The organism is Paenibacillus antarcticus, assembly GCF_001637225.1.
GTDB classification, from domain to species: domain Bacteria; phylum Bacillota; class Bacilli; order Paenibacillales; family Paenibacillaceae; genus Paenibacillus_AQ; species Paenibacillus_AQ antarcticus.
The window spans coordinates 173,014-230,684 of sequence record NZ_LVJI01000006.1 but is presented as its reverse complement, the minus strand read 5'-3'; the positions used below and the strand labels follow the sequence as shown (position 1 = coordinate 230,684).

Here is a 57,671-nt window from a genome sequence, read left to right as displayed (position 1 = left end):
GGCTGGCCGATGACAAAGTGCGTATTGGCAAATTCAGCAGCTGTTCCGTGTGCACGAAGAATATAGCCATCCTCTGGTACAGATATACTCAATGGAGCTTTATAAGATACTTGTGTAATGATTCCATTCTGTACAAGAATTTCAGTCGCAGTCGTCGAACTACCACTAGGACGATCTAATGATTTCCAGTTACTTGTATACATATACATCGCATTCAAATGACTGTAAGCGGAACTCGTGCCTTCCGGCGTGTATGTCGTCTTATTAATTCCTGATAGAGGGAATACCGAACCATCTTGTGCCGTTACAGATCCTTTAAAAGCATACTCATCAATCATCGGTTTCCCGTCTTTAGACACGGTATACGAATACATACCTTTCAAATCTGCAGGTGTAGTCATCAATACACCATTCGTTATTTGACCACCCAATGGTGCCCATTGCGCTCCAGGACCACTTGTAATGTAATAATCGCCATTCACTGCAGCTACGGCTCCATTTTCTTTGGCCATAGCTTGTGTGCTTTGTCTTGTTGTGAACTTGCTAGCTACACCATTCATAGCATCGATTTTCACATTTGAATTCTTCAGATCCACTCGGATCACATCCGCGAGTGCAGTCGCTTGTTTACCAGAACGTGTCGAAGAAAATTGATATTTGTATAGGATAGCTCCGGATGTAATAATCTCTTCTCCGAGCTTTTTGACAGATGTAGATGCTGCGTTAGCTACTGATCCTTGCGTTGAACCTGGTAATGAAAGTCCTTCTCCTACAATAGGCGCAATCCATAATAGACCTGCCAATGTTACGACAATCCACTTCTTCCCCTTTAAAATTGCCACTTTGTTCTGCATTTGTTGTACGTTTCTGTTCATGAATGATTAATCTCCCATCTTGTTAGCGAAATCATATATTTGTACGTCAAATTAACGAAAATTAAAATAGGTTACATATAATAGACTACTTTTAAGAGGAAAAGTTACGATAATTCGCCAATTTGTTCTATAACCTTGCAAATTGACTTCACCAATGATTAACAATAAACGCAAAAAAACACCCAAAACCACTTCAATGGTCATGGGTGTTTGTTTCTATTCTTTACTTCCTATAAGTATTTCAATTTATCTAAGACACGTTTCAACATGACCGCAGCTTGTGCGCGGGTTGCATTCCCTTGTGGCTGGAATGTGTTGATCGTGATGCCTTGAATGATACCTTCCTTCACGGCTTTTGCTACTAAATCTTTGGATTGAACTTTCGAAGCGTCCTTAAATCTTGCTAATGTCTGAGCTGACGTTCCGTTAAGAGAGATACTAGGCCCAGCATACTCCATAGCCCGTACCATCATTAAGGCCATTTGCTCACGTGTGACGTTGCTGTTCGGCTTGAACGTTCCGTCAGAGTTACCTGTAATAATTCCTGCCTTTGCTGCAGCCCCGATATATGCTCCGGTGGTACCCGATGTTACATCAGGGAAACGACTTGTTTCTTCTCCAGACAGGCCTAGTCCTTTCGCAATGAATACAGCGAATTCCGCTCGTGTAATAGATTTATCCGGTTCGAACTTACCACCTGAGCTCGAGCGTGACTCCACAATTAATTTCTCAGATAGCTCAGATATAGCTTCATTAGCCCAGTGCTTCATTGTATCCGAGTAAAAGCTGTATCCAATTGCTGGTCCAATGACAGAATTCCCAGTTACCTTACCACTGAACAACATGGCTGTTGGGCTACCGATTACACTTGATGGTACATATGAAGGGGTACCCGACGCTACATTGTACTTGACCAATGATACCTGCTTGGTCGATGCCACAGTACTTGATGCTCGGAAATAAAGTTGACCCGTATGTGCAATTTCTCCAACACCTGAAGAGGTTGATCCGTTGTGTGCCGTAATATGCAATTCTATCGGATCTGCCAGAGGGTTCGTCGTAACACCATTGTACGAGGTTGCCGTAGTCAATCGGGCTCTAGGTATCGATTCCATCTGGACTTTCATATAAACATAGCTTAACGAAGATGTTCCTAATGCACGTGCTATTTCTGTATACGCCATCTTGTCCATTGGGAGATCGTACATAACATCCTTGTACCGCACCGCGAAAGAGGTGCTTTTCCCCATACTGTACACTTCCATTAATGCACTCAACGGAATATCGACTTCCGCTGCATTTTCAGTTGAAGGAACCTCAAAGACAAGCATCTTGCTCACGTTATTATTAGATGTAAATTTCAGGCCGCCAAGTACCTTCGCATGGTCGAGCGTGTATTTCCTAATACTCTGACCACTTCGAGAACGACTCTCCGACGACTGTGCCGCATCCGAATTTAGCAGATAGCCCCCTTTACCAAAATCCCCCGAAGACATGGACTTAACGTAGTCAGGTTGAACAACACCGTCTGTTGTCGTCGCCGTACCGCTTAAATTCTGAACTGACATATTGCTGTAGGCTTTAATAACATTCCCCTGATTATCATTCAGTGGCGTAGCACCTATTTTATAAGATAATAGAACGACTTGACCCGAAGTAACTGGCGAGCTTAGCTTTAGGGTAACGGTATCCCCACTAACTGTTGCAGTCTGTATACCACGATTAGACTGGTTTACTAATACACCGAACTGAGAGATCGAAAGATCCGATATTGCTTTCAACGTCTTATTATATACGACCGTGATCGTATCGCCTCGAACGGTAGCTGAACGTATTCCTTCTGTCACCAAGCTATAATTGATGGGTTGAAGATTGATATATCCCGCCAGATTTCCGTTCAAATCCGCAATGCCACCGACGCCAGATATATATGATAACGTCACACCTTGATCCGCAGTAAAAGAAGACGCGAGTGTAAGGAATACCTGATTGGACACGATCTCCACATTCGTCACATATACTGGTGAGTTATTGACCAGTACTGAGAATTGACTCTTCATCGGGATGGTACTTGTCTTCAACGCTTCATTGTAAGTAAGTATCACTTTATTGCTATTTCCTTCGATCCCGGTTAATTCAGGAGGTTTCGTATCATATGCATTCCTTACAAAATAATCATTAAACGCAGAAATATTCTGTCCCCGATAATCCTGCAATGGGTAAGATCCTGGTGAATAGGATACTTTCACGATTTCCCCATTAGATACTGAGCTAGACAAATATAACGTAACCGTTCGTCCGCTCTGATAAATGCTACTTATCCCTTTCGAATATCCATCCGTCTCTACTGAAAATTGATCATACGCATAACTACTATTGGAAAGACTCTTGAGACTTTCGCTAAAAGTTAGCGTTAGCGTACTTCCCGATACGTATCCGTCGGTCGGTTTCGGTAACACCGTATCTATACCGTTCGTCACTTCCTTACTAGATAGCGATGCTGCTATATTCTTAGACAAATCCTGTATAGGTCTGACACTGTTTCCAGTGTAAGTAATTCGCACGACCTGTCCAACAGCCACCCCTGTGACCAGTGTGACATATACACTCTCACCAGAAACATAGGCATTGCTGAGTGAACGCGTCTCACCGTTCACAGTCACGTTGAAACTGGACGTCAACAGATTGATCGAGGAATCCAACGTTTTATTGTACTGAAGACGAATAACTGAATTACTATACATCGTTGCGCTCTGAATGACTGGCACTGTCGTGTCGGATACCTTCGTCTGGAAAGTCCAACTTGACGTACCACTAAGCCCTACAAATAACTCACCTGTCGCAAGATCTGTAATTGCACCGTTTGTTATATCGACATAATATGTCGTTCCCTCTTGAAGATTAGCAGATGGTCTGATTATTAATTGCTTACCTGAAGTAATGAACGAAGCAGGAATAGCTGTCGTCGTACCTTGTTTCTTAAGTGTAACGCCCGAAGCATTCTGTATTGCTATATTTCGGTTGAACGTAGCTACAATGCTTGTTGTAATATCATTATTAGTACTTCGGTCGGTGGGAGACAATGAACTCAATGTCAATACAGTCGACGTTGTTGTTCCAGTCGTGAAGGACCAAACCTTTTTCAACGGAGCATTGTTATCACTATCTTTAAAAGATCCGTCGAGTACAGTAACCGTATATGTCTTGTTGTAAGACATATTCGTTGGCAGCGTAAGTGTTATCTTATTTGTCCCCCCACCCTTCACATCAGATGAAGTCACATCAAACCCCTTTACAAGCTTCCCTTCCGTCTCCAGAAAGATTATTCCCTTATCTGGATATACCGGACGACTGAAGTTCAATGAAATGCTACCTGTAGTTGCAATACCTGTTACATTTGCAGCTGGTACTGTAGGAACCGTAACATCCCATACCACCGGATTTCCCTTAACATTGAAATACCATTCCTGAGCACTATTAATACCCGCAAACAGATGGTCGTCTATGTCCTTGAACGCACCACTGTCGATTAACACATAATACCTTTCACCAGGTATCAGCCCAGTAACTGTCCAAGATGCTGTTTTGTTGTCAATGCTATCTATCGTTATGGAAGGGTCTTCTACGGACTTTTTCGATACAATCTGGTTATCGGACGCCCGAATAACGGACACCGATCCCGTATTCTTAACAACCGTCTTATCAAAAGTTACCTTCAAATTCGTCGAATCTCCACTAACGATCTTACCAAGTTCCGGAGTTCTTACGCTAATCACAGGCTGCGTTATACTACCTTGGGCCGAAAGCGTAGTAAATGACATATCAAATTCTTCATTTGGATTAAGCCCTGTGCTTGCCTCTACAAATGTACCAGCTTTTATCTTCACATGATAAGTAGTACCGTTGACTAACGTGTTAGAAGGTATTGTTACATCATACCCGCGTATAACATAGGGTTGCGGCGTGATGGTCTGAGTCACTACAGCTGCACCTTTATCAACCGACACTTCAATTTCACCGTCGCTCAATTTCACATTTCGATCAAATGCCAATTGAATTAGCTTCGTATCTACCGGGACCCCTTTTGTTCCATCCGTTGGTAGCATCGTTATTACAATCGGATTCCCCCCAGCTGCTGCTCCAGCTACGGGCACCATTGCTCCAAGTAACATATTCACCACCAGCATTAATACAATTCCCATTGAAATCTTCTTTCTCATTCCTTACGTTCCCCTTTCAATTAAGCCTTCTATGTATAAATTCTTGTCGCTCTATCTTCGTGGACATACCTACATATATTAACGGTCAAATGTGCTTACAAGTTTAGAAACCGCAGTATAATATTGATAGAATAGATCTCCTATTGCCATAGAGGTGGTAATTGATCAAGGGAACCCTAATGATTCTAGCTCCGTTGATTTGCACCCATGTGATTAATAATATATAAATACACAAAAAGCGGATATCCTTCCCTCAAGGGAAAAGATATCCGCTTTATTTCAAACCGTTACACTTACAGTCCGGCTTGTTCTTTCAATAGATCCGCTTTGTCGACTTGCTCCCAAGGTACATCTAGATCCGTACGACCGAAATGTCCATAAGCTGCTGTTTGTTGATAAATCGGACGACGTAAATCAAGCATATTAATGATGCCTGCTGGGCGAAGATCAAAGTTCTTCTGGATTAGCTCCACTAACTTCTCTTCACTCACTTTACCCGTACCATAAGTATCTACATTAATCGATACCGGCGTAGCTACACCAATGGCATAAGCCAATTGAATCTCACATTTATCTGCAAGACCAGCTGCTACAAGGTTCTTAGCAACGTAACGTGCTGCATAAGCTGCTGAACGGTCTACTTTTGTAGGATCCTTACCAGAGAATGCTCCGCCTCCATGACGTGCATAACCACCGTATGTATCAACGATGATCTTACGTCCAGTTAGACCTGCATCCCCTTGTGGACCTCCAATAACGAACCGCCCTGTTGGGTTGATGAAGTATTTAGTATTCTCATCGAGCAATGCTTCAGGAACAACAGGAAGAATCACGTGTTCTCTAATATCAGCTTGAATCTGCTCTAATGTTATTTCTTCAGCATGTTGTGTAGATACAACGATCGTATCCACTCGTACTGGCTTATCATCTATATATTCAATCGTCACTTGTGTCTTTCCATCTGGACGCAAATAATCTAGCGTACCATCTTTACGTACAGCTGAGAGTTGACGTGAAATACGATGTGCTAGTGCGATAGGAAGTGGCATAAGTTCTGGTGTCTCATTCGTTGCAAAACCAAACATTAATCCTTGGTCTCCTGCGCCGATATCTGCCGTTTCCTTATCCATTTGATCAAGATCACGGTTTTCTATCGCTGCATTTACACCTTGAGCTATATCTGCAGATTGTTCATTCAATGAAGTAAGTACAGCACATGTATTATAGTCAAAACCATATTTAGCACGTGTGTATCCAATTTCCTTAATTGTGTTTCTAACGATGGATGGAATATCAACATAGTCAGAATTCGTACTAATTTCCCCAATGACTAGAACTAATCCCGTAGCTACAGCTACTTCACACGCAACGCGTGCATTTGGATCGTTCGCCAAGAATGCATCCAACACAGCATCAGAAATCTGGTCGCATATTTTATCTGGATGTCCTTCGGTAACGGACTCAGATGTAAACAGATGACGTCCTTTAATTGACATAATGTAACCTCCCAATAAGAAAAAAATGAACCTTTTCCAATTGGAAAAGGTTGCTTACAATCCTCAATGGTCATATTAACTTATTTGTCAAACGGTGTCAATGATTCCACATCAGCACCTATAACATAATAGCGTTCACATTGCTGTGATCTATGATATATAATGAAGTATATTTTTTATATGAAACTTTGCTCAGCTTGACGAATTAATCGTTTCGTAATTTCTCCACCCACCGAACCATTCTCTCTTGATGTTAGATGGCCCCAGCTTGCACGTCCATGATTAGAATAACCTCCAACTGCTCCAAGATCAGAACCAAATTCAGTGTCCATTCCAGCTGTACTACCATAGCTACCTACATTCAGTCCAAACTCCGCAGCTATTTCATATTTCATCTGATCAATCATCTTCCGACTCGCCGGTACAACCGTCCGATTATTTCTTGCCATTATAATGAGCACCTCCTGCATGATGTACTTGCAAGAGTATTATTTACATTTTCATTCTAATTACACGTATAAATGTTTGCTACTAATGGCAATAATAAGGCATAAGCATTATTGAATGGAATATCCACCACGCACCATAACAACTAAACCATATTTATCTTGAACCGTAATACCCCGTCCTTCTCTTGGGAAGGATAATAAATGATTCGTTACTACGGGTTGTCCATTCTTAATATCTACACCAGCAGTCAGGTCAGGCACACCGTTTGCGTCTGGACTATATATAAAAGCTTTACCATTACGAACGATAAATTCAGTCCCTGCAGCAGCTACCAACTTTTCACCCAGTTTAACGTTAACGACAACAAGTGTATCAGCACTTGAATTTCCGTTATCTGTTGGATTTGTAGGTACCGGAGTAGGTGTTGGGACTGGCGTTGGAGTAGGTATTGTTGTACCTCCACCTAATGCCTTTTGAATTTGCTGATCTACGTAGCTCTTAGTGACCACTGGGTCCTCGGATGTTCCTGGTTGAGTGATAGTTCCTGCACCGCTTGCTGTGGTATTCAGAATTGATCCAACCCACGCAACACTGCTGAACAATACTGCTGCCGTTACAACTTTCCATGCTTTATTCATGATGTTCCTCCTCTATGATTGTTTATTTCTATTAATGATAGAGATATTTTAGTGGTAAAACAAGTAGAATATTAAATCACTATACTTCCAGAAGCTATATTTCGCAAGAAATTCAATCTCTTTTGTAGCTGTTTCAAATTTCTCTGCTTCTTTAAATTGAAATAACTCTAACCTGTTGCTGCATTGGAGAGAATAGCCGCTTTCATGACTTCCCTTGGGTGAACGATGCTGACATTTAGGCTGCCTATGTGACAGATGTTTATCGAGACGGGTGAATTCTTTGTATCCAAACTAATGACGATAAAGGCTTCTCGGTCTAAGTCACCTAGGAAGTGCTTTATTAGGTTAAATCCATCTTCCGGTGATTGGATGGATCTTCCCTTGTATATTAGGCTTGACTCCTTCACTAACTTCACACTAACGATGCTTATTCTCTTTTGCGGCTGAATCTTCATTTCCAATTCTCCTTCTAGTCGCTCTAATGACTTTGATTGTGAACTTTTGTAATGATTCAATCTTCATTCCTCCTTGAAATAGAAATAGCCCTAACTCCTCAAAGGGAATTAGGGCCGATGTTCATCCTATACATGATTAAAATATTGGGGAACCATTAGATTAGAAGTGTTATTTATTATTTCTGTGCCTAACTTTTACTATTACTCTCAGATGGCTTCTAATTCATGTTTATATTGAAAGACACAAAAAGAGGGCAAGCCCTCAGCCATCAAATGATGACTTAGAAGCTGCCCTCTTTTCTCAATAATTCTTAAGATATTAAGACAAAGTCCAAACAGTTGTAAATGTTGCTGTTTTAGTTGTAACATTTCCAACAGCGTCAGTTACTGTGAATTCAACTGTTTGACCAGTTGTTGCAGCAGTACCACTAATTGTTACACTAGTAGCAGCTGTTTCAGGAGTAACTACTGTCAATCCAGTTGCAGTACCACCAGTTACAGCTACAGTTGCAGTTTCACTTAGTTTAAGAACTAAGCTACTTGCAGTACTAGTTTCAAGTGTTACTGTTGGATCCAGTTGGAAATCCAACGTATCTTGATTACTTGTTGCATCAGCAGTAGTGAAGCTTGCTGCTACATTATCATTTGCATCAACAATGTTTTCATTTGCATTATCGATTGCTACTGTGAATAATCCGTCAAAATCAACAAGATTTTTTCCAGTTGTTTTTAGTTCAATCTCAATTTTACCTGAAACTACTTCTGCAAAGAAATCTTGACCTTTCTTCAATGCAATACCGTCTGCTCTAGTAATTATCACGTTATCTTGTAATGTTACCTCATTCAACTCCGTGATTGCTTCATCATAAGTAATTGTAATTAGATCATTACCGTCAAAATGAACACCAGCACCAGAACCAATAGTTACTTTATCACCAGAAGAAATCACTACTGGAGCAACGCCATCTTTAGAAACAACACCAGTACTAGCATTTACAAGCAATCCAGCTCCTGTTACACCTTGTGTTGGATTCACTGTTGCTAGAGTAGCTGCAGTTGTTACTGTAGGAGTAGCATTAGAAGTAATTGCACTATTCAGTGTCAATACGATAACATTGTTGTTGGATGAAGAAATTGTAGCATTCTTCACAGTAGAACCATTAACTCTGAAATCAGCCTTGTTAACATTACCAATTGGTTGGTTAAGAGTTAGCTCAACTTTATCTTTAGCAACAGTTTTAGCAGAAACTAAATTCACTGTACTTCCGATAGCAGCAAGATTAAATGTTTTGGAATAGTCTGCCAAGAAGTTACCTTCAGCATCTTTCACACCTTGTACTGTGAATGAGCTAATGCTTAGGATACCTGTTGGAAGTTGAACAATAACACCTTTTCCATCATTTGTAGGAGCTAGATTTGTTGCTGCAGGTAATTTACCAGAGATTGTTTTTCCATCAGTTGTACGATAAGTGATGAAATAGTTGTCTGGGTTAAGAACAGAATACGTGCTTGATTGATCCATTTTCTTATCAAATGCTACAACATAAGTTGTTCCAGTTCCTGTAATACTAAGAGCAGTTGGAGCTGCACCATTAACAACAGTTAATGATGTTGTGTATGGCAACATTGCATTAGCAAGTAATGTAACATCAGTAACACCACTCAACTCAACTGCGTAGTTTCCAGCAGCTAATGTTTTAGTAAATGTGATTACTAATTTGCTATCATTACTTCCGTAAGCAGCAGTATAACCATTAGATACTACTTTACCGTCTTTATCTTTCACAATTAAATTAGCTGCTTTGAAAGTAGCTTTATCCACTGTTTTAGAGAAGTTCACAGTCAATGTACGTGCATCACTATCAAATTTAGAAGAAAGAACTTCAGGACGAACTTGATCAAGTTTTGCTGTTACAGAAACTTTTGTATCTGCAGCAATTTTATTGCCGCTGTAATCTACGATGTTATTAACAACTAAATCAACAGCATATCCAGGAAGTTTGTTAGCAGCAAAGCTAACACGAACTGTTTTGGAGTTGATTTGTTTTGCACTAGAAGCTACCTTTTTAGAAGTTCCAGAGAACCAAACATAGTTTTCTGCATTTTCAACTTCTGCCTTTTTCACATCTTCACTAAATACTAGAGTAACACCTTCAAGAGTAGCATCTTTAGATTCTACTACTGTTGGAGCAACTGTATCAGCTACTACTGAGAATGCTTTAGAAACTTCAACCAATTGGTAGTTAGCAAAATCGCGAATGTTATTGTTAACTGTTAGGTTGTGATCACCATCAGTTAATGTGTTAAACAACGCAATTGTAACTGTACGTCCAGTTACATCGTATGTTCCAGAAACAACTTTATCATCAATTTTGAATGTAGAAGCCACAGAACCATTCAACGTAACAGGCTCAGAGAAAGTTACTTTAACAGCTTTGTTACCTAAGTTAGTAACAGACTCAACTGTTGGAAGCAATTGATCCAATGGCACAAATGCTAGTTCTTTAGCACTTACTGAAACCTTGCTAGCGGAATCTTTCACACCATCAACAGATAAAGTATACTCTTTAGATTGATTTGCCAAAGCACCAGCAACGGAAAGAACTACAGTTTTTCCATCTGCTTGAAGCTCAGCAGAATCGATAACTTCTGTGCTCAAACCTCTTTTGATCGTATAAGCATCTTTGTTCTCTGCAGTAGCTTTATCAACAGTACCATCATATGCTACTACAACTTCTTTAAGGTTAGTTGCACTTACACTTGCTACTTTAGTTGCAGTAGTTACTGGAGGTACATTCAATGCCGCTTCAGCCGCGAATGCTGCTTCTACTAACAATGAACGATTTGCATTTGCTTGGAAGTTAAGATCTTTAGAGATCAATCCAGCGTTGATTGCTGCTTGAACGGAACCTTTAGCCCATTCAGTTGCAGTGTTGTCAATCTTCGTAGGGATTTCAAGCTTCAATGCTTTAACCAATACTTCAGCCAATTCTTGAACTGTTACATTAGCTTTTTGGTCGAACAATTTCTTAGTTAGGTCTTTACCTTGCATAACTCCAGCAGCAGATACTGCTTCGATATAAGGTGCAGCCCAGTTCTTAGGATTGTTGTAACCTGTGTCATTGTAAGAATAAACACCAGTTACTTCTTTCAATCCCATTACTTTAGTGATTACTTTAGCGAATTCAGCGCGAGTCATATCTCTTTCAAGATGTGCTAGACCGTCTGTGTCACCAGAGAAAATACCTTTAACTTTCAATGCATCAAACTTCTCTTGTGTGGATAGCTTTGCAGTATCCCCGAACGCTACAGATGCAAACATTGAGAATGCCATTGCTGTAGAAAGTGCTACTGATAAAATTTTCTTCATAACCTTTTTTTCTCCTCCTTGGGCGTGCATAACATTATTATTATTTTCTTGAAATGGGTAGCTCGTGTCACTCATTAGTCGTACACCCCCTTCCTCGAGTTGAGCAGATAAATATAAATGATGTCTGTGACGGGTATCACAGAAACTGGTAAACGAAAATTCAACGGAAATAGACTAGTATCCAAGCCTACTTTAAGTATTATACAATGGGTCCAAGTTGCCGTAAAGAAAAATTTTCTAATTTATAGATCATTTTCTTCTTTAGGATATCCTATGGGCATTTGTCCATCGCTAAATGACTCTATATCTTAGACGCACGAGTTTCTAAAAAGTTGCACCTTTTTTTAAATAATTTCATTTTTGTTACTAATTCACGGAGCAACTTATCATTTATTACCCTTATTTTCCAATTCTAAACCATTGGCTCATAAAAAAAGACGCCTCTCAGCGTCATCGTTCTTTGTATTCATAAAATAGTTATTACAATTTGTTACCGAATCTTCATGGCCAATTGAATAATCTGTGCTCTCATCTCAGGACTTCCACTTAACTGTTCATACATTGATTCAATCGGCTGCTTATTCTCACGATAGGTTTTTTCGTGCTTTATAGTAACATGCGACCATTCGATGAGGTTATTCTCAGCTGTTAACAATTCGTTGAACGCAGCGTGGAATCCAGTCTCTAGAACAAGCCCTTCCATTACTTCTTGAGTAATCTCTCTTGTCTTACTTGTTTTTTCAATTGTCTTCTCTAGTACACTAGCTCTACCCTCAAATACTGTTTTTGCCTTCATATAATCCATTTGAGCTTTAGAATAGATTGATTTCATAAGTAACCTTCACCCTCTAGAAAAAATATTAAGTTCAACAACATTATATCGTAATACCTAGAAAATTACAAAGTTATGAAAATGGAAATAGAGGACTCCTTCCATTAATACATTGGAAGGAGTCCTTTGTTAATACTAGCTTAAGTTTTTAGGGAAAATATTCGTACTCTTCTTAAGTAACTCCACTACAATCTTCCCTGCTTCCGCTCTGGAGATCGGACTCTGAGGATTAAAGTTATATGAAGGTTTCTTCTGACCCGTAACTATTACAGGTACACCTGACATAATCTTCGCGCTATAAACCGCTTGGACAGATGTGCGAGCATATACATCGATCTTCGAAGAATCTAGGAAGGCCTTCGCTAATGTTGCCTCTAGCTTACTGTCATTCGTACCAAGCTTCAATTTAAGGGCCCTTGCGACCATGACAGCTGCCTGTTCTCTACTTAAGTCTTCTATTACACCAAAGTAACCCTCACCTAATCCGGTAACTATTCCAGCTCTCGCTGCTGTCTCAATGTATGCATAAGACCATGTATTCGTCTTAGCCGCTGGTACAACATCGAAGAATGTCTGTTCGTCATCATAGTTAAGTGGTAGATTAAGGCCTTTAACTAACAATGTAGCAAATTCACCACGTTTGATTGGATCATCTGTTCCGAATGCATCTGAACGAAGACCGTTATTCATCATGATTCCTTTAGAATATAAAGCATTCAAGATTTCACGAGCCCAACCGTGATTAGTAATATCCTTGTAACTGCTCTTCAATTTCATTACTTTATAGTAACCAAACTGATCGAATGCAACTGTAATCGTTCCTTTCTTCGTATCTACTTCCCCGCCAATATTCTCCCATACTCCGCCATCTGTTAAACGGAATACCGTCACGGATGTTCCCGCTGCATCTACGATATTAGGATCAAATGATAACTTCAATTCTCCACGCTGAGATGGAACCAATTTGCGAGTTGCATCAACTCCCATGAAGCTTACAGACTGATTACTTGTTGAAGGGAATGAGTACCAAGATGAGTATGGCGGCAATCCATTGCTGGATGGCGAATTCCCGTTCTCCCCAATACCACCACTAATCCAATAAATATCAGATACTTTGGTGAAGTTAAACGTATTCGCATTCATTGTGAACATGCTTACCTCGTAGTCTGGTTTGCCGATCTTACGATAACCACTGTCTTCTCCGCTAAGTGGATCGAAGATAATGTTTCCGTAATCATTTCTTCTCTCTACTACCCCGTCCAATGGATCCGCAATACCGAATAAGAGTTTGTTATCCGGGTAAAACTTCACAACACTATTCTTAGGTACTATAGCAGACTGTAATAACGTCCCTTTCGGGAATGACAACTCTAATTGTTTATTGAATACACTATATTTAGTACTTACTTTCTCTGCCATATACTGCGAATCTATCGCTACAGAACCCGTATAGAACACTCTAACCTGGGTACTCGATTTCACACCGCTCCGATCAATCTGGATCTTAATCGTATTCCAAGCATCTTTCTTCAGCCCAACGTAGTCTAGAATGAATCTACTTGGTGTATCTCCATTAATATCCTTACGTTTCACTGCCTGTTCTTTGCCAATGGTAACACTAGTTGCGCCTTCTGCTTCGATATCGAACCGAACAAAGTTACGGTTTACAATGATATCTTCTCCCACTGTCGGTTGTGGCGCTACAATACGGAAAGCTGATACTTCACGCTTAACCTCTAATTTCTGGCTTGTGCGCGACCCAGTTCGGTTGATCAGATCCATATTGTAAACGTGACTGGAAGAAACATCTTTATCAAATTTCAAATCGCGGATACGTAAAATAAAGTTTTCTTGTGTACCTGAAAAGTCATAAATCAAATTATTCTTCTCACCACCACTGCCAGCAATGATAGTTGTAGCCGTAGCGGAAATATCCATATTAAAGAATGATTCTGTACCTTTATAAAGTTCTATCTTATCGGCACCACCACCATGTATTACTAGATCATAACTATTTCTCCCCGTAACAAAACCCTCAGTTGAAGGTGTGAAATCTGAAGCTTGTTCAAAGATCTTATTGAGATCGCTACTATTGGTAGCAGAACCTGCTGCGAATGGATAACGATCTGTACCTATAGACGGAGCAGCTACTGGAATAAACTTTTCTATTTTGGATTTATTCTCGTCGATAATAAAGAATCGAATCGTCTCTAGAATCTCCGTAGGTTGAGTACCTGTAGGATCAACAGCTGATGTCTTCCCTGACAATACGATCGTATTCTGTCCATAGTAGAGCGGACCATCATTAGAAACTGTGAAATCTAATGAGAATGCACCTGTTGTAGGTGTAAGCCATGGGCCAGCATTCCCTGCAAACTTCTCTACTCCATTAACAGTAACCTGGTTATAGAAGTTATGTGGTTCAGTCAACTTATTCCCAAAACCAGAATATTGCCCTGAAATCTTAATTGATTGACCGCTAGTAGCCGAATTTATTGTGATAGTCTGTCCGTTAATCAAATTATCGACATGGATTTTACTTCTTGATACATACGAAATGTTAGCGTTAAAGAATGCTAATGATCCATTGAAATTAAACCGCACTTGCTGATTACCACTTGAGAACCCTGTAACCTTATAAATGGCCTGATTTGCGGCTATCTTGCCTGCCGGTGTAGTAACGTAATCTATTGTAAGTCCATTCGTACTAAGTGGAAGATACTTTCCATCCAACACTGTATTTGCCGCGATCGCACCTTCTCCTTCAACCAAGATATAGAACTCGGAAGAATTAACCTGCGTATTGTTCAAAGGTTTCTTAGCCGCAAAATCATAAGTAAGTGGATCTGCTTCATATCCTTCTAATAAATACATATTTTTGATGACATTTTGGCCTGGTAAATACTTAAAGGACGCTTTCTTACTTGCCTTATATTGAGATGATACATCCGTACCATAAGCTACCATCACTTCGATTTTTTGAAGTTCAGCACTCGAGAAATCAAACGTGTCCGTTGTTGTAAATGTAACGAGGTGATAGGCCGGTGTTACACCATCTGGTCCCGGAACAGTCTCATCCGTCACAGTATTAGCCATGGCTAGTGTTGCTCCATCATTCACCTTCAGACTCAAACCAATGTCTTTGGTAAAAGGGTATGATTTATATGGCAACAAAACTTTACCTGTTAATCCTCCCTTAGCGGATCCTTTGGCTACCGTAGGAGGTGTAGAAGTCAAAAGATCAATTGGGTCTGTATATCCGTCATTCTCCAACTTCAATTCAACAAAAGGCTGATTCTCATCGAAGAAATAGATTAGCCTTGTTGCCTTCATCTTACTTGTCTCATTCTCTACTTGAATCGTTAATGTATTCAAACCTGGAGATAGGTACAAGTAACTCGAGAAAAACTCCCCTGTATCTAACAGCGTGCCACTTTGTCCTTCTTCATTTCCGACTGCTATTGATACCTTTGTAGCATTTTCCACTGTCCCTTTAATCATAATCCGATTGCTCGCTACAACAGCTTTTGTGCCTTCGTTCAAGTTGATCGCATCTGAACCACTCCCAAGAACTTGGGCTTTAACCAATGTAGGTACTCGATCATATAATACGTAGAACGTATCCGACTTCTTAATGTTCGACTGAGTTCCTGAGAATGTAATCTTGTTATATCCGGAGAACAGCTTCAGATTCGCTGAGAATCGACTACTTCCATTATCCGTTAATTTATCAGTTACAATACTGTTTGCGTTAACTTCCCATTTCCCAGCATTTGAATTCAACTGTTGAACAGTTACTTGTAGATTCGTACTTACCTGTGTGAAAATACCCTCTACAGGAAAGTTACCCTTCGTAGAAACCTGGGCAGTTGTTCTGCTTAGAATCGTATTTGATGCTGGATTCGCATCTGGATTGTTAAGAATTATTGCATTGGATCTCTGTAATACGATATCATTCGGAATAAAATACGCAGGCGGTGTCCAAGTGCTAGGAGGCGCTGCTGCCTCAACTGTCGATATCAAACCTACAGGAAACAATCCCATTATTAATGAAAACAAGCTTAACCACACTATCGATTTCTTAAAGCGTTGCATGTATAAATCTCTCCTTCTCCATGTTGATTTTATTGATGCTCCTGTCACATCACGATCAGGAGCCGTCCAATAGCGTCACTTACTTTAATTATCGGTGTTGAAGGTCGAAATTTTTAGGGAAATAGCGAAATATGTTTAAATAAGTCCCCTAGATTAGTAAATATTAGTAAAATAATCAAAAAAGCGCAGCCCCTCTATACAAGGAGCTGCGCTTTGGCATTACATATTTATTTAAGTTATTTGAAACAGACTACAATTTAGATCTTGTCTCCGCATTCTCTTTCATACGCAATCTTGCGATGAGATTCAATAACGGCCGCTTCGTCTTACCGATGAGCCCGATGAGTTCGGCTCCAATCTGTAGGAAGAATGTCATGATACAGATGACTACGAAGGTAACCCAGTTCGCATCGTATAATGCTGCAGATGATTGAATGACGGCTAGTACTCCAAAGAAAGTAGCGATTCCGTAAATAATCAATACACTTTGACGATGACTAAAGCCCAGTTCTCCTAAGCAGTGATGTAGATGACCTTTATCTGGAGCAAATATAGGTTTCTTCTGTACCCAGCGACGTACAATGGCAAAGAATGTATCGGATAATGGCACGGCGATAATAATTAATGGTGTAATAAGTGATACTACCGCAACTTGTTTAAATCCTAGCAATGATAACATGGCTAGACAGAATCCAAGAAATAATGATCCCGAATCCCCCATAAAGATCTTGGCGGGATGGAAGTTAAAGAATAGAAATCCAATAATAGCTCCAAGAAGAATCATACATAGTAGTGCAATCATCATGTTACCCATTAACAGAGACATCACAAGGATCGTCCCAATGGCGATAGCGGACACGCCAGCAGCCAGTCCATCCAAACCGTCAATCAAATTAATAGCGTTCGTTACTCCCACAATCCAGAAGATCGTAAGCGGAATGGAAATCCAGCTCTCTAATGAGGAGTAAGTATCATTAAAAGGTATATTTACAAAGTTCACTGATATATCAAATCCAAAAACCACGACGCATGCAGCTGCAATCTGTGCTACAAATTTCAATTTAGCTGATAACTGAAAGCGGTCATCCAGTGCACCAATAATTACGATCATGGTTCCACCAATAAGAAATGCCTTGATGAAATTAGTATCCCGGATCGTCAAGTCATTCGCTACGAATGGCAGTGCCAATAAAAGAGCGATCACAAAAGCTAAATAAATTCCAAGTCCACCTAATCGAGGCATGATCTTCGTATGCACTTTACGGGCGTCAGGAACATCTATTGCGCCTACTTTAAAAGCAAATTTCTTCACTTGAGGCGTAAATAAGAGTGCCAGTCCTAAGGACAAGACGAATCCGATGATAGATATCATTAACATTTTAAGTGTTCAACCTCCATTTTTCTCTAACGGAATGAATTATACTCCGTTCGAAAAATAAACACCAACTCTGTATTTCAGCAATTTATCGTGTTATTAGCTCGATATCGCCTATTTTAGTTAGGTTTTGTCACGTTTTCTTTATCACGCAGTACTTTAACTACGAATTGCGGCAATGCAAGCATTCTTCGAAGTCTCGTTGGTTCGCTCAGGAGCCGATATAACCATTCTGATCGAAGCTTTTGAAATAGGATGGGAGCACGTTTGGTCTTCCCTGAAATGATGTCAAAACTGCCTCCAACGCCCATCATGATTGGAACGGCCAATTGTTCTTTGTAACGAAAGATCCACGGTTCCTGAGTATCCGCACCACGTGCTACAAGAAGAATATCTGGGTTCGTATCCTTAATCTGCTTAATCACGATATCATCTTCCTTTGGACCAAAAAATCCATCGCGATAACCTGCGATTATAATTCCTGGATACTGCAATTGTAACCTAGATGCTGTCTCCTGAATCACTTCTGTCGTGGAACCAAGCAAATATACTCTCCAGTGCTTGCTTTCACCAGCTCCCATCAGCTCATGAAGTAGATCAAATCCTGCAACTCGTTCCTGTACAGGTTCCCCACCTACGTTAGCTGCCCACACAACACCTGTTCCATCAGGAACGATTAATTCTGCCTGTTCCATGACTGATCGATAATCAGGATCCTTCATTGCAGCCATGACCATAATTGGATTAGCAGTAATAACCTGATGTGGTGTGCGTGATGTAATAACTTCCGTTAAATACTGTACGGTATCAGACATTCCCCACTTGCATACTTCGATCCCAAATATCGGGACAGTGGGTACTTCTCTTAACAATTTATCATTCATTTATTATCACCTTTGAAGATATATTCTACAATGCGTTGTGCAGGCACCTGTGCTTCTTGCTTCAATTGATCAATTTGTGTTGCATGAACCACTCGCCAATCCTCTTCGTGCAACAATAGTCGTGAGATTTCAGAAGATAATGCAGAAGGCGATAATGATGACGTATTACCCACGGGTTGAAGTTCAAGTCTCTCTAGAAATTGATCGATCTTAGGATCATAAGAGATACCAATCATCGGAACGCGAACATTAGCAGCATAGATCAAGCTATGGAGCCTCATTCCAATCACAAGCTGGCACTGACTGATCTCCCATAACATGTCCTGCGGATGGACGGCATCTGAACACAGACTGATGTGACTTCCTGTAGATGAGACATCACCAAGTTGGTCGATCATGTATTGTGATGCTTCTACATCGCTTGGAAGATGAAACGGCAGGAATCTCAAATGAATTGGCTGTCTCTGCATGACCATTTGTAAGCCTTCTACGATCTTCTGCAATTCTATACGATCTTTCTCCCAGTAACGAACTGAGATACCAATTACAGGTAAATTCTTATTACCATGCTCATCAATGCCTTCATTCAAAGCTTCACGTCGTTCTTTGGGATGAAGCCCCATTACGGGATCAGGTACGATATCTATTGATTTACTTCTCAGTCCCATCTTCTGGAGCAACGCAGCGGATTCATGATCACGAACTGAAATGTAATTACATTTCTTAAATACCAATTTAATCATCGAATGAAACAATCCCCGACTTACAGGGCCCACACCCTGAGAATATATAAATGTAGGTTTTCCCATCCATTGCGCTAGCTTGATGATACCCAAGTAGTATGGGATCGTCTTGGGACTGGTAACATCTTGAAGTAAACTTCCGCCACCACTGATTAGACCACTACTACTCTTAATAGCTTGTCTCACTTCGCCAAGCTTCATGCGATGTACAGCTTGAACACCATAGGTTGACTTGGTCAACTCCGGGTCAATCGAGAGCACAATCGGTTGCAGATTTAATCCGAGCGCCTTAGATTGTTCATCCACAGCAGTTAGAATAGACTGAAGCACAGCTTCGTCCCCGCTATTCTTATACCCGTAATACCCTGATATAACTATCGTCTGAGGCGTGGTGACCATCGTTTCCAACACCCTTCTGCAATCTGCCATACAAATATTGCCACAAGTCCAATAACAAGTCCCAATCCCAGACCTAGAAGGTTACGAATAAGGGATATAGTAAGAGGTGTATGAATATGAGCAAATGTATCAACCATAGACAATTGTCCAATGACCGCAATGATCATGATGTAGATCGCATTACGATACTTAATGGATAAGAAAGCACCCAGTATCAACAACGGATGTGCCATAAGGAATTCCTTGTTACGTGGGCGAACACCGAATGTATTCTCCATGAATGTACGGAATGACATCTCAAGTGAAGTTACTGACCCACCGTTACCTGTACGGCTTAAATAATACAATCCTAACACGCCGATAATCCCAACCACTATGACACCCAATACCGTAATTCGACTGCGTAGAATTACACTCAATTTCTGACGTAGGTTTCCTCCACGATAAAGGACAACATACAGCGCTGTAAGTGCAATAGGAGCAAAGTGAAGTAGGCTTACTCCTCTGAACTGATTAAGAACTAATTCATACGTAATATTGTTCAGCAATGCAACAACAAAAGGAATAGCACTTAAAGAAATAATCGATGTCTTCACGAACAAGACAAGTGCATGCGCCAATCGACGGCTTAACTTCATATCATTCGTATGTCCATTTAATTCATTAATCTTACGAATGGCAAGAACCATAGCTACCGTTGGTGCGCTGATGGCCACCAGTAACGCAAGTCCCTGTTCAAACAATGTAGGTTTTAGAATGAATAGTCCCGCACTGCCAATCATGCCTAATACAAAAGCAGGGATCGTAAGTAGTGGGATGAAATAGGATACTAATAGCGTTATAAAAGCAACTGCACCAAGGACTACTACCAACTTCAATATTCGTTGATAGGAAGAGTCTGCAACATCAAAAGCTTTAGCTTGGCCAATTGTAAACCCGTCGTTCTTGAGCTTATCAATGGCGTTACCTGGGTCTGAAAGACTGTGGATCAAATTATCCATAGAATTCGTAATCATTGCTTTAGAACTATTACGACTTGGGGCTGCGTTTAAGTAAAACATACGAATATTACGATCTTTACTAGCAAGAGCAAATCGATCTGCGATCTTCTTCACATCGAGAGTAGCATCGCCTTCACTTAGGGAATATATTCTTACAACATTATAATCAAGATCATAAGCTAATTTATTGAAACCTAATTGAGGTTTCTTCAAATTCTCAATCGCCGCAATACCAATACCATGTTCCTTAAGTAGCTCAGCAAAACCGTCCAAGCTATTCAGACTTCCATTGTCATTGTATCCTTTGACGGACTCCCCTTCGAACAGGATCCGCGTTACCCCTGCTGCAGCATAATCGGAAATCAAATTCTCCATATACTCTTGATTGTAGGGAAGACTATCTCCCATGCGAGGTACAATGTTAAATCCTTTGCTACGTAACATTTCAAACGTAATTGGATCAGAGCGCATTGGCTTCATCACAGCATTCTCTAGAGGAGTCTCAATGACAAGCCCCTTATGATTCTCAAATGTCCATGGCTTCACAACCAATTCAAGCCTATTGAATGTCTCCTCAATCACAGGCGTTATCTTACTTGCGTTCTCTTCATTGGTGAATACAATATACGTAAAGTTCTCATTTACGGGAATGAGTTGATTTGTCTTATTGGCGATATCTTTACTATTATAAAGCGTAATCCGCCGTGATCTCTGGAATTCATCTAACGTACTCTCGAACATGGCCATACTGCTCACGCCAGCCTCTTTCAGACGATCAAGTTGCTCATTAATATAATCCACAGGGTGGGCTTCATAGGAAGCAACGTCCACCAAATCACGGTAATCGAATACAAATTCCACTTCATTAGCGGATGTCTCCGTCTTAAAACGATCATATGCCACAGGCATAGCCGCCACAATACCGACTATAACGAGTATCCATAACCATTTACGGGAGAGTATACTCCACTTTTTCCAATTATACTGCACTGACAAGTACCTCCTTATGTCTCATTCAGACCAGATGGACATTCTAATTGAATGTCCATCTGGTCTGAAACTATCATATAGATTGAACTAACGTATACACTCACCATAATTCATATTCGTTTTGCTAGTACAATCAAGAATTTGAAGGTTCGTCTTAGTTCATTCTATCTCTGCAAACATCTTAAGCATCCACGCGTGACATTACTTCTTGAACCAACTTCTCAATCTGTTCTTCTGCATGGTGTAAGGACTCGCCACATACTGCAAAGTAAACTTTAATCTTCGGCTCCGTACCTGATGGCCGTAAGCAGAACCACGATCCATCTTCCAACATGAATTTCAATACATTTTCTTGTGGAAGGCCATTAAGCCCGATGGAATAGTCAAGAACTTCTTTCACCTGAACTCCTGCAATCTCAAGCGGAGGCGTATTTCTCCAATCCGTCATTTTCGATTGGATTTGTGCCAGTCCATCCTTGCCCTTCAATGTACGAGATTCCAATCTTTCTTGGAAATAGCCGAATTGCTCGTACAGTTCTTCCAATACATCATATAACGTCTTGCCCTGGCCTTTGTAGTAAGCTCCTGCTTCAGCAATCAGCATAGCGGCGAGTACCGCATCTTTGTCTCTCGCGTAATTCCCGGATAAGTAACCATAGCTTTCCTCATATCCGAATAAATACGTGTACTCACCTGATTGTTCATACTGAGTCATTTTTTCACCGATATATTTGAATCCAGTCAATGTATTAATCACTTCTGCTCCATAATGACGTGCGATGGATGCGCCCATCTCACTCGTTACGATGGTCTTGATAACGACACCATTATCCGGAAGCTTACCTGATTCCTTCAATTGGCTAAGCAGATAGTGAATCATAATTGCACCAGATTGATTTCCAGAAAGAACAATATATTTACCATCTTTATCTTTAACAACCGCGCCCATACGATCACAATCCGGGTCCGTACCAATCAATATATCTGCATCCAATTCTTGTCCAAGCTTCATCGCTAGCGTAAATGCTTCACGCTCTTCGGGATTCGGAGATTTAACCGTTGAGAATTCTGCATCTGGTTGTTCTTGTTCTGGTACGACATGAACGTGGGTGAATCCAATGGCTTCAAGTGTCTTGCGAACGGGAATATTACCTGTACCATGTAAAGGTGTATATACAATACGGAAGTCTTCTCCTAGAGAGGTACGGATGAGTTCCGAGTTCATACTTTGCTGTGCAACCGTATTTACGAAAGCTTCATCATCTGCTTCACCAAGCCATACCAACAATCCTTGGGCTTCTGCTTCGGCTTGTGTCAGCTTCTTAACAGCTGAGAAGCCATCCACCTCTTTAATGTTTCTAATGACTTGTTCCGCTTCATGTGGGATGAGCTGTCCGCCTTCAGCATTGTACACCTTATACCCATTATACTCTGGTGGATTATGACTTGCAGTTATGACAATTCCACCCGTCGCTCCCAAATCACGCACACTAAATGAAAGCTGTGGTGTCGTGCGAAGGGAAGGAAATAACTTAGCTACAATCCCATTACCTGCAAGAACCAGTGCTGCTTCCAAAGCGAACTCCGGAGAGAAATGACGGGAATCATAAGCTATAACAACAGAAGGTTTACCTTCAGCTTGCCCATAAGATTCAACAATAAATTGTGCAAACCCCTGTGTAGCTTTGCCAATCGTATAACGGTTCATGCGATTACTACCTGCACCAATAATGCCTCTAAGTCCTCCCGTACCAAACTCTAGATCTTTATAGAAACGATCCTCCAGTTCTTGTGGGTCCTGCTCTAAATTACGGAGTTCCTGTTTCGTATCCTCATCGATATAAGAATCTTGAAGCCATTGTTCAATGTTATTCGCGGACCGTTCGCTTAACTGAGACATGTAAAGTCCCCCTTCAATTTTTAAATAGAATGAATTCAAATAGGATTAAACTATAGAACATAAGAACCATTATCCGTTAGTTAGGATCTGATAACGCAAACATAATCTCGCCTTCTGCAACAACCTTACCCTCTACAGTAGCCACTGCCTTACCCTTACCAAAGCTTCCTTTCAAACGAATAATCTCAACTTCTAATCTTAATGTATCTCCAGGTACGACTTGACCTCGGAAGCGGAAATTATCAAGGCTTGCAAGAAATCCAATCTTCCCTTTGTTACTTTCCACATTGAGAATAGCCACAGCTCCAACTTGAGCCAACGCCTCAGTAATGAGAACTCCTGGCATCACAGGATACCCTGGGAAATGTCCCGTAAAGAATGGCTCATTAATGGTCACATTCTTAATCCCTACAGCACGCTTACCATCCTCAAGTTCAATAATACGGTCTACTAGTAAAAATGGTGGTCTATGAGGAATAATCTCCTGAATCTGATTCACATCTAACATAATCAAAACTCCCTTCGAATAAGCGTAATATGTTACGGTAATACTATGTAATATCCTTCATTTTCTGCAGAACATGGAGGTTTAGATAAGGGACTTTCTCCATAAGACAATCATTGTCTTTAGAGAGGGTCCTTTTGTCCAAATATAAGTATGAGTCCCCCATCATTATACAGTTATCGAACCTAAAAAGAAAACTCCCGCTTAAACGGAGTTTTCTTTATTTTGATCCCATTTCTTACATATTGAACCGTCATTAAGGAGCAAATACGAGATCAAATACATGTTTCCACGTGTCCCAGACGAACACTTCACTCATACTCCGCTTACCCATAACCACGTACCCTACCATCATACCGCCCACTAAGGCTAATAGCAGTAAAAACGGAATCATGAACCTTAGTACAATTCGCCATCTAGGTGTTGGTGACTTCTGCGTTGGCTTACGTTCCTCACTCATGATTAGTCCTCCCTACCCTCGTAAATTGTTGGCAAGGCCCATCATGGTATCACTGGAGGTTAATGAACGTGCCATCAATTGGTATGCCCGTTGAACCTGAACCATATCTGTCATCTCTACCGTTAGGTCTACATTAGATTTCTCTTGATATCCTGAACGTATGGATACAAGATCCTCAGATAAGAGTGCTTTCTTCGTCCCAAATACATCATTATTCGTTACACCGTTTGCCAGAACAAATTTATTGCCATCCATTTGAACTAACCCTTCAGGTCTTAGCGGTTCAACGATTTGAATCTGACCCCTTTGTACCCTTGGTTCAATGCCATTGGAAGACCATACTCTACCCTCGGCATCAATCGCTACTTTCCCAACGGCTGGAACCTTAATTTGATTATCTTTATCATCAAGAACCTTGTCCCCAACATTATTCACTAACAGCATAGAGGTGTTATCTGTTGGATCCGGAACAAAGTGAAATGCACCTTCACGCGTATAGGCAATTGTGCCATTGCTCTCTACAGCGAATAATCCGTTACCCTCAATCGCAAGATCCGTAGGAACTCCCGTATTTTGAAGTGTGCCTTGCTCCATATTCGTTGATACAGAAGCAAGCTTCACCCCATACCCTAAATTATAACCTAGCGGAGTAGCTCGTACTGAACTACGGAAGTCTTTGGAGTGCTCTTGTACGCGAGTCAGAACGTCCTCAAAGGAATTCTCTTTGCGCTTATATCCATTCGTATCCATATTGGCTATGTTATCAGCGATCAGATCGAGCCTCGACTGCATACTGTTCATAGATACTGCGGCACTAATCATGGAGTTATTCATATTCTAGTCTAGCCTCCTTAAGTAGAAAAATACACTTCATAAGCCTATTATACTCTACCGATCTCATTGACAGCCTTATCCAAACTTCTATCATAATATTGAATAACCTTCTGGTTCGATTCATAGGCCCGTGCAGCTAAGTTCATATCCACCATAGCTTGTGTAGAGTTCACGTTGGATCTCTCCAAATAACCCTGACGTACATCCATATTATCACCCAATGCACGTAATCGAACACCTGCAGCATCTTCATTATCTATGCGAAACACACCATTACCTTCTCTTACCATTTCATAAGGCTGGCTTACAACGCTTATGGCTAATGAAGTGCCCGTAGGCATCCCTGTGGTTGTATTGATGATACGACCTTGTCCATCCACTTTGAGATTATCGATAGAACCATCTATTGTTATCGGTTGATTGTTCGCACCTAATACTTGAAACCCTGTAGAGGATAATAAAGAGCCCTCCGCATTAACTCTGAAATTTCCATCTCGTGTATATCTAACCTGCCCCTGATCATCCTGTACGGTAAAGAAGGACTGCGGTTGGTATATCGTATTTCCGTCTTCACCTAAATACTTACCATTTGCATCAAATGGGATCGGTTGGCCCGTAGCTGGATCATTTACGATTAGATCAGATTGAATTGCAAAATCAGTCGACTTATTCGTCTCGGTAACATCCCCTTGTGAGAACATGGAGAGGCTCTCCTCCATAAATACACCTGTATTAAGCTTTCCTACCTTACGATCATTATTATTAGGATCTCCACCTGTAACAGAAATGAGTACCTCGGGGAATGAGCGCGCTACACTATCAACCTGTTTGTATCCTGTCGTATTAATATTAGCAATATTCTGCGTCACAGTGTCATGCCGACGTTGTTGCGTCATCATTCCGGATGCAGCCGTATATAATCCTCTTAGCATAAAGGAAATTCCCCTTTCTAGCATCTATCGTTACTACTTAAATTTATTATTCTTCTAAGTTATATATCGGTGGGTTAGAACCTTTTCTTAATGACTTTATCTAAATTGTCCAGCATAATACCTGTACCTTTGACAACACAGTGCATCGGGTCCTCCGCTACCCATACAGGGACACGTAATTCATCAGACAACAATTCATCTAGTCCGTTCAATAATGCTCCTCCGCCGGTCAGGATGACCCCTCTATCTATAATATCCGCAGACAACTCTGGCGGTGTACGTTCTAGTACGGATTTAGCTGCTAAAACAATCGAGGAAATCGGATCCCATAGCGCCTCTTGTACCTCGCCAGAAGATACAGTAATCGTTAGGGGAAGTCCAGATACCATATCTCTTCCACGGATATCCATCTCTGCCTTACGTCCAGTTGGGCGTACAGTTCCGATATTCACCTTAATGTCTTCAGCTGTACGCTCTCCAATGAGCAACTTATATTTATTCTTTATGTACTTGGTAATAGCCTCATCGAACTTGTCCCCTGCTACTTTAAGAGAAGATGCGGTAACGATATCTCCCATGGAAATAACAGCAACATCCGTCGTTCCGCCGCCGATATCGATAACCATGTTACCACTCGGCTCATATATATTCATCCCGGCACCAATGGCTGCCGCTTTAGGTTCTTCTTCTAGATACACTTCTTTCGCTCCGCTTCGTTCAGCTGCTTCGCGAATAGACTTCTGTTCTACGGAAGTAATGTTGGTTGGTGCGCAAATGAGTATACGAGGGCGACTATACCAGGTACGTCCCCCCACGCGGTCGATAAAATACTTAAGCATCATCTCAGTTACTTCAAAATCAGCAATGACCCCATCACGCAACGGACGAATCGCCACGATATTGCCCGGAGTGCGTCCAATCATACGGCGTGCATCTTCCCCGACAGCAAGAACTTTCTTGGTATCCCTTTCAATCGTCACAACCGAAGGTTCGTTTAAAACCACACCCCTCCCTTTGACGTAAATGAGCACATTCGCCGTGCCGAGATCTATTCCAATATCCTTGCTTAACATCATGAAGAGCCCCCAAAGTGTTATTTTATGGTAAGAGACACGATTCGACCCTATACCATCTTTTAACATATCATACTTCAGGGGATGGATTCAACGGGGAATATCTATGTCTAACTACATATTACGATTTCGCTGTACCGACGACCTCTCTTTTCTTGTTATTCGTTTTTTTATACTTGATTTTGGTGGCTTCTCCTCCCCTAAGATGGCGGATTGATTTGTGGTACTCGAGAATGTGCTTCACTTGATCAGCTAGATCGGGATTGATCTCCGGCAGTCGTTCCGTTAAATCTTTATGCACCGTACTCTTCGATACGCCAAATTCCTTCGCAATGGTTCGGACCGTCTGCCTAGTCTCCACGATACAACGACCAATCTTGATCGTTCGCTCCTTAATGTAATCGTGCACGCCCCCGCCTCCTTACTGTGGATAGTTTGGTACATTATATGAGGGGCGTGCCTATATATTCGCAGTTTAAGTTCTTGACAAGCTTGGCCATGCTCATTTATTTTGTGGACATGTTATTTAAGATGTCATTTCAAAACATCAAAAAGACAGGGTTTCCCCTGTCTTTTCCGGTTAATTCACCATTTAATCGAACTCATCCGAACTAAATTTCTTTATTTATTTCACAGGAAGTAATTCTGCAGGATTGACCAGTACCTCGTTGTCGTACACTTCAAAGTGCACGTGGTTACCAAGACTGCTCTCCATCTCACTACGTCCAGCTGTTGCAATCGTAGCTCCTTGAATTACTTCTTCCCCTAGCTTAACTTTAGTATCCGTTAGACTTTGATACACTGTCTTCAAGTTACTTGCATGAGTGACTTCTACCACGTTACCCATTAATGGGTGTTTCTCTACACGAGTAACTTTCCCACTAAGTGCAGCTTTAACTTCAAACGGCTTATCATCCTCACGAGCTAGATCTAACCCTGTGTTCGTTACAAAGGTATCCTTATATTGAACCATAGCTTCTAGATGATTCTCATCGGTACCCTTTGGATCATAGAACGGTTTCACAACATTAACTTCTTTGGCATTACTTACAGGCCATGCAATTGTCTCTGCCTTAGCGATCACTTCTAGCGCGTCCGGGTCCAACTTGTTTATACCGACTTCAGTATCTTTTGAGACTAGACTTTCAGATACTGTAGTAGGGTCTGAGTTAAGTGCTTTCTGACTGGAATCCTGATAGACCCACACTAAAGTTAGTATAATTGCGATTGCTGCCATATACACTGCTGGGTATACCCAACGTTTTGACAACAACCTTTTCCATGAAGATGGCTGATTAATCGGCCCTCCCTTTAATGGTTTAGGAGTTTCTCCATTCGATTGATTTTTGTTTTGTTCATTCATAGTTATCACCTCAGTAACCATTGTTACCGAGAAGAACTCTTTTATACCTTTTGTTTATATTATTTTTTTGCGAGTAGTTTAGTAACTTGTTGAAAGTCTATCCCCGTATAGTAGTGTTTGAGAATTTGAGAAGCTGTATACCCTTCCTTAGCCATCCCATTCGCACCCCATTGACTCATCCCTACGCCGTGCCCGTAACCGTAGGTGGTAAAGACAATATCATCCCCTGATTCCACCCAAGAGAACTGGCTTGAACGTAGCCCGAGCTTCTCTCGAACTTCCCTACCACTAAAGATAACACCCCCAATTTTCAATTCTTTTATCCGATGACCTTCTGTTGTTGAAAGAATATGAATAAGAGAGTTGAGCGAAGAACTAGCACTCTTCATTGTTGGTATAGCAATATTCGATAGCCCTAAATCACTTAAAAATTGCTTCTTACTTATGGTGAGTGTCTTTTTGTAACCTGGGGCGATTGTCTGATCCCATGGGCTTGATACACTACGCAAGTAAGGAATTGAAGTCTTCCAGTAATCTTCTGAATTCTCAGTATACCCATTGCTAGTAGAGAAAAATGATGCAGTGATCGGCTTACCTTTATACGTCATTATAATATTGCGACTATCCTGCACGGCACGCTGCAATTTAGCTAGGTCAACTGACTTCCCATTACTCTTCCATTCTTTCTCTAGTATTTCTTTAGATATATAAGCCTGATGGGCTACCGTATCTGTTACATCTGCACCTTCTATCGGAACACCACTCTTATCATTAGTAAAAAGTCGTTGCACAATAAATGTTCGGGCAGCAATGGCCTGAGCTGTTAGTGCAGCACTCTCAAATTGTGCTGGCATCTCTGCTGCGACAACGCCAATCACATAGTCTTCAAGTGAAAGGGTCTCTATTTGACCCAGCTTGGACAAATAAACAGATACCTGAGGTTCCTCCTCTGCTACCGAGGGAGGTGATGGAGATGGAACCACTACCGGTTGCTTCGGTGTGGGAAGGGATATGGGCTGATGGCGTAACAACACCACTATCACCGGTAACAATAGTGCGAGCGCAAGTAGCACCGCCGTAGCCCATATTGCGGTTGGAACACGTCGTTTAGACGATTTGATAGCGCGCCTTCGGATACGCCGACCAAAGACAAGACGCTTATTACGCACGTTGAATCTAGCTATAGAAGAGACTACCTTGTCTGCTGTCGCTGATTCGAGTTCACCACGTTCCTCTGGTATTTGTCCATACCCTTGAAGATCTTGCATAGGTGTTGGCGATTTACGAGTAGCTTCCGTTGAAGAGATTTCATGAAATTCCTCTGGTGTATTAGCTAATAGTGGTGTCGTAGGTGGTACTAAGGAGAGATGATCCTGTGACGCCGAAGGTGTCACATCTTGGGACAACCTGTCGTTTCGTAATGGTTCTATCGAAATCTTTATTTGCTGACGCGGATCCTTCATATATACGGCAAACCTCCATTCGCTCACATCACATGCCTATGATTTTCCGTTCTATCTACCTTATACATATGAATTCGAAAGATATGATAGAACCATTTTGAGAGAGAAAGAGATTTACAATGACTACGCAAAAAAAACCAAAAACCAAGCCTTAAAGGCTCGTTTTTTGGTTTAGTAATCTGTATACGAATTCCTAATATATTATACCCAAGTCGGTTGAGCTGAGAAACGTTTCACTTCGTCTTTCACTTTCGGCTGAACCGCATGTTCTAAGACAGGCTCCAATACAGGCTCATCTACCGTAATTCGCCAAATATCAGCACCTAACGCTGACAACTTCTCTGCAATATGGACATATCCACGATCAATATGATGCACACCACTGACCTCAGTCGTACCATTCGCTACAAGTCCAAGCAAGATTAGTGCTGCACCTGCACGCAAATCTGTTGCACATACTTTTGCACCATTCAATTTAGCGCGACCTGTAATAATTGCTGACCGGCCTTCTACCTTGATTTCTGCATTCATATGTTGAAATTCGTCCACATGCATGAACCGATTCTCAAATACCGTCTCCGTCACGACACTAGTGCCTTCCGAGACAAGTAAAAGTGACATCATTTGTGACTGCATATCTGTAGGGAACCCTGGATAAGGCAGTGTCTTGATATCCACCGAACGTAATGGATGATTCGCAATAACACGAATACCATTCTCATCTGGTTCAATCTTCACGCCCATCTCTTCCATCTTGGAGATGACTGGACCCAAATGATCCGCAATCGCACCTTCTACATATACATCCCCACCAGTAATCGCAGCAGCTACCATGTATGTACCTGCTTCAACTCGGTCAGGAATGACAGTATGTTTCACTCCATACATTTTTTCGACACCTTCGATACGAATTTCTCCTGTACCAGCACCACGAACTTTGGCACCCATACTGTTCAAGTAATTCGCTAAATCAACAATCTCAGGTTCTTTTGCTGCATTCTCGATAACTGTTGTTCCTTCTGCCATCGTAGCTGCCATCATAATATTTTCAGTGGCTCCTACGCTTGCGACATCTAAATAAATCTTAGCGCCACGTAGTCTACCGTTACTTTTGGCTTCAATAAAACCTTGCCCAAGATTGATTTCTGCTCCAAGAGCTTCAAATCCTTTAAGGTGCTGATCAATTGGTCGTGAACCAATAGCACATCCACCTGGTAAAGAAATTCGAGTATGACCCATACGAGTTAATAAAGGACCCATGACTAGAAAGGAAGCCCGCATCTTACGAACATACTCATATGGCGCCTCACAAGTTGTGATTTGCTCCGCGTTCACGCGTAATACTTCGTTGTCGTAGCTTACACTTACACCTAACGATTCCAATACTTTGGTAATCGTAAACACATCGTCTAGAGGGGGGGCGTCATAAATCGTGCTTTCCCCTTCTCCCCCTAATAGAGAGGCAGCGATGATCGGAAGAACTGAGTTTTTAGCCCCACTAACTTTAACATTTCCGATCAATCTATTGCCACCGCGGACGATAAATTTGCTCATCTTGATTCCCTCCGCGTCCGTAATTTTCCTTTTTATGCTAACTTTCTGAAAATACACTCTTATTTTCCCAACTTCCATCATAGCATTGATTATTTCACGTGTACAAGCGTTTTTTAAAGTTACAGATTGATATCTCAGTTAACAGTTAGTTATCATTATGTTGAAAGTCCATAAAAGGTTCAAAAGAAATATTTACTTATTTCCATTGTTGACATAAAAAAAGTTATTATTCGACAAGAGTGATTGTTATAAGAAGGAATACTAATACGTTCAAAAATTATCCTAAGATTATATAACCAATCCTGTTCTCTTTAAAACATATAACGTATCATTTGGCTCCACGTCAAATAATCTAACAGAAATCCAGCAACAAAATGACCTAGAACGATGGCCAAAAGAACCTGCAGTAACTTACCTTGAGTTCCTTGGGGATTGCGAATGACAAGATCTAACTTCAGATTCTGCAAAGCCCACCATGACAGCCAAATACAAAAAAGCGATACAACAATCGAGACCAATCCACTAACGCTTACTGCACCAGAAACCGTATTTAACCCTTCATTCATACCGGTTCATCTTATCCTTTCCGAATTCCAGTTCTTAACGCTATTTATACGACTCTTCCATCATACTTGCCTAGGACAAAAGAATCCACTTTTGCAAACGCTTTATTTGTAACTTTTTAATTTATTTATGATAAATAATTGGTATTAAGGTGATTTAAACCGCTGTTTGTAATAAAAAAACAGACAAGCTAAGAACTAGCTTGTCTGTTTCTTTAAAGATATCTTATCTCTTGGAATGTACTTCAATCCGATTCATAGCTTTCTTTAGAGAAAGTTCAGCACGCTTAAAATCGATATCTGCTTGGTTGCTTTTTACAGCAACTATACGACGTTCTGCACGTTCTTTAGCAGCAACTGCACGTTCAATATCAATATCAGTCTCAATCTCTGCACTTTCCGCCAAAATAACTACTTTATCTTTACGTACTTCCACAAAACCCCCACTTACTGCAATAGAGGTATATTCATTACCTATTTTAATTCTAACCGGAGCTACCTGTAGAGGAGTTATGAATGGGATGTGTCCAGGTAATATACCTAGATCGCCTTCAATTCCACGTACGCTTACGCCATTAACCTCACTAGAGTAAGCTGAACGATCCGGCGTTACGATTTCTAATAAAAAAGTGTTCATATCTATTCCCCTCCTTAAAAGCTATTCTGTGAATAGCTACTTCGAAAGCATATCCTTAGCTATTCAAAAGCATTAGAATAACATAGACAGTTTAAAGTGTCTTCGCCTTCTCAACAGCTTCTTCAATAGCTCCAACAAATAGGAATGCCGCTTCTGGAAGATTGTCATGCTTACCGTCCAAAATCTCTCTGAAACTGCGGATTGTATCTTTAACTGGAACATATTTACCAGGGAATCCGTTGAACTGTTCAGCCACGTGGAATGGTTGAGACAAGAAACGTTGGATTCTGCGCGCACGACCAACTACTAATCTATCATCTTCACTCAACTCGTCCATACCGAGAATCGCGATAATATCTTGAAGTTCATTGTAACGAGCCAAGATTTGTTTAACACCTTGAGCAACGTTATAGTGTTCTTCACCAACGATTTCTGGAGCAAGGATACGCGAACTGGAAGCCAATGGATCCACAGCTGGGTAGATACCCATTTCAGAAATTTTACGTTCCAAGTTCGTTGTTGCATCCAAGTGAGCAAACGTAGTAGCTGGAGCCGGATCCGTATAGTCATCGGCAGGTACGTAGATTGCTTGAATGGAAGTAACTGAACCATTTTTAGTGGAAGTAATACGCTCTTGCAATTGACCCATTTCCGTTGCCAATGTTGGTTGGTAACCTACTGCTGATGGCATACGGCCAAGCAATGCGGATACTTCAGAACCAGCTTGAGTGAAACGGAAGATGTTATCAACAAACAATAGTACATCCTTACCTTCTTCATCACGGAAATATTCCGCCATTGTAAGACCTGTAAGTGCTACACGAAGACGTGCGCCTGGAGGCTCGTTCATTTGACCGAACACCATTGCCGTTTTCTTAATAACACCAGAGTCCGTCATTTCATGAAGTAAGTCATTACCTTCACGAGTACGTTCACCAACACCCGCGAACACGGAAATACCACCATGCTCCTGTGCGATATTATGAATCAATTCTTGGATTGCTACCGTTTTACCAACACCAGCACCACCGAAGAGTCCGATTTTACCACCCTTTTGGTATGGAGCTAGAAGATCGATAACTTTAATCCCTGTCTCAAGCATCTCAGCTTGCGTTGACAGTTCATCATAACTAGGTGCATCACGGTGAATCGGTCTTGATTTCTCAGAAACAACTTCACCCGCTTGGTCAATTGGCTCTCCCAATACGTTAAATACACGGCCTAGCGTAGCTGGACCAACTGGAACCGTAATCGCAACTCCTAAATCCACAACTTCCATTCCGCGAACCAATCCATCTGTACTGGACATAGCAATACAACGCACACGATTGTCGCCCAAATGATTCGAAACTTCCAAAGTCAGGTTAATCTCTCTTCCGTTTGGCAAGACAGCCTGAATTTTAATCGCATTGTAGATTTCCGGAAGTTGACCTCTTTGAAATTCGATGTCGACAACCGCACCCATAATGCTGACAACGCGTCCTTTATTCATCTTTTGTTTCCCTCCTACAAGTTTGCTTCAGCCATCGTCTTTAAGTTTATATCTTAAAATACCCTATATGGCCGTGGTACGAAATTTATATAGATAATGAATCTTAGGACTGTGAATCTGCTCCAGCCACAATCTCTGAAATTTCTTGTGTAATTGCCGCTTGACGAGCACGGTTATAGGTCAATTGTAGATCACCGATCATCTTCGTAGCGTTCTTAGTTGCGCTACCCATGGCCGTCATCTTCGACCCCAATTCACTAGCTTTACCATCTAACAGGGCAGTAAAGATGAGTGTCTCTGCATATTTCGGCAAAAGTACTTCCAATACAGCACTTGCGGAAGGTTCATATTCATAAGACGCACTTACAGCAGAACTCTTCTCCGGAGTTATCATTGGCAACAACTGATCCACTTCAGGAATCTGTGTCAAAGCATTCACGAACCGGTTATAGCAAATATGCAATTCATCGATATGACTCAATTCAAAACGTTGAACTGCAGCATAAGCGATGGATTTGATATCTGCAAACGAAGGCGTGTCAGACAAGTCTGTTAGGTCTTCAACCACAGGAAGCTCTCTGCGACGGAAATATTCACGGCCTTTACGACCAATTACGAAGATTTCGTATTCGTCTTTAGACTGATGACGTTCAGCAATGGTAACCATTACCTTTTTCAAAATATTTGTATTATATCCGCCAGCAAGACCACGATCAGAAGTAATAACCAAATAACCTGTTTTCTTCACAGGTCGCTTCTCAAACATCGGATGACTGATGTCCTTCGTAGCAGACGCAATGCTGAACACTACTTCTTTAAGTTTATCCGAGTAAGGTCGGGCTGCAGCAGCCTTCTCTTGTGCCCTTCTAAGCTTGGAAGCAGCTACCATTTCCATTGCTTTAGTGATCTGTTTGGTACTCTGTACACTCTTGATCTGACGTTTAATATCACGTAAACCTTTTGCCATATTTTCACCACCTTCAAGTTTTGACGAAGTCAAAACTAGCATCGTAAGCATTAACTTAGTTTTGACGAAGTCGTACTTACATCGCAAGCATTAACTTGGCTTTGACGAAGTCATACTTACATCGTAAGCGTTAACTGGGTTTTGACGAAGTCATACTTGCATCGTAAGCGTTCGTTCATTTATAAAAAAGTGATACCGAGCCTCACGGCCCGGTTATATGTCTATGCCGATACTGAAAATCCTTTTTTGAAAGTCGCAATAGCTTCCTTCAAAGCAGCTTCGTTGTCAGCAATCAAATCCTTCGTATCCCGAATAGATTGTGGGATTTCAGGATGATTACTTTCTACGAAAGCAACGAATTCTTTCTCGAAACGGCGAATATCTGCTACAGGAATATCATCCAAATGACCCTTAACAGCTGAATACAAGCTAATCACTTGTTGTTCTACCTGCATCGGTTGGTTAACACCTTGTTTAAGAATCTCCATCAATCTTGCACCACGATTTAGACGTGCTAATGTTGATTTATCCAAATCCGATCCAAATTGGGAGAACGCTTGAAGTTCACGATATTGAGCAAGGTCAAGTTTCAAACCACCTGCGACTTTTTTCATCGCTTTGATCTGAGCTGAACCCCCTACACGTGATACAGAAACCCCAACGTTGATAGCCGGACGTTGGCCTGAATAGAACAATTCAGATTCCAAGAAGATCTGACCATCTGTAATCGAGATTACGTTCGTTGGGATATAAGCAGCTACGTCAGATGCTTGTGTCTCAATAAACGGTATCGCCGTTAAGGAACCTCCACCCATTGCATCGCTTAATTTAGCTGCACGTTCCAGCAAACGGGAGTGAAGATAGAATACATCCCCTGGATAAGCTTCGCGACCTGGCGGACGACGAAGTAGCAAGGAAAGTTCACGATAAGCAGAAGCTTGTTTCGTTAAGTCATCATAAATAATGAGCGCATGCTCACCTTTATACATGAAGTACTCACCCATTGCACAACCTGCATATGGTGCAATATAAAGCAACGGTGATGGATCAGAAGCCGCTGCAGTAACAATGATTGTATATTCCAATGCGCCATGGCGACGAAGTGTTTCTACAACTTGTGCTACGGTAGATTGTTTCTGACCGATAGCAACATAGATACATTTCACACCATTACCCTTTTGGTTAATAATCGTGTCAATTGCAATCGAAGTTTTACCTGTCTGACGGTCACCAATCATCAACTGGCGTTGTCCACGACCGATTGGTACCATCGCATCAATCGCTTTGATCCCTGTTTGCATTGGCTCATGTACTGATTTACGATCAATAACGCCTGGAGCACCACTCTCTACCGGACGGAATTCTGTAGCAGCAATTGGACCCTTACCATCTACTGGTTCTCCAAGAGCATTAACGACACGTCCGAGCAAGGCTTCACCAACGGGAACCTGCATAATCTGACCTGTACGTTTAACTTGGTCACCTTCTTTAATCTCGGTATAACGACCTAGAATAACAACACCTACGTTGCTTTCTTCTAAGTTGAGTACCAATCCGACAACACCATTGGAGAATTCCAATAGTTCCCCGGACATCGCGTTCTCAATTCCGTGCACGCGTGCAATACCATCACTTACTTGAATGACAGTACCTACTTCAGCGACTTCAATGTCAGATTTATATTGTTCAATTTGACTTTTAATAAGTGTACTGATTTCTTCAGGTTTGATACTCAATATTTTCACCCCTATCTACTGTGCTTGTCATTAAAAGATTTTTCAAGACGCGCAAGCTTACCGGATATACTACCGTCGTACAGCGTATCACCGATCACAACCTTTAATCCTCCAAGTAAGCTCTTATCGATAACGTTATTTACACGAATCGTTTTGTGCGTAACTTGGCCAAATTCAGCCGCTACTGCTTCTTTCGCTGCTTCATCTAACGCATATGTTGAGTAAACAACAGCATCCGCCATCCCTAGGCTTTCACCTCTGAACTTGATGTAGCTTTCTAGAAGATCAGGCAATATATCAGTTCTACGCCGTTTCACAAGTAGATCCACGGTATTGATCACAGACTGTGACAGCTTGCCCTGAAGAGCTCCATTGAGCGCATTCAATTTATTGGAATCAGAAATGTTTGGTGTAGTTAAGAAAAATTCAATCTCTTTATTCGACTGAACCGCTTCTACAACTGCCTTCAAATCCTGTTCAACTTCAAGCGTTGCCTGCTCCTGTGAGGCCACTTCAAACAGTGCTTTAGCATACCGTTTAGCGACTACCGTATCGCGACTCATGATTTGCCCCCTACCTCTTTGAGGTATTGGTCAACAAGTTGCTCTTGCGTATTATCCATATTGACTTCTTTCTCAAGCAATTTGGATGCGATTTTTACAGAAACCGTACCAATTTCGCTACGCAATGCTTCGACAGCCTTGTTCTTTTCGCTTTCAATATCGCGTACAGCCTCAGACTTGAGACGTACCACAGCATTGCTAGCTTCTTCAAGAATCTGTTCAGCTTGCTTACTACTTGTCTGTTTAGAGCGCTCTACGATTTCATAAGCTTCTTTACGAGCTTCATTCAACGCAGCCTTCTGATCTTCAACATATTGAGTTGCTTGTTCCTGTGTTTTCTTAGCATCTTCTAATTGTTTTAGAACGAGTAAACGGCGTTGCTCCATAATGCTAAATAACTTGTCAAAAGCATATCTACTAAGCGCCCAATAAAGAACTAGAAATGAGACAATAGATATGATTATAGTTTCCAAATGAAGATCCAATGAAGTCACTCCTTTCTGTTAGCACGAAGTGCGAATTACCAAGCATAAACGCGTTCTGCGTTTACTTATAAAACGTCAGTAAATATTAAATAAGTTTATATCTACTGGTAATTTGAACAAAACGAAGGCGTGGATGGCATCGGCCATCCCCGCCAATCAATATTATTTACGTGAACATGATCAAGAAAGCGATAACTGTAGCTGCCAAAGGAATAACTTCGACGATACCAACACCGATAAACATCGTTGTTTGTAGAGCGTTACGAGCCTCTGGTTGACGAGCGATAGATTCAACTGTCTTACTTACGATCATACCGTTACCAAGACCTGCACCAAGTGCCCCTAAACCTACTGCGATAGCTGCTGCTAAAAATTCCATTATAAAATATCCTCCTCTGAATCTTCTTATTATTTTGTGTAATATAATATCTTCTGCGTAAAGAATTCAATATATATTGAATCTGTTCGCTGAAGTTAATTAATGTTCTTCATGAATCGTTGTTTGAGCGATGTATACCATACTCAGAATTACAAATATGAAGGCTTGTAATGCACCTACAAATATACTGAACCCTTGCCAAACCGCGAGAAACGGAATCCCTATAATACCTAACTTCAGGATAACGGTAATCAATACTTCCCCAGCGAATATGTTAGCGAATAACCGGATTGCAAGCGCAATTGGCTTAGCTAAGTTCTCAATAATATTCAATGGAAGGAAAATTGGAAACGGTTCGATATAGTGTTTCAAATAATGTTTGCGGTTGTTCTTTAGCCCAAGATAGTTCATTAAGATAAAGATAACGATTGCAAGACCAGCAGTCATGTTAATGTCTGCAGTTGGTGATTTCCACCAAAGAATCTCAGCATGTTCGCCAGCACCTAAATTTCTTGTGGCTTCAATAACGTAACCAAAGATTTCAGTAGGACCGTGTGCTTCGGTAATGATAGAAAACGGTAGTCCCAACAAGTTAGAAACAAAAATGAACAGAATAAGCGTAAGCCCTAATGAAACATACTGCTTACCCTTCTTCAAGTCCATCGCGCTTCCAATTAGACCTTGAACAAATTCCACAACCCATTCCATGAAATTCTGTAGCTTGGAAGGGTTTTCTACTGATAGATTACTAACGCAGACCCTAACGAACACGAATACAACAATCATACTCACCAACAGCATAAAAATAGCGGATAGATCGAGACTCAGCCCACCCACATGGATAATCGGATGTTCATGCATTGAAATGTATTTCCTCCTTTCGCTTAATATATTAAATCTCTTTTTTCACACTCAAATATATACCTACAGGAATGGTCAAAAGCTGTGGTAGGAAGAGTCCAGCAATGGTTAGTTCAAGTGAAAAATGTTCGATTTTCACTGAGAACATCACAACTAGAATAGCGAAACTAATTCGGCTTATAAAGCCTAAGCTAAATGCTCTCGACTCTTGGGTCGCAACGGCACGTGCCACTTTCCGGGTTTTAGACCCTAGATGGCGAACACTTACCAGACCTCCTACCAATCCTAAGACCATACCCAGCGTATAAATTCTGGTTTCCGGATGAAGGGCCCACCCCAACAACAATCCTGCCATAATGACCAATGACAGTCTGGTGACACCCTTCACAATGGAAGCTATATCATCCATCTTGTTCCCCCATCATTTTTTTGATCAACATGACAATATGAAAGGAACCTAACAAAAGCCCTGAAATCGTACCAATGGCGATCCAATATCTTGGTCCTTCCACCATACCTACCAACCATCTCGCTGTAAAAAAACCAATGAGAATATAGGTAGCTAGGATGCCTCCAGCTCCTCCAATATAAAGAGCCATAAACCAAGGATTATCATTACGTTGTGGGTTGTCCATAGCATTAATCCCAACTTATTTTACTGAATGACTGAAGAGTTTGTCAATCAAACGTTTTCATTGCATTAAAGCGTGAAAATGCGATGAAATACATGTCGCATATCCAGCAAACCTTATGAAAACCGTACAGTATAACTGTACACTATTCTATTGATTAAAATATAACACGAACTCATTTTTTTGTGAACATTCTGTGAAACTCTTCAGGACGTTCTTTTTCTAATCCAAAATTATGTAGAATCGCATTGACAATTCTTTCTGACGCTCTACCATCACCGTATGGATTGGCAGCCTTACTCATAGAATCATACACCGCAGAATCAGTTAATAAACGCTTAGTCCATTCATATACCTTCTCTTCATCCGTGCCTATCAATTCTAGTGTTCCTGCTTCGATTCCCTCAGGACGCTCTGTCGTATCCCGAAGCACAAGTACAGGTATACCATAGGACGGTGCTTCTTCCTGCAGCCCCCCAGAATCAGTCAAAATCAATTGAGTATGAGGATAAAAATTATGCAAATCAACGACATCCAACGGTTCTATGAGTTTAATTCGAGGATGATTCCCTAGAATCTCATGCGCTGGGTCCTTCACAGCTGGACTTGGATGAACCGGATATACAATGGCTACATCCTCGAATTCATCAGCAATTCGTTTAACCGCATTGAAGATATTACGATGTGGTTCACCCTGAGATTCTCTACGATGCGCCGTCATCAATATGAGTCTCTTGCCTGATGCCCAGTCCAATACAGGATGCTGATAATCAGGTTGTACAGTATATTGAAACACATCTGTAACGGTATTGCCTGTGATATAAATGCTTGCCTTTGATTTGTTTTCAGTAAGCAAATTATTTGCAGACAAATCTGTAGGAGAAAAATGTAAGTCCGCAATAACTCCTGTTAACTGACGATTCATCTCTTCAGGGAACGGAGATTGCTTATTCCAAGTTCTTAATCCTGCTTCTACATGACCCACCTTAATCTGTTGCATAAACGCTGCATAACTAGCAAGAAAGGTCGTTAGTGTATCTCCGTGAACAAGTACAATATCAGGCTTAGCTTCGCGGAGAACAGGCTCAAGTCCTGCCAATACACGAATTGATATTTCATTTAACGTCTGACTTTCCTTCATAATATCCAGATCATAGTCAGGGTGAATATTAAATACTTCTAGCACCTGATCTAACATTTGACGATGTTGTGCTGTTACACAAACAACCGATTCAATTCTGTCAGAGTGCTTCTGCAATTCAAGAATGAGTGGAGCCATCTTAATTGCTTCAGGTCGAACTCCGAAGATCGTCATTACTTTTATCTTTGACATAAATTGACTCCCCCTCTTTTTCTTACTTTGTTCCGTATAGACGGTCTCCTGCATCCCCTAATCCAGGGATAATATAACCATGTTCATCTAAACGTTCATCCAATGCCGCTACATAAATATCTACATCAGGATGAGCATCGTGTACGGCCTTAACACCTTCTGGTGCTGCAATGAGATTCATCATCTTAATCTGAGTGCAACCACGCTTCTTCAGTACATCAATAGCAGCGATAGCTGAACCGCCTGTTGCAAGCATCGGATCGATAACAATCAATTCACGTTCCGTAACATCTGTTGGCAACTTCGTATAGTATTCTACAGGTTGAAGAGTGTCAGGATCGCGGAATAGTCCGACGTGACCTACCTTAGCTGCTGGAAGTAACTTGAGTACGCCATCTAACATGCCAAGTCCTGCTCTCAGAATAGGAACAAGTCCTAACATACGCCCAGAAATAACGCGACTTTCTGTTGTAGCCACTGGTGTCTGTACTGTAACGGTCTCTAGCGGAATATCTCGTGTAATTTCATATGCCATTAAAGTAGCTACTTCATCAACAAGTTCTCGAAAGTCCTTAGTGTTAGTCTCTACATCACGAATAAAAGTAAGCTTGTGTTGAATCAAAGGGTGATCACAAATCACCAATTTGCCTTGTCCCATGGTAAGTCCCTCCGGTTAATTCATATGTCTTATTGTTGTTATTGACTTTCAAACCTTGTCTATTATAGCATTCTGTGAAAAGAATTTGCACCTACATAGATCGAAGTAACCAATTACCGGCGAGAAGACCTCAGAATATCAATGTTTTTAACACTGATTTAACGTATCATTACGCGCTATTGTTGTACACCATGTTTTCTTGAAATTGGATATTCATACACTACGGTTATAATATACCCACATACGGTTCCCAACTTACTTCATCACTTCAAAACAGATTCTAATAACTACGTTCTACTGACCTCATAGTTTCATCTTATTCTCATAAAATGAAGCATTATGTGTTGACGTTTATGTTCAATAAAATATTGCAAGAAAAAAAGAACTGGAATAAACTATCCAGTTCTTAGAAGTATCCTTTGTACCGCTTAGTATTTCAAATCGGAATATAGCGGGTATTGATCCGTTAATTCAGTTACACGTAAAGCAGCTTGAGCTAGTACCGCTTCGTCATCTGGGTTCTTAAGCGTTAGAGCAATGATCTTCCCAATTTCAACCATAGCCTTCTCATCCATGCCACGTGATGTTGCAGCAGGAGTACCCAGACGGATACCACTCGTTACGAACGGGCTTGTTGGGTCAAACGGAATGGCATTCTTATTTACAGTAATACCGATTGAATCTAGTACCTTCTCTGCCAATTTACCCGTAATATTCACACTACGTGTATCAATTAACATCAAGTGGTTATCCGTACCACCTGAAACGATATTCAATCCTTCACTAATTAGCGTCTCAGCCAGCACTTGAGCATTCTTAACAACGTTCTGCGCATAAATCTTAAATGATGGGTCCAATGCTTCCTTAAGTGCTACAGCTTTAGAAGCGATAACATGCATTAATGGTCCACCCTGTGATCCCGGGAATACTGCCTTGTCAATTGCTTGTGCCCACGGTTGCTTACAGATAATCATTCCTCCGCGAGGACCACGAAGTGTTTTGTGCGTTGTCGTTGTTACAAAGTGTGCGTGTGGCACTGGACTCGGATGAACCCCTCCAGCAACTAATCCCGCGATATGAGCCATGTCTACCATGAATAGCGCACCTACATCATTAGCAATGGACGCAAGAGCTTCAAAGTCAATGGTACGAGGGTATGCACTTGCACCCGCTACAAGTAAACGAGGACGGTGCTTGAATGCTAATTTACGAACTTCATCATAATCAATTAGGAAAGTATCTTCTTGAACACCATAAGGAACAAAGTTATAAAGTAGACCCGAAGCATTAACAGGACTTCCGTGTGTTAAGTGACCACCATGAGCAAGGTTCATACCAAGGACAGTATCCCCAGGTTTAAGAGCTGCAAGATAGACTGCCATATTCGCCTGTGCACCGGAATGCGGCTGCAAGTTAACATGCTCAGCACCAAACAATTCTTTCGCACGATCACGAGCGATGTCTTCTACGATATCGACGTGTTCACAACCGCCATAATATCTTTTACCTGGATATCCTTCTGCATATTTGTTCGTTAGAACGGATCCCATTGCTTCCATAACTGCTTCGCTTACAATATTCTCTGAAGCGATAAGTTCGATATTATTGCGTTGACGTTTAAGCTCTAGGTTCATAGCCTCTAGTACTGCTGGGTCATAATTACGTAATTGTTCCATGATAATGTTCCTCCTAATAGTTTTTAGTAATAAAGTTACTGACCACACACGTGCTTATCAAATATTCGTGTAGGATGACCGCTACGGAAACCCTGTAGGCGAACACTTCGCTTCTACAAGACAATTCCGTCACCTTCGCTACTTCATGCATACCCCATAATTAGGCAAGCAATAGTTACGACTTAGAGCCGTTTCTTTCTTAAAACTTTACTCGTCACTGCATTTTTATAGTTAATCACAAGTATGAGAATTGCCTTGCTGTATGGAAGAGTCATCTTCCAATTGATATTGCGCCCGTTCGCCGCCAATCAGCTTCGGACGTGTATAGGCTGCATTCACGCGTGCCTGTCCTATATACCGAATACTCGGGCGAAAGGGTACTGCTACATGCCGTAGATGCATGCCAATCATGGTCTCACCGATGTCGATTCCAGCGTGTGCTTCCACACTTTCTGCAAGGCAAGGATCCGACATATTCCGATACGCAGCAGAGGCCATTGATCCACCCGCTGTAGGATAGGGAATCGCGGCTACTTCGGTCAAGCGTAGTTCTTCCAAAAGTGTTCGCTCTATCACTAACGACCTGTTCAAATGCTCGCAGCATTGAAACACAACATGGAATCCAAACTCTTCTCGAATCTCTTCGATACCAAGAAGTAATTCGTTCGCTACTTCTAATGCCCCTGCCGTGCCTATACGGCTACCTGCTACTTCACTGGTACTCGTACCTACCACGAGTAATTTCCCAGCACCGAGATGAGCGACCTCAACAATTTCACGTAGTACAGCCGCTACTTGTTGTTTAAGTGAAGTACATGCTGTCATCGAACTTTCTTCCATGCAGAAACCCTCCTTAGACTTGCGTATACCGATCTTCAATTTGCTTGATTTTGTTCACACGGTTGACATGGCGCTCTTCTCCACTGAACTCTGTAACAAGCCATTCTTTGACGATCTCACAAGCTAAGCCAGGCCCAATGACACGTTCTCCAAGTGCGAGTACATTCGTATCATTATGTTCTCTTGTTGCCTTAGCTGAGAATGTATCGTGAACCAGTGCACATCGAATGCCAGGAACCTTATTAGCGGCAATACTCATACCGATACCCGTCCCGCACACTAATATTCCTCTGTCTGCTTCACCCGATATAACCTGTTCACAAACAGGAAGAGCATAATCCGGGTAGTCAACAGCATCCGAGCAATCGCACCCTACATCTACAACGACATGCCCTAATTTCTCAATTACATTCATGATGTCTTGTTTCAAACGAATACCACCGTGATCTGTTCCTAAAGCAATTCTCATCTGTCGAAAAACCTCCTAATTATTCCTCTTTTGTCTTGTACCATTATACCTCAAATGGCCAAAAGACGAAAAAAGAGCAGTCTACGGTATTCCGTAGAATTGCTCTTGTGCCCAGGCGACCGGCCGTATATTCCGATGCTCCATCGTGGTTAATCCCACAGCGTCGCCAGTTACATCGGAACCGATTCTTCTAAGTTCATGATAAAACAAACGCCGATGAAATGCAACGGTCATTTAGTTAGGATTCACTTCTAACTTTACTAAGAACCGATCAATCGCTGTACGTATTTCTGCTGCTGCTAATTCATAATCTTCACGCGATCCACCAAATGGATCTGATATATCAAAACTTGGAATGCGTTGCTGGAGCTCAATCATCCGTTCCCTGTTCTCCATAGGTTTACCCAAAGCTTTGTCCATAGCCCAAGCTGCATATAGGGTATCCATCTCCGCTAGGTCTTGAAGTACCTCTTTGTCATCCTCAGCATATTCTTTCAATGTATAGATTCTCCCCACAACTTCGGGGAAATTCCTAATAACATGTTGTTTATGCGCTTGTGTTAATGTAAGAATCAGATCACTCTCACGTACGATATCCAATCTGAGTGACTGTGAAGTTATCTTGTCATCTATATTATGATCACGTAATACCGCTTCGGTATGTCTAGAGATAGGTGCACCTTGGCTAGCAGCAACACCAGCAGACTGCACCTCAAGTTGCAAACCACGCTCTTTAGCTGATTTCCGGAGAATAGCTTCTGCCATCGGGCTACGACATGTATTCCCTGTACACACAAATAAAATACGCAACACGTTTCTCCACCTCCATATATAAATCTTCTCTATATTGTATCAAATGATAAACATCAGTCCAAATGCTAGTAATACCACACCCCCGAGCGCTTCACCATAGTCTCCAAGATTACGACTCACTTTCCGCCCAAGTAGCAGACCCATTATCGACATTAACCCACCGAAGAACCCGAAGGTTAGAATGGTTAATAACAGATCACTTTTAAACATCCCCAAAGAAACGCCTACTGAAAAGGAATCAATGCTCACACTTAGTGAGAAGAGTATCATCCCCCCCCAAGAACGATGATTGACAGGTTTGGCAAATCCTCCACGAAAAGCATTAAGAATCATATGGCTTCCGAGTAATATTAATAACCCACCGGCGACATAGCTCGTAACTTTCCCCAACAGCAATCCCACGTATTGTCCCGTAAACATTCCTAACAAAGGCATGATGATATGAAATATACCGATCATTACACTAATCCTAAGCACGTGTAGCAATCTAATTCCTTTCATACCAATACCCACACCAAGCGAAAAGGCATCCATCCCTAAAGCTGCCGCCATAATAAAAATTGTAATGAGCTGCCCTAATCCGGCAGAGTTCTCTAGCATGAGTATACCTCCATGTCCGTTTGTACTTTCACTTTTGTACAACCATATGCGGACAAGATGTGAAACATGACTAGGAACAGGGTATTTCCCATAGACTCAACCAAAAAAAGTCATCCAAATATGAACTTACTAGCAAGGGGATCTTATATATACATGCTATTCAATCTCAATGATCCTACCACCTGCCGCCTTCACAAGTCGATTCATAATAGCTTCGCCAAGCCCCTCTTCAGGACAAGCCTCAGATAGCATATAGGCCACACCCATCTCATCAAAAAGTCGCAGAGACGTATATAACTTATGAGCGGCTTCAGCAAGCGTATCTATCGATCCGAGAGAAATAACAATATTTGCAGGATTCAAGCCATAGAATGGCATATGTTCTTCAAAAGCAAGTAAACCCGTCATAGTTCCATCATGTCGAGCCTTGTCTAACAATAATTCAATTTCAGATGCAACAGCTTGCGGTGAAGAGCCTCTTACAATACTAAGCTCTCCCTGTGGTGCATAGTGCGTGTACTTCACTCCAGGAGAACGTGGAGCCTCAGAAGCAACTTTCTTAACTTGTACACTCTCCGTCATTATTTCTGGTGAGATCGCTGACTGTGCTTCTTCATAGGCTCCTCCCACACTAATAACGGTAGCACCCTTCACTTTCCCAAGTTGTTCTATCGTAATACCTCCGGGTCGCAACACTTGTATAACCCCATTTGAGAACACCCGTACTACCGTAGATTCAAGACCTACACCGGCTGGACCACCATCAAGAACCCCATCAATTCGACCATCCAAGTCTTCTTGTACATGTGACGCAAGCGTGGGGCTAGGCCGCCCTGAGCGATTCGCACTAGGAGCAGCAACGGGACAACCTGCCTCTTGAATCAAGGCCAATGCAACCCTATGGTTAGGCATACGTATCCCCACTGTATCCAAGCCTGCGGTAACACGATTCGAGAGCACATTGGGACGTAGAGGAAGTACGATCGTAAGTGGCCCCGGCCAATACATGTCCATTAACGTGAGTGCGATAGGAGGAACTTCTGTGACAAGCGACTCTAATTGCGAACGCTCAGCAATATGAACGATCAACGGGTTATCAGAAGGGCGCCCTTTAGCAGCAAACACCGCTTCTACTGCCGCTGTACTCCGAGCATCCGCCCCTAGACCATATACAGTTTCAGTGGGGAAAGCCACGATTCCACCCTTAAGCAAAAGTGAGGCCGCTTCACTCATAGCTCGTCTAGTAGATATATCTTGTTTATCAGAAAATTCGCCTTCCTCAGATAATGACTGAACATTCCAATAGGCCGTTGTCATTCCTACCTGCTCTGTAGCGTTATCCATTCCCTTATCAAGTCTATGCGTCATTGTTATATCCCAGGCTTTCTATATAAATTTCAGTGTTGTTACTTTACATGTGATATTCATTACATAGCGAAAAAGCGCGACCAACCCGGGGTAATATCCCAACCTCCCGGCTGAAGCACTTTAGCTATCACTTCTTTTCTTATGTTAGCACAAAACCTCATGCAATTAAATTCTGACTTACTAGAACAATCCTGTGACCCAATCCAGAATCCCACTAAGGAGATCCCATAAGAAGAAGCGCACTTCTGGTTCTTGTGTAGACACGCTAGAAACCTGCTTGACTGCCAATTCTTTGGAATCGTTCATTTCAGTTGCTTGCACCTTTACTTCAGGCGTTGTAGCTACTGCATCTCCGCTGCCAGCATCAATAAAACATAGAGGCGGAAATAATACACACCACCAATTCTGACCTTTCCCTTCTCCCAAGGTAACGCGAAGCGCTTCATAATCTCCCGCAGGATATACCGTCCCACCATATAATTTAGTTGGGAAAGGGACTACACTTAGCTCCACAGCATAAGCGTAATTAATACCTCGATTACTCAGCTCTCTTCCCACCAATTGATTCAAGTCTTCCATATGATTACGAATCGTTTCTCTGGCCTGATCTAGATTTTGTGGATCTTCAAGTTCACCGACCCATCCATTCATCTCTGCTACTATCGCATCTCTAATTTCTCTTTTGACAAGTTGGTCCCCCACATTATCTGAATTTGCCAGAATACGCAATCGAATGGATTCCTTCGGAATAGCTCCACCCACAACAGATGCATCTGTCCGCTGTGTATCCCAAGACATCACAAGCATAAACAATAAACTAAATATGATAGCTACTTTCTTTACTACAACTCGCAGTATGTCTGATCTATGTTCGTCCCACTTTATAATATTCCATTTCACATTAATCACTCCACTCTATCGAATCATACTTGTCAGTATGTCCTTTTCTGAGAGAGTCCAAACCTATGAATCTAGTAATATTGTGAAAAACAAAAAAACACTCTGATAAACCTGATAGGTTATCAGAGTGTTTCTGTTCGAATCACCCAAATGTTGCATCGATATTAGTTCTGATTCCCAGCATTAGCATAGTTCGCGGGTTGAACCACGAATTCATCTTCTTCATCTCCACTATGAACTCGCACACTCATCACTATACCAATACTAGCCATATTAATAAGCAATGACGTTCCTCCGAAACTAATGAATGGAAGTGTTATCCCTGTTAAAGGCATAATTCCGATAAACGCACCGATGTTCTCAAAAATTTGATATAACATCATAGCAACGACACCCACAATGAGGTATGGCCCCGCTCGATCCTTACACTCTAATGCAATAAGAATCATGCGATGAATCATTACAAAATAAACCAAGAGCAATACAGATGCCCCGATAAATCCGAATTCCTCAGCAATCTGCACAAAGATAGAGTCAGAATAGGTATACGGTACACGTTCTGATTGAACCGAAGTCCCCTTCATATATCCCTCACCACCCATACCACCAGAACCAATAGCACGCTTCGCATTATCAGTATGATAAAGAGCTTTAGCTGTCGCTTTCTCAGGAACAAGCCAAGGGTCGAGTCTTTCGATCCAGTGATCTTTGCCGATTGATTCCAAAGATGTTTTGATATTGTCATGATAATGGATATACCCCTGAATGCCCCCAATGAGTGCTCCAATCATGATGACCATTGCGATCATAGCGTGAGAAAATTTAATATTACCAATCCAAATTAAACCCAACAAAATAATGACATAACTTCCTGAGTTCCCAAGATCGTTCTGCAGGATTACCAGCACAAATGGAATGAAAGCAATCATACCAACTGGAACAACATCGCGCCAAAAGGACAACTGATTCTTATTCTTCCGAACAAGAACATAACTTAGGAAAAGAATTAAACACAATTTGAAAAGTTCCGCCGGCTGTAACGAAAGTCCACCTACATCCAACCATCCAGATGCACCGTTCTTAGACTTCCCAAAAAAACTCACAACGCCAAGCAACGATAACCCAAATAAATAAATATATAAGGAGTATTTGATTAATATTCGGTAGTCAATCATGACCAATACAAAGAAAGCTACAAAAGATACGATATAGTACTTCAACATCGTCAAGTGATGCCCATCATAAACGGGTCTTCCGTTAGTTACACTATATATAGATAGTATACTAATTGCCATAAGCGCAAATAGCGCTACTACTATAATAAGATCTATTTTTTTTAGCTTTCGAAGCATGTGCCGCCCTCCAGTGATGAGGCTTCCTGCCTCTTGTGCTTCCTTAGAGCACTTAGCTCTATTGTATAGGAATATCACTTCATAATTCAAATAAACTATCTACACCAATAACATGACGATCTATCCCTGCTAAATCAGGCACAATAATGATCTCACTCCAATGTCCCGCTTGACGTAACATATCAGCAACATCCATAGCTTGGCCCATGCCGAGTTCGAAGCCGATAATTCGGGGAGGTGCCTCGAGTAGATCGATCTGTTCAATCATGATGCGATAGGGCCATAGACCATCCTCGCCGCCATCGAGCGCTAAGCGCGGCTCGAAGTCGCGTACTTCGCGCTGTAGACCAGCGATGGTATCCGCTGGTATATAAGGCGGGTTGGACACAAGAATGTCCAACGCCATCCCGGCAAACGGCGCGAGCAGGTTGCCTTCACGAAAGGCAACGGCTGCCCCGTGGCGGGCCGCATTACGCTCGGCTACGCGAAGCGCCTCCGGCGAAATGTCGCTGGCGTATACGCGCAGGCCCGAAGCCTGCGAAGCTAGCGTCACGGCAATAGCCCCGCTACCAGTGCCGATGTCGGCGACCACGAGCGGCTCTGACGCAACTAGCGGTGCGAGCTCATTCGTGCCCGCTGCAGTAGCAACGTCGCGATTAGCAGATGCCACTGTTCGGCCCGGCCATAGCCGTTCAGCCTGCTGCAGAATAGCTTCGACCAGCAGTTCAGTCTCTGGCCGTGGGATTAACACAGACGGCGTTACAGTAAAGAGCAGGCCGTAGAACTCCTGCTCTCCAATGATATACTGCGCAGGTTCACCCGCAGCTTTGCGTGTAACTGCGTCTTCCCAAGCCGTAATAAATTCTTCTGGGAAGAGTTCTGGCAGCGCCATATAATAGGCGGTGCTAGACAAGCCCAGTACATGTTCAAGTAACAGCTGAGCATTCCTTTGCGGCTCCATTACGCCACATTGAGTTAAAAAAGAGGAAGCCTCCGCAAAGGCCCCCCGTATACTTTGCTTTGCTGTCATAACAAAAGCCCCGTTATTCAAAGCATTATTCCCCTTTATCCATCAAATCTGTTTGTTCAGCAATACTTAATGCTGAAATAATATCTTCCATATCACCATTCATGATCTGATCCAACTTGTGTACAGTCAGACCGATACGGTGATCGGTTACGCGGCTCTGTGGAAAGTTATACGTACGAATGCGTTCACTTCGATCGCCTGTACCTACTTTACTTTTACGCTCGCCAGCGTACTTAGCTTCTTCCTCTAGGCGCGTCATATCTGAAATACGCGTACGAAGTACTTTAAGTGCTGAATCTTTATTCTTATTCTGTGATTTACCATCTTGGCACGTTGCCACAATCCCCGTAGGAATGTGCGTTACACGTACAGCAGATTTCGTCGTATTAACGGATTGTCCGCCAGCACCACTAGAACAGAATGTATCCACACGAATATCTTTGTCATGAATTTCAATTTCAAATTCTTCCGCTTCTGGCATAACTGCCACGGTCGAAGTCGACGTATGAATTCGTCCGCCTGATTCTGTGGTTGGAATACGTTGCACACGATGTGCACCACTTTCATATTTCATCTTGCTATAAGCACCGCGACCATTAATGGAGAAGATTACTTCTTTAAACCCACCAAGGTCATTGCTGTTGATGTCCATGATTTCTACTTTCCATCCTTGCGCATCGGCATAACGTGTGTACATACGATAAAGATCAGCGGCAAATAAAGCTGCCTCATCCCCACCAGCAGCACCACGAATTTCAACAATGACGTTCTTATCATCATTAGGGTCCTTAGGCAGAAGAAGGATACGAATCTTACTATCCAACTCTTCATGACGAGATGTCAGTTCATCGATTTCCATCTTAACCATCTCACGCATTTCATCATCAAGCTTCTCAGCTTGCATCAACTTAGCCGCGTTCAACTCTTCTATAACCGTTCTATATTCAGTAAAAGCCTCAAACGCAGGCTGCAAATCTGATTGTTCTTTAGAATACTCCCGTAACTTTGTGTTATCGCTAACAACGTCAGGGTCACAGAGCAGTTCGCTCAGTTTCTCATAGCGGTCCGCCAAGGATTGTAATCTGTCCAACATTGGGGGTCACCTCTCCTATTCAAGATCAAACCAATACAATTTCGACTCTTTATTATATCATATTTTAAAAATATTTAATATAAAGAATCATATTTTCCACGGCTTGTCATTACATTATGGATTATCTTAGTACCTACAGTATGCCAAGCTTTGCTTGATCTACACGTGCATAAGCCTATTTGGATCCTTTTTATAGTTCCATTATAAATATATATTGGGTTATTTATTCTAGCATTCGGGGATAAGAGCAAGGTGGGAGGTATGATAGCATGCCTTTGAAGGAAGCAGTAAACCGTCATACACCAGTAATACTCCACATATTCAGATGGGAATCATTACATAATCCTATGAATTAAAATCACATGAACAAGCCTGCCACATCAGGCAAACTCATTCATGTGCATTGGGGTAAGTCTCTAAACGTTGAAACGGAAATGCATAACGTCTCCGTCTTTCACGAGATATTCTTTACCTTCTAGACGTACCTGACCACGTTCCTTAGCAATACCCATGGATCCAGCAGCAACTAGATCATCGTAGGACACGACTTCAGCACGAATAAATCCTCGTTCGAAATCTGTATGAATAACGCCTGCTGCCTGTGGTGCTTTCATTCCTTTACGAATCGTCCATGCACGAACTTCTTGTACACCTGCTGTAAAGTATGTGTACAAACCAAGTAGACTATATGCTGCTTTGATCAGACGGTTAAGACCAGATTCTTCAAGTCCTAGCTCTTCTAAGAACATTGCTTTGTCTTCGCCTTCAAGTTCTGCAATTTCCGCTTCTACTTTAGCGCTGATCGGCACAACTGCTGAATTCTCAGCTGCTGCGAAATCTCTCACTTGTTGTACAAAAGGATTGCTATCTGCATCTGCAACGCCATCTTCACTCACATTAGCTGCATACAATACAGGCTTAAGTGTAAGCAGATGAAGATCGCGAACAATCGCCTTATCGTCTTCACTTAGTTCCACACTACGTGCTGGCATATCGTTATAAAGGGCTTCCTTCACACGTTCAAGTACTTCAACTTCTTGAACGAATTTCTTGTCACCGTTCTTAATATTCTTACGGGAACGATCAATACGCTTCTCAATACTATCAATATCCGCCAAAATAAGTTCCAGGTTAATCGTCTGGATATCGCTGACAGGATTCACTTTTCCATCAACATGTGTCACGTTCTCATCTTCAAAACATCTAACAACGTGAACAATCGCATCCACTTCACGAATGTGTGCTAGAAACTTGTTACCTAGGCCTTCACCCTTACTCGCACCACGAACAATTCCAGCAATGTCTATAAATTCAAATGCTGTAGGTACGGTCTTATCAGGAACGACCAATTCAGTTAGTTTATCTAAACGCTCATCCGGTACCTCAACAACCCCAACATTTGGATCAATCGTACAGAAAGGATAGTTCGCAGCTTCTGCTCCTGCTTGTGTGATTGCATTAAACAACGTGGACTTACCAACGTTCGGTAATCCGACAATACCTGCTTTTAAAGCCATTTATATGACAACTCCCATTTTAGGTAATTGATCTTGCTATATATAATGAACTACAACCTCTGTTGCTAAATCCATATCCATGATTATCATATGATACACTTGCAAGTTGTTCTCTAGTTCAATGCATATATCATAATACAGACTGATCTTACCCATTATATATTAGAACATATAAGCTAGCAACGATTAGCCGCTGATAAACATTCATTCTAAGGTTCCCTAACCAATTCACAACACGTGAAATGCCATAAGCTACCTACCGTATGACGTACCTACGTTATGATTATAAAAATGGATACCAATAAGGTCCTAGACCCTTCACTCTTAACCACAGACCTAATCCAAACAACATTAGACTTGCACTTATCACGATCCAATCTAATGCGTTCATATCCTTGCCACTATACCATGAACGACGTTTTTGCGTCCCAAAGCCCCGAAGCTCCATGGCATTCGTGACGGAGTCAATGCGGTGTAGGGCAGATTGAAGCACAGGAACAACCACAGCTGCGAAATTACGAAATCGTTGTACTAACTTCCCATCTTCTTTCGTGATTCCCATCCCACGCGCTTGCATGGAGTTCAACGTATTTCGAAACTCTACCGTTAATTCAGGAATATAACGAAAGGCAATACTCACCGCGTAGGCGATTTTATAAGGGATACAGGGATACCTACTCTATTCAAGCTAGCAGCGAACTCACTCGGCTGTGTAGTGAAGATACACAACAACGTAATCGGTAGTAACGTCAAATATTTCGCTGACAACGTTAGTATATAAAAGAGTGTCTCCGCATTTATCGTGTTATACCCCAGTGGAATCATCGGAGTGTTCGTTCCCGTCAGTCGCGTACCGAAGGTCGGCGTAATCAATACAATAAATACGCTGTTCAGAACAGTAAAGATAATCATGACCCAGAACAACAATGCAATTTTTTTGAAAGGAATACCTGATGTAATAAGTAAGATCACGCCGACAGACAACATTACTCCGAACACACGTAAGTCTAAAAAAAGAAAGGTTAGGATGGTCCATACGGCGAACAAGCATAGCTTGACCGTCCCATCCAATCGATGAAAGAGGGAACTCCCCGGTTCATATAGGCTTCCCGTTCTATTCATGGCCTTTCTCCTTCTCGTAGTTGATAAAAGCATGAACCAAACGTTCAGGCTTCTCTAGGTCGTTTAATCGTGCAAACAAGGAGAGAGATGTCTCTTTCAAATGCGCTGCAGTTGTTACCTCATGCTGGCTTAGCACGGAGGCTACCGTGTCTTCTGCGATCACTTTGCCATCACTCAAGACCACGGCTCGCTGTGCGTACTCTAGGGCTAGATACATGTCATGGGTAATCAGGAGGAATGCCAATCCTTGTTCTGCCAGACCACGGATGAAATCCATAAATTCTTTATAATGATGGTAATCTTGTCCCGCTGTCGGTTCATCCAGTATCATAAGCTTAGGCTCTAGAATAAGAATGGAGGCAATACTAAGTCTCTTCTTCTGCCCATAACTAAGCGCGGATACTGGCCAATTACGAAACGGATATAACCCACATATTACCAGAACATGTTCTACACGTTCCTTAATCTCTTCTGCTGCCACACCTCTAACCTTCAATCCGAGACCCACTTCCTCGGCGATCATATGCTGTGTAATCATGTGGTTCGGATTCTGCATCACATAACCGATTTGCTCACCACGACGACGAATTGACCAAGAACTGATATCCTCTCCTGCATAGGTTATACGACCAGACTGAGGTTTCAAAATACCGGTAATTAATTGCGATAGTGTCGATTTGCCCGCACCATTATTACCGAGCAATGCCACAATTTCGCCTATACCAACATTCAGTGAGACATCTTTGATGATGGTCTTATCTTTGTCATAACCAAATACGACATGCTCCAATTCGAGTAAAGGCGTAGAGAGGGCAATACGTTTACTTTCACCAAGATCTCTTGTCCATACATCTAATTGGCCTTTCAATCCGGGAATATCGAGTTGCTGAGGTGCACTCAACCCCTTCACACCATCTAATGAAATCCCTGCATATTCCATGGCATCCGCATAGAGGGGTGGACGCAATCCATACTTTCGAAGTAATCCCGAGGAAAGAATGTCGTCCGGTGTACCTATCGCAGCAATCTCTCCTTGATTCATGAGCACAATACGATCAATCGCCTCTTGTAGGACATCCTCTACGCGATGTTCGATGATAATAATTGTTTTTCCACTCCGAACGTGAATATCATCAATAAGCTTCATGGCACGCTTACCACTAACCGGATCTAGATTCGCCAAAGGCTCATCAAATAGCAATACATCTGCATCTGTTGAGAGTACACCCGCAAGGGATACACTTTGTTTCTGTCCCCCAGACAGATCATAAGGGCTTTGTTCTATATTGTGGAGCATATCAACCATCGTCAGAGCCGATATCACTTGAGCTTTCATGTCTGGACGAGAAATAGCCTTATTCTCCATCACAAATGCAACGTCTTCACCAACCGTCAGACCCACGAACTGTGCGTCCTGATCTTGAAGAATCGTTCCGACGGTGTTGCTTAGTTCAAATATACTTAAATTCGCTGGATCACGATCGTTGATACTCAAACTTCCAGTGATTTCACCGCTATACGTAAAAGGAATTAGCCCATTGATACAATGGGCTAACGTTGACTTGCCAGAACCACTAGGTCCAGCAATCCATATTTTCTCACCAGGATAAATATCTAATGTGATATTCCTTAGTGTTGGTTCGTTCTGACTTTTATATCGGAAGCTATACTGTTGAAACGAGATGATGGGCTTCATGTAATTTCTCTACTCCTATTCATTCACACTTAAATTGCTAGCTTTCCGATTCCGTTTTGCATAACCAAGTACAGCAGGTATACCTAATATTAGAAATACAGCAATGTTAGAGACTGATGCTAACGAAACCTGAATAACTAGTTTATCTGAAGGTTCACCCATGAACGTGATATCAAACCACCAGGAAAAGAGTAGCGAAAAAATAATTCCAACGATACCGTATACTGCGAAAAATCCCACATGGTTCTTTTTAACAAGTCCGGCCGACGGATCGAATCCTTTGTACAGATAAATAAGACCCATGAACGCTCCCGTTAAAGCAGAACCAAGTGCCCATCCCCACCACACCATACCACTCATCAACAAGTCCGTTAAGACGTGTCCAATGAATCCCGCTGTAAATCCAACAATCGGACCAAACAACGCACCAAAAATAGCAAGTAATGCAATGGCAGGTCTTAGTGAAGTATCTGGACCAATAGGAACCCCAATAAAGCCTGTGGCCCCATATAGTGCGGCACAAATACCGATCGTTACCACTGTTCTTGTATTCAATTGAAAAAGAGATTTCTTCAAAAGTGTCACCTTCCTGTTTCTATTATAATTTCAAATACGAACGTTTTCCGTTATTTGTACTTTTAATATAAGGGGATTAGAACAGGAAGGCAAAACTTTTTTTGACAATTAAATGATTTTTTTAGCCGCAATTACGTTGATTTCACTGGGAATTTATGATTTCCAAGATAAATACCCTTATTTCATATAGGGAATAAGGGTATTTATCTCAATATATGCTTTTAATCATTTCAGTAAAATAAATACTATGCAAGCATCTCTTCGTTGTCTAGTTCACACGAACCAATCGACGCGTCGCACATAGCGCCGGTATATTCGCAGCTCCGATGCCAAACATCGCTGTGCGTAGCTCCAGCTCTACCCTCGCGAGGGCTGCATCGAGCGCCTCCTCGGATTGCACGGCCGG

General features: G+C 41.7%; 52 protein-coding genes and 1 riboswitch (2 of these 53 only partly in view). All 52 genes read right to left on the bottom strand.

Annotated features, from left to right (window positions below):
• Window positions 1-875 carry the start of a stalk domain-containing protein gene (locus PBAT_RS05700; protein WP_149466282.1) on the bottom strand. Its footprint begins 1,843 nt before the window's first position, so 875 of the gene's 2,718 nt are visible here — the first part of the coding sequence; the start codon lies at window positions 873-875; its stop codon lies beyond the left edge, outside the window.
• 230 nt (window positions 876-1,105) lie between these two features.
• A complete protein-coding gene (locus PBAT_RS05695; RefSeq protein WP_068647380.1) occupies window positions 1,106-5,095 on the bottom strand; it encodes an Ig-like domain-containing protein in 3,990 nt (1,329 codons plus the stop codon).
• A gap of 293 nt (window positions 5,096-5,388) precedes the next feature.
• Complete coding sequence (gene metK, locus PBAT_RS05690; protein ID WP_068647378.1) at window positions 5,389-6,591, bottom strand: methionine adenosyltransferase; 1,203 nt, start codon at window positions 6,589-6,591, stop codon at window positions 5,389-5,391.
• 176 nt (window positions 6,592-6,767) lie between these two features.
• Window positions 6,768-7,040, bottom strand: coding sequence for an alpha/beta-type small acid-soluble spore protein (locus PBAT_RS05685; protein WP_068647376.1), 273 nt, complete (start codon window positions 7,038-7,040; stop codon window positions 6,768-6,770).
• Window positions 7,041-7,148: 108 nt separating this feature from the next.
• Window positions 7,149-7,679, bottom strand: coding sequence for a hypothetical protein (locus PBAT_RS05680; protein ID WP_068647374.1), 531 nt, complete (start codon window positions 7,677-7,679; stop codon window positions 7,149-7,151).
• Window positions 7,680-7,846: 167 nt separating this feature from the next.
• The gene (locus tag PBAT_RS05675) at window positions 7,847-8,194 is read right to left on the bottom strand and encodes a JAB domain-containing protein (RefSeq protein ID WP_068647372.1); all 348 of its coding nucleotides are present in this window, start codon (window positions 8,192-8,194) and stop codon (window positions 7,847-7,849) included.
• A gap of 259 nt (window positions 8,195-8,453) precedes the next feature.
• A complete protein-coding gene (locus PBAT_RS05670) occupies window positions 8,454-11,579 on the bottom strand; it encodes an Ig-like domain-containing domain (RefSeq protein ID WP_068647370.1) in 3,126 nt (1,041 codons plus the stop codon).
• A 415-nt stretch (window positions 11,580-11,994) separates the two neighbouring features.
• Entirely contained in the window at window positions 11,995-12,336 is a 342-nt protein-coding gene (locus PBAT_RS05665) for a hypothetical protein (protein ID WP_068647368.1), read from the bottom strand.
• A 135-nt stretch (window positions 12,337-12,471) separates the two neighbouring features.
• Complete coding sequence (locus tag PBAT_RS05660) at window positions 12,472-16,431, bottom strand: S-layer homology domain-containing protein (RefSeq protein ID WP_068647366.1); 3,960 nt, start codon at window positions 16,429-16,431, stop codon at window positions 12,472-12,474.
• Between the two features lie 250 nt (window positions 16,432-16,681).
• Window positions 16,682-17,809: a glycosyltransferase family 4 protein gene (locus tag PBAT_RS05655; RefSeq protein ID WP_068647364.1), complete on the bottom strand. Its 1,128-nt coding sequence runs from the start codon at window positions 17,807-17,809 to the stop codon at window positions 16,682-16,684.
• 116 nt (window positions 17,810-17,925) lie between these two features.
• A complete protein-coding gene (locus PBAT_RS05650; RefSeq protein ID WP_068647362.1) occupies window positions 17,926-18,690 on the bottom strand; it encodes a WecB/TagA/CpsF family glycosyltransferase in 765 nt (254 codons plus the stop codon).
• Window positions 18,687-19,832 (bottom strand): polysaccharide pyruvyl transferase CsaB, encoded by a 1,146-nt coding sequence (gene csaB, locus PBAT_RS05645; RefSeq protein WP_068647360.1) that lies wholly within the window; start codon window positions 19,830-19,832, stop codon window positions 18,687-18,689. The genes PBAT_RS05650 and csaB overlap by 4 nt, the downstream gene beginning before the upstream one ends.
• Window positions 19,808-21,823: a DUF5693 family protein gene (locus PBAT_RS05640; RefSeq protein ID WP_068647357.1), complete on the bottom strand. Its 2,016-nt coding sequence runs from the start codon at window positions 21,821-21,823 to the stop codon at window positions 19,808-19,810. The genes csaB and PBAT_RS05640 overlap by 25 nt, the downstream gene beginning before the upstream one ends.
• Window positions 21,824-22,004: 181 nt before the next feature.
• Window positions 22,005-23,723 carry a phospho-sugar mutase gene (locus tag PBAT_RS05635; RefSeq protein WP_068647353.1) on the bottom strand — a complete coding sequence of 573 codons (1,719 nt, stop codon included), beginning with the start codon at window positions 23,721-23,723 and terminating at the stop codon, window positions 22,005-22,007.
• Window positions 23,724-23,799: 76 nt separating this feature from the next.
• The gene (gene fabZ / locus PBAT_RS05630; RefSeq protein ID WP_068595432.1) at window positions 23,800-24,231 is read right to left on the bottom strand and encodes a 3-hydroxyacyl-ACP dehydratase FabZ; all 432 of its coding nucleotides are present in this window, start codon (window positions 24,229-24,231) and stop codon (window positions 23,800-23,802) included.
• 253 nt (window positions 24,232-24,484) lie between these two features.
• Window positions 24,485-24,688 carry a DNA-directed RNA polymerase subunit beta gene (locus PBAT_RS05625; protein ID WP_068647351.1) on the bottom strand — a complete coding sequence of 68 codons (204 nt, stop codon included), beginning with the start codon at window positions 24,686-24,688 and terminating at the stop codon, window positions 24,485-24,487.
• A gap of 12 nt (window positions 24,689-24,700) precedes the next feature.
• Window positions 24,701-25,522 carry a flagellar hook-basal body protein gene (locus PBAT_RS05620; RefSeq protein ID WP_068647349.1) on the bottom strand — a complete coding sequence of 274 codons (822 nt, stop codon included), beginning with the start codon at window positions 25,520-25,522 and terminating at the stop codon, window positions 24,701-24,703.
• A 47-nt stretch (window positions 25,523-25,569) separates the two neighbouring features.
• The gene (locus PBAT_RS05615) at window positions 25,570-26,454 is read right to left on the bottom strand and encodes a flagellar hook-basal body protein (protein ID WP_068647346.1); all 885 of its coding nucleotides are present in this window, start codon (window positions 26,452-26,454) and stop codon (window positions 25,570-25,572) included.
• 74 nt (window positions 26,455-26,528) lie between these two features.
• Window positions 26,529-27,527 (bottom strand): rod shape-determining protein, encoded by a 999-nt coding sequence (gene mreB / locus PBAT_RS05610; protein WP_068647470.1) that lies wholly within the window; start codon window positions 27,525-27,527, stop codon window positions 26,529-26,531.
• Between the two features lie 121 nt (window positions 27,528-27,648).
• Window positions 27,649-27,936, bottom strand: a complete 288-nt coding sequence (spoIIID, locus tag PBAT_RS05605) for a sporulation transcriptional regulator SpoIIID (protein ID WP_068647343.1) — start codon at window positions 27,934-27,936, stop codon at window positions 27,649-27,651.
• Between the two features lie 216 nt (window positions 27,937-28,152).
• On the bottom strand, window positions 28,153-28,890 hold the full coding sequence (locus PBAT_RS05600) for a M23 family metallopeptidase (protein WP_068647341.1): 738 nt from the start codon (window positions 28,888-28,890) through the stop codon (window positions 28,153-28,155).
• A 59-nt stretch (window positions 28,891-28,949) separates the two neighbouring features.
• Window positions 28,950-30,353: a stage II sporulation protein D gene (spoIID, locus tag PBAT_RS05595; protein ID WP_246168354.1), complete on the bottom strand. Its 1,404-nt coding sequence runs from the start codon at window positions 30,351-30,353 to the stop codon at window positions 28,950-28,952.
• Between the two features lie 201 nt (window positions 30,354-30,554).
• Window positions 30,555-31,907, bottom strand: coding sequence for a UDP-N-acetylglucosamine 1-carboxyvinyltransferase (gene murA / locus PBAT_RS05590; protein WP_068647338.1), 1,353 nt, complete (start codon window positions 31,905-31,907; stop codon window positions 30,555-30,557).
• A 311-nt stretch (window positions 31,908-32,218) separates the two neighbouring features.
• Window positions 32,219-32,473: a DUF1146 family protein gene (locus tag PBAT_RS05585; protein ID WP_068647335.1), complete on the bottom strand. Its 255-nt coding sequence runs from the start codon at window positions 32,471-32,473 to the stop codon at window positions 32,219-32,221.
• 223 nt (window positions 32,474-32,696) lie between these two features.
• Window positions 32,697-33,107 carry a F0F1 ATP synthase subunit epsilon gene (locus PBAT_RS05580; RefSeq protein WP_068647333.1) on the bottom strand — a complete coding sequence of 137 codons (411 nt, stop codon included), beginning with the start codon at window positions 33,105-33,107 and terminating at the stop codon, window positions 32,697-32,699.
• Between the two features lie 91 nt (window positions 33,108-33,198).
• Window positions 33,199-34,599 (bottom strand): F0F1 ATP synthase subunit beta, encoded by a 1,401-nt coding sequence (gene atpD / locus PBAT_RS05575; protein WP_068584042.1) that lies wholly within the window; start codon window positions 34,597-34,599, stop codon window positions 33,199-33,201.
• 103 nt (window positions 34,600-34,702) lie between these two features.
• Complete coding sequence (gene atpG / locus PBAT_RS05570; protein ID WP_068647331.1) at window positions 34,703-35,566, bottom strand: ATP synthase F1 subunit gamma; 864 nt, start codon at window positions 35,564-35,566, stop codon at window positions 34,703-34,705.
• A 221-nt stretch (window positions 35,567-35,787) separates the two neighbouring features.
• On the bottom strand, window positions 35,788-37,302 hold the full coding sequence (gene atpA / locus PBAT_RS05565; protein WP_068584036.1) for a F0F1 ATP synthase subunit alpha: 1,515 nt from the start codon (window positions 37,300-37,302) through the stop codon (window positions 35,788-35,790).
• 11 nt (window positions 37,303-37,313) lie between these two features.
• Window positions 37,314-37,865: a F0F1 ATP synthase subunit delta gene (locus PBAT_RS05560; RefSeq protein WP_068647328.1), complete on the bottom strand. Its 552-nt coding sequence runs from the start codon at window positions 37,863-37,865 to the stop codon at window positions 37,314-37,316.
• Complete coding sequence (atpF, locus tag PBAT_RS05555) at window positions 37,862-38,350, bottom strand: F0F1 ATP synthase subunit B (RefSeq protein WP_068647325.1); 489 nt, start codon at window positions 38,348-38,350, stop codon at window positions 37,862-37,864. Before atpF ends, PBAT_RS05560 begins: the two co-directional genes overlap by 4 nt.
• Window positions 38,351-38,516: 166 nt before the next feature.
• Window positions 38,517-38,729, bottom strand: a complete 213-nt coding sequence (atpE, locus tag PBAT_RS05550; protein WP_036699216.1) for a F0F1 ATP synthase subunit C — start codon at window positions 38,727-38,729, stop codon at window positions 38,517-38,519.
• Window positions 38,730-38,828: 99 nt separating this feature from the next.
• The gene (gene atpB / locus PBAT_RS05545; RefSeq protein ID WP_068647322.1) at window positions 38,829-39,590 is read right to left on the bottom strand and encodes a F0F1 ATP synthase subunit A; all 762 of its coding nucleotides are present in this window, start codon (window positions 39,588-39,590) and stop codon (window positions 38,829-38,831) included.
• A gap of 31 nt (window positions 39,591-39,621) precedes the next feature.
• The gene (locus PBAT_RS05540; protein ID WP_068647320.1) at window positions 39,622-39,999 is read right to left on the bottom strand and encodes an ATP synthase subunit I; all 378 of its coding nucleotides are present in this window, start codon (window positions 39,997-39,999) and stop codon (window positions 39,622-39,624) included.
• Complete coding sequence (locus PBAT_RS05535) at window positions 39,992-40,225, bottom strand: ATPase F0F1 (protein WP_068647318.1); 234 nt, start codon at window positions 40,223-40,225, stop codon at window positions 39,992-39,994. The genes PBAT_RS05540 and PBAT_RS05535 overlap by 8 nt, the downstream gene beginning before the upstream one ends.
• Window positions 40,226-40,397: 172 nt before the next feature.
• On the bottom strand, window positions 40,398-41,555 hold the full coding sequence (wecB, locus tag PBAT_RS05530; protein ID WP_068647316.1) for a non-hydrolyzing UDP-N-acetylglucosamine 2-epimerase: 1,158 nt from the start codon (window positions 41,553-41,555) through the stop codon (window positions 40,398-40,400).
• A 22-nt stretch (window positions 41,556-41,577) separates the two neighbouring features.
• A complete protein-coding gene (gene upp / locus PBAT_RS05525) occupies window positions 41,578-42,213 on the bottom strand; it encodes a uracil phosphoribosyltransferase (protein WP_068647314.1) in 636 nt (211 codons plus the stop codon).
• A 428-nt stretch (window positions 42,214-42,641) separates the two neighbouring features.
• On the bottom strand, window positions 42,642-43,892 hold the full coding sequence (locus tag PBAT_RS05520) for a serine hydroxymethyltransferase (protein WP_068647466.1): 1,251 nt from the start codon (window positions 43,890-43,892) through the stop codon (window positions 42,642-42,644).
• A 228-nt stretch (window positions 43,893-44,120) separates the two neighbouring features.
• Entirely contained in the window at window positions 44,121-44,729 is a 609-nt protein-coding gene (locus PBAT_RS05515) for a TIGR01440 family protein (RefSeq protein ID WP_068647312.1), read from the bottom strand.
• 13 nt (window positions 44,730-44,742) lie between these two features.
• Window positions 44,743-45,198 (bottom strand): ribose 5-phosphate isomerase B, encoded by a 456-nt coding sequence (rpiB, locus tag PBAT_RS05510; RefSeq protein ID WP_068647310.1) that lies wholly within the window; start codon window positions 45,196-45,198, stop codon window positions 44,743-44,745.
• Between the two features lie 102 nt (window positions 45,199-45,300).
• Window positions 45,301-45,382, bottom strand: a riboswitch (ZMP/ZTP riboswitch).
• Window positions 45,383-45,432: 50 nt separating this feature from the next.
• Entirely contained in the window at window positions 45,433-46,011 is a 579-nt protein-coding gene (locus tag PBAT_RS05505) for a low molecular weight protein arginine phosphatase (RefSeq protein WP_084402842.1), read from the bottom strand.
• 39 nt (window positions 46,012-46,050) lie between these two features.
• On the bottom strand, window positions 46,051-46,611 hold the full coding sequence (locus tag PBAT_RS05500) for a manganese efflux pump MntP (RefSeq protein ID WP_068647308.1): 561 nt from the start codon (window positions 46,609-46,611) through the stop codon (window positions 46,051-46,053).
• A gap of 156 nt (window positions 46,612-46,767) precedes the next feature.
• A complete protein-coding gene (locus PBAT_RS05495) occupies window positions 46,768-47,979 on the bottom strand; it encodes an L-threonylcarbamoyladenylate synthase (RefSeq protein ID WP_149466280.1) in 1,212 nt (403 codons plus the stop codon).
• Between the two features lie 180 nt (window positions 47,980-48,159).
• A complete protein-coding gene (gene spoIIR / locus PBAT_RS05490) occupies window positions 48,160-48,834 on the bottom strand; it encodes a stage II sporulation protein R (RefSeq protein WP_068647460.1) in 675 nt (224 codons plus the stop codon).
• Between the two features lie 209 nt (window positions 48,835-49,043).
• Complete coding sequence (locus tag PBAT_RS05485) at window positions 49,044-50,231, bottom strand: FtsW/RodA/SpoVE family cell cycle protein (RefSeq protein ID WP_068647306.1); 1,188 nt, start codon at window positions 50,229-50,231, stop codon at window positions 49,044-49,046.
• Window positions 50,232-50,310: 79 nt separating this feature from the next.
• On the bottom strand, window positions 50,311-51,261 hold the full coding sequence (gene prmC / locus PBAT_RS05480) for a peptide chain release factor N(5)-glutamine methyltransferase (RefSeq protein WP_068647458.1): 951 nt from the start codon (window positions 51,259-51,261) through the stop codon (window positions 50,311-50,313).
• A gap of 25 nt (window positions 51,262-51,286) precedes the next feature.
• Window positions 51,287-52,354: a peptide chain release factor 1 gene (prfA, locus tag PBAT_RS05475; protein WP_068647304.1), complete on the bottom strand. Its 1,068-nt coding sequence runs from the start codon at window positions 52,352-52,354 to the stop codon at window positions 51,287-51,289.
• A 416-nt stretch (window positions 52,355-52,770) separates the two neighbouring features.
• Window positions 52,771-53,871, bottom strand: coding sequence for a redox-regulated ATPase YchF (ychF, locus tag PBAT_RS05470; RefSeq protein WP_068647302.1), 1,101 nt, complete (start codon window positions 53,869-53,871; stop codon window positions 52,771-52,773).
• 283 nt (window positions 53,872-54,154) lie between these two features.
• Entirely contained in the window at window positions 54,155-54,511 is a 357-nt protein-coding gene (locus PBAT_RS26195) for an energy-coupling factor transporter transmembrane component T (RefSeq protein WP_276326525.1), read from the bottom strand.
• On the bottom strand, window positions 54,508-54,993 hold the full coding sequence (locus PBAT_RS26190) for an energy-coupling factor transporter transmembrane component T family protein (RefSeq protein WP_276326524.1): 486 nt from the start codon (window positions 54,991-54,993) through the stop codon (window positions 54,508-54,510). Before PBAT_RS26190 ends, PBAT_RS26195 begins: the two co-directional genes overlap by 4 nt.
• Window positions 54,986-56,689 (bottom strand): ABC transporter ATP-binding protein, encoded by a 1,704-nt coding sequence (locus tag PBAT_RS05460; protein WP_068647300.1) that lies wholly within the window; start codon window positions 56,687-56,689, stop codon window positions 54,986-54,988. The genes PBAT_RS26190 and PBAT_RS05460 overlap by 8 nt, the downstream gene beginning before the upstream one ends.
• 15 nt (window positions 56,690-56,704) lie before the next feature.
• Window positions 56,705-57,265: an ECF-type riboflavin transporter substrate-binding protein gene (locus PBAT_RS05455; protein ID WP_068647298.1), complete on the bottom strand. Its 561-nt coding sequence runs from the start codon at window positions 57,263-57,265 to the stop codon at window positions 56,705-56,707.
• A gap of 268 nt (window positions 57,266-57,533) precedes the next feature.
• On the bottom strand, window positions 57,534-57,671 hold the end of the coding sequence (gene fni / locus PBAT_RS05450; RefSeq protein WP_246168771.1) for a type 2 isopentenyl-diphosphate Delta-isomerase. It continues 897 nt past the right edge of the window; 138 of the gene's 1,035 nt are visible here — the last part of the coding sequence; its start codon lies off the right edge, out of view; it ends in the stop codon at window positions 57,534-57,536.

Excerpts from the sequence above, each read along its gene's own strand:
- PBAT_RS05695 (WP_068647380.1), bottom strand. The coding sequence starts at position 5,095 with ATGAGAAAGAAGATTTCAATGGGAATTGTATTAATGCTGGTGGTGAAT.
- metK (WP_068647378.1), bottom strand. The coding sequence starts at position 6,591 with ATGTCAATTAAAGGACGTCATCTGTTTACATCTGAGTCCGTTACCGAA.
- PBAT_RS05685 (WP_068647376.1), bottom strand. The coding sequence starts at position 7,040 with ATGGCAAGAAATAATCGGACGGTTGTACCGGCGAGTCGGAAGATGATT.
- PBAT_RS05680 (WP_068647374.1), bottom strand. The coding sequence starts at position 7,679 with ATGAATAAAGCATGGAAAGTTGTAACGGCAGCAGTATTGTTCAGCAGT.
- PBAT_RS05670 (WP_068647370.1), bottom strand. The coding sequence starts at position 11,579 with ATGAGTGACACGAGCTACCCATTTCAAGAAAATAATAATAATGTTATG.
- PBAT_RS05665 (WP_068647368.1), bottom strand. The coding sequence starts at position 12,336 with ATGAAATCAATCTATTCTAAAGCTCAAATGGATTATATGAAGGCAAAA.
- PBAT_RS05660 (WP_068647366.1), bottom strand. The coding sequence starts at position 16,431 with ATGCAACGCTTTAAGAAATCGATAGTGTGGTTAAGCTTGTTTTCATTA.
- PBAT_RS05655 (WP_068647364.1), bottom strand. The coding sequence starts at position 17,809 with ATGTTAATGATATCTATCATCGGATTCGTCTTGTCCTTAGGACTGGCA.
- PBAT_RS05650 (WP_068647362.1), bottom strand. The coding sequence starts at position 18,690 with ATGAATGATAAATTGTTAAGAGAAGTACCCACTGTCCCGATATTTGGG.
- csaB (WP_068647360.1), bottom strand. The coding sequence starts at position 19,832 with ATGGTCACCACGCCTCAGACGATAGTTATATCAGGGTATTACGGGTAT.
- PBAT_RS05635 (WP_068647353.1), bottom strand. The coding sequence starts at position 23,723 with ATGTCTCAGTTAAGCGAACGGTCCGCGAATAACATTGAACAATGGCTT.
- fabZ (WP_068595432.1), bottom strand. The coding sequence starts at position 24,231 with ATGTTAGATGTGAATCAGATTCAGGAGATTATTCCTCATAGACCACCA.
- PBAT_RS05625 (WP_068647351.1), bottom strand. The coding sequence starts at position 24,688 with ATGAGTGAGGAACGTAAGCCAACGCAGAAGTCACCAACACCTAGATGG.
- PBAT_RS05620 (WP_068647349.1), bottom strand. The coding sequence starts at position 25,522 with ATGAATAACTCCATGATTAGTGCCGCAGTATCTATGAACAGTATGCAG.
- PBAT_RS05615 (WP_068647346.1), bottom strand. The coding sequence starts at position 26,454 with ATGCTAAGAGGATTATATACGGCTGCATCCGGAATGATGACGCAACAA.
- mreB (WP_068647470.1), bottom strand. The coding sequence starts at position 27,527 with ATGTTAAGCAAGGATATTGGAATAGATCTCGGCACGGCGAATGTGCTC.
- PBAT_RS05600 (WP_068647341.1), bottom strand. The coding sequence starts at position 28,890 with ATGAATGAACAAAACAAAAATCAATCGAATGGAGAAACTCCTAAACCA.
- spoIID (WP_246168354.1), bottom strand. The coding sequence starts at position 30,353 with ATGAAGGATCCGCGTCAGCAAATAAAGATTTCGATAGAACCATTACGA.
- murA (WP_068647338.1), bottom strand. The coding sequence starts at position 31,907 with ATGAGCAAATTTATCGTCCGCGGTGGCAATAGATTGATCGGAAATGTT.
- PBAT_RS05585 (WP_068647335.1), bottom strand. The coding sequence starts at position 32,473 with ATGAATGAAGGGTTAAATACGGTTTCTGGTGCAGTAAGCGTTAGTGGA.
- PBAT_RS05580 (WP_068647333.1), bottom strand. The coding sequence starts at position 33,107 with ATGAACACTTTTTTATTAGAAATCGTAACGCCGGATCGTTCAGCTTAC.
- atpD (WP_068584042.1), bottom strand. The coding sequence starts at position 34,599 with ATGAATAAAGGACGCGTTGTCAGCATTATGGGTGCGGTTGTCGACATC.
- atpG (WP_068647331.1), bottom strand. The coding sequence starts at position 35,566 with ATGGCAAAAGGTTTACGTGATATTAAACGTCAGATCAAGAGTGTACAG.
- PBAT_RS05560 (WP_068647328.1), bottom strand. The coding sequence starts at position 37,865 with ATGAGTCGCGATACGGTAGTCGCTAAACGGTATGCTAAAGCACTGTTT.
- atpE (WP_036699216.1), bottom strand. The coding sequence starts at position 38,729 with ATGGAATTTTTAGCAGCAGCTATCGCAGTAGGTTTAGGGGCACTTGGT.
- atpB (WP_068647322.1), bottom strand. The coding sequence starts at position 39,590 with ATGCATGAACATCCGATTATCCATGTGGGTGGGCTGAGTCTCGATCTA.
- PBAT_RS05540 (WP_068647320.1), bottom strand. The coding sequence starts at position 39,999 with ATGGATGATATAGCTTCCATTGTGAAGGGTGTCACCAGACTGTCATTG.
- PBAT_RS05535 (WP_068647318.1), bottom strand. The coding sequence starts at position 40,225 with ATGGACAACCCACAACGTAATGATAATCCTTGGTTTATGGCTCTTTAT.
- wecB (WP_068647316.1), bottom strand. The coding sequence starts at position 41,555 with ATGTCAAAGATAAAAGTAATGACGATCTTCGGAGTTCGACCTGAAGCA.
- upp (WP_068647314.1), bottom strand. The coding sequence starts at position 42,213 with ATGGGACAAGGCAAATTGGTGATTTGTGATCACCCTTTGATTCAACAC.
- PBAT_RS05515 (WP_068647312.1), bottom strand. The coding sequence starts at position 44,729 with ATGGAAGAAAGTTCGATGACAGCATGTACTTCACTTAAACAACAAGTA.
- rpiB (WP_068647310.1), bottom strand. The coding sequence starts at position 45,198 with ATGAGAATTGCTTTAGGAACAGATCACGGTGGTATTCGTTTGAAACAA.
- PBAT_RS05500 (WP_068647308.1), bottom strand. The coding sequence starts at position 46,611 with ATGCTAGAGAACTCTGCCGGATTAGGGCAGCTCATTACAATTTTTATT.
- PBAT_RS05495 (WP_149466280.1), bottom strand. The coding sequence starts at position 47,979 with ATGACGCATAGACTTGATAAGGGAATGGATAACGCTACAGAGCAGGTA.
- PBAT_RS05485 (WP_068647306.1), bottom strand. The coding sequence starts at position 50,231 with ATGCTTCGAAAGCTAAAAAAAATAGATCTTATTATAGTAGTAGCGCTA.
- prmC (WP_068647458.1), bottom strand. The coding sequence starts at position 51,261 with ATGACAGCAAAGCAAAGTATACGGGGGGCCTTTGCGGAGGCTTCCTCT.
- prfA (WP_068647304.1), bottom strand. The coding sequence starts at position 52,354 with ATGTTGGACAGATTACAATCCTTGGCGGACCGCTATGAGAAACTGAGC.
- ychF (WP_068647302.1), bottom strand. The coding sequence starts at position 53,871 with ATGGCTTTAAAAGCAGGTATTGTCGGATTACCGAACGTTGGTAAGTCC.
- PBAT_RS26190 (WP_276326524.1), bottom strand. The coding sequence starts at position 54,993 with ATGAATAGAACGGGAAGCCTATATGAACCGGGGAGTTCCCTCTTTCAT.
- PBAT_RS05460 (WP_068647300.1), bottom strand. The coding sequence starts at position 56,689 with ATGAAGCCCATCATCTCGTTTCAACAGTATAGCTTCCGATATAAAAGT.